Origin of the sequence: Achromobacter marplatensis, from assembly GCF_049060505.1 — a bacterium.
GTDB classification, from domain to species: domain Bacteria; phylum Pseudomonadota; class Gammaproteobacteria; order Burkholderiales; family Burkholderiaceae_B; genus Achromobacter; species Achromobacter marplatensis_A.
The window spans coordinates 1-54,896 of record NZ_JBMGRB010000006.1; the positions used below are offsets into that span (position 1 = coordinate 1).

54 protein-coding genes and 1 pseudogene (1 of these 55 running past the window's edge) are annotated in these 54,896 nt (G+C 66.9%); 31 read left to right on the forward strand and 24 right to left on the reverse strand.

Translation table 11 applies throughout. The annotated features are described in order from the left end of the window. Positions 1 to 194 (reverse strand): annotated as a pseudogene (locus ACI0FO_RS16040) (hypothetical protein); the annotation flags it as partial. Between the two features lie 108 nt (positions 195 to 302). Between ACI0FO_RS16040 and ACI0FO_RS16045 the strand changes: the two are divergent. The 6 genes from ACI0FO_RS16045 to ACI0FO_RS16070 all read left to right on the forward strand — a co-directional run bounded on the left by ACI0FO_RS16045 (position 303) and on the right by ACI0FO_RS16070 (position 4,752). Further along, entirely contained in the window at positions 303 to 1,271 is a 969-nt protein-coding gene (locus ACI0FO_RS16045) for a LysR substrate-binding domain-containing protein (RefSeq protein WP_105556289.1), read from the forward strand. A 184-nt stretch (positions 1,272 to 1,455) separates the two neighbouring features. After that, positions 1,456 to 2,004 (forward strand): hypothetical protein, encoded by a 549-nt coding sequence (locus ACI0FO_RS16050; protein ID WP_416028126.1) that lies wholly within the window; start codon positions 1,456 to 1,458, stop codon positions 2,002 to 2,004. After that, positions 2,004 to 2,498 carry a hypothetical protein gene (locus ACI0FO_RS16055; RefSeq protein ID WP_416028681.1) on the forward strand — a complete coding sequence of 165 codons (495 nt, stop codon included), beginning with the start codon at positions 2,004 to 2,006 and terminating at the stop codon, positions 2,496 to 2,498. Before ACI0FO_RS16050 ends, ACI0FO_RS16055 begins: the two co-directional genes overlap by 1 nt. 84 nt (positions 2,499 to 2,582) lie before the next feature. Beyond that, positions 2,583 to 2,921, forward strand: a complete 339-nt coding sequence (locus ACI0FO_RS16060) for an EF-hand domain-containing protein (RefSeq protein ID WP_416028128.1) — start codon at positions 2,583 to 2,585, stop codon at positions 2,919 to 2,921. Between the two features lie 23 nt (positions 2,922 to 2,944). After that, positions 2,945 to 3,748, forward strand: a complete 804-nt coding sequence (locus tag ACI0FO_RS16065; protein WP_416028130.1) for an AraC family transcriptional regulator — start codon at positions 2,945 to 2,947, stop codon at positions 3,746 to 3,748. A 98-nt stretch (positions 3,749 to 3,846) separates the two neighbouring features. Further along, positions 3,847 to 4,752: a DMT family transporter gene (locus ACI0FO_RS16070; RefSeq protein ID WP_416028132.1), complete on the forward strand. Its 906-nt coding sequence runs from the start codon at positions 3,847 to 3,849 to the stop codon at positions 4,750 to 4,752. Here ACI0FO_RS16070 and ACI0FO_RS16075 read toward each other — a convergent pair. Then, on the reverse strand, positions 4,749 to 5,225 hold the full coding sequence (locus ACI0FO_RS16075) for a MarR family winged helix-turn-helix transcriptional regulator (protein WP_416028682.1): 477 nt from the start codon (positions 5,223 to 5,225) through the stop codon (positions 4,749 to 4,751). The genes ACI0FO_RS16070 and ACI0FO_RS16075 overlap by 4 nt on opposite strands. 131 nt (positions 5,226 to 5,356) lie before the next feature. Between ACI0FO_RS16075 and ACI0FO_RS16080 the strand changes: the two genes are divergently transcribed. After that, positions 5,357 to 6,760, forward strand: coding sequence for an MATE family efflux transporter (locus ACI0FO_RS16080; RefSeq protein ID WP_416028134.1), 1,404 nt, complete (start codon positions 5,357 to 5,359; stop codon positions 6,758 to 6,760). Here ACI0FO_RS16080 and ACI0FO_RS16085 read toward each other — a convergent pair. Beyond that, positions 6,681 to 7,646 carry a LysR substrate-binding domain-containing protein gene (locus ACI0FO_RS16085; protein ID WP_416028136.1) on the reverse strand — a complete coding sequence of 322 codons (966 nt, stop codon included), beginning with the start codon at positions 7,644 to 7,646 and terminating at the stop codon, positions 6,681 to 6,683. The two genes, ACI0FO_RS16080 and ACI0FO_RS16085, sit on opposite strands and share 80 nt — an antisense overlap. A 137-nt stretch (positions 7,647 to 7,783) precedes the next feature. Here ACI0FO_RS16085 and ACI0FO_RS16090 point away from each other — a divergent pair, with 137 nt between their 5' ends. Further along, positions 7,784 to 8,200, forward strand: coding sequence for a sel1 repeat family protein (locus tag ACI0FO_RS16090; protein WP_416028137.1), 417 nt, complete (start codon positions 7,784 to 7,786; stop codon positions 8,198 to 8,200). Beyond that, positions 8,197 to 8,967, forward strand: a complete 771-nt coding sequence (locus ACI0FO_RS16095; protein WP_416028139.1) for a sulfite exporter TauE/SafE family protein — start codon at positions 8,197 to 8,199, stop codon at positions 8,965 to 8,967. The genes ACI0FO_RS16090 and ACI0FO_RS16095 overlap by 4 nt, the downstream gene beginning before the upstream one ends. Before the next feature lie 24 nt (positions 8,968 to 8,991). On the opposite strand, the gene ACI0FO_RS16100 is transcribed toward ACI0FO_RS16095, so the two are convergent. The 3 genes from ACI0FO_RS16100 to ACI0FO_RS16110 all read right to left on the reverse strand — a co-directional run bounded on the left by ACI0FO_RS16100 (position 8,992) and on the right by ACI0FO_RS16110 (position 11,212). Next, positions 8,992 to 9,816 (reverse strand): SDR family oxidoreductase, encoded by an 825-nt coding sequence (locus ACI0FO_RS16100; protein ID WP_416028141.1) that lies wholly within the window; start codon positions 9,814 to 9,816, stop codon positions 8,992 to 8,994. A 212-nt stretch (positions 9,817 to 10,028) separates the two neighbouring features. Further along, positions 10,029 to 10,178, reverse strand: a complete 150-nt coding sequence (locus tag ACI0FO_RS16105) for a hypothetical protein (RefSeq protein WP_416028143.1) — start codon at positions 10,176 to 10,178, stop codon at positions 10,029 to 10,031. A gap of 146 nt (positions 10,179 to 10,324) precedes the next feature. After that, positions 10,325 to 11,212, reverse strand: a complete 888-nt coding sequence (locus ACI0FO_RS16110) for a LysR family transcriptional regulator (RefSeq protein ID WP_416028145.1) — start codon at positions 11,210 to 11,212, stop codon at positions 10,325 to 10,327. 111 nt (positions 11,213 to 11,323) lie between these two features. Here ACI0FO_RS16110 and ACI0FO_RS16115 point away from each other — a divergent pair, with 111 nt between their 5' ends. Together ACI0FO_RS16115 and ACI0FO_RS16120 are read left to right on the forward strand one after the other, a co-directional pair. Continuing rightward, entirely contained in the window at positions 11,324 to 12,220 is an 897-nt protein-coding gene (locus ACI0FO_RS16115) for an alpha/beta fold hydrolase (protein WP_416028147.1), read from the forward strand. 157 nt (positions 12,221 to 12,377) lie between these two features. Continuing rightward, positions 12,378 to 12,710 (forward strand): hypothetical protein, encoded by a 333-nt coding sequence (locus ACI0FO_RS16120; RefSeq protein WP_006222567.1) that lies wholly within the window; start codon positions 12,378 to 12,380, stop codon positions 12,708 to 12,710. Positions 12,711 to 12,765: 55 nt separating this feature from the next. Here ACI0FO_RS16120 and ACI0FO_RS16125 read toward each other — a convergent pair whose 3' ends face one another. After that, positions 12,766 to 13,329, reverse strand: coding sequence for a GNAT family N-acetyltransferase (locus tag ACI0FO_RS16125; RefSeq protein WP_416028149.1), 564 nt, complete (start codon positions 13,327 to 13,329; stop codon positions 12,766 to 12,768). A 6-nt stretch (positions 13,330 to 13,335) separates the two neighbouring features. Next, positions 13,336 to 13,905: a helix-turn-helix domain-containing protein gene (locus ACI0FO_RS16130; RefSeq protein WP_416028151.1), complete on the reverse strand. Its 570-nt coding sequence runs from the start codon at positions 13,903 to 13,905 to the stop codon at positions 13,336 to 13,338. A 98-nt stretch (positions 13,906 to 14,003) separates the two neighbouring features. Between ACI0FO_RS16130 and ACI0FO_RS16135 the strand changes: the two genes are divergently transcribed. The 8 genes from ACI0FO_RS16135 (at position 14,004) to ACI0FO_RS16170 (ending at position 20,609) form a co-directional block, all read left to right on the forward strand. After that, positions 14,004 to 15,524, forward strand: coding sequence for a phospholipase D family protein (locus tag ACI0FO_RS16135; protein WP_416028153.1), 1,521 nt, complete (start codon positions 14,004 to 14,006; stop codon positions 15,522 to 15,524). 85 nt (positions 15,525 to 15,609) lie between these two features. Beyond that, positions 15,610 to 16,320: a 2OG-Fe(II) oxygenase gene (locus ACI0FO_RS16140; RefSeq protein WP_416028155.1), complete on the forward strand. Its 711-nt coding sequence runs from the start codon at positions 15,610 to 15,612 to the stop codon at positions 16,318 to 16,320. Beyond that, positions 16,317 to 16,976 carry a DNA oxidative demethylase AlkB gene (alkB, locus tag ACI0FO_RS16145; RefSeq protein WP_416028156.1) on the forward strand — a complete coding sequence of 220 codons (660 nt, stop codon included), beginning with the start codon at positions 16,317 to 16,319 and terminating at the stop codon, positions 16,974 to 16,976. The genes ACI0FO_RS16140 and alkB overlap by 4 nt, the downstream gene beginning before the upstream one ends. Positions 16,977 to 17,081: 105 nt before the next feature. Then, positions 17,082 to 18,089, forward strand: a complete 1,008-nt coding sequence (locus ACI0FO_RS16150; RefSeq protein WP_416028158.1) for a formylglycine-generating enzyme family protein — start codon at positions 17,082 to 17,084, stop codon at positions 18,087 to 18,089. Positions 18,090 to 18,143: 54 nt separating this feature from the next. Continuing rightward, entirely contained in the window at positions 18,144 to 18,530 is a 387-nt protein-coding gene (locus tag ACI0FO_RS16155) for a VOC family protein (protein WP_105556273.1), read from the forward strand. A gap of 19 nt (positions 18,531 to 18,549) precedes the next feature. Continuing rightward, complete coding sequence (locus ACI0FO_RS16160) at positions 18,550 to 19,359, forward strand: AraC family transcriptional regulator (RefSeq protein WP_416028160.1); 810 nt, start codon at positions 18,550 to 18,552, stop codon at positions 19,357 to 19,359. Positions 19,360 to 19,452: 93 nt separating this feature from the next. Next, on the forward strand, positions 19,453 to 19,821 hold the full coding sequence (locus ACI0FO_RS16165) for a cupin domain-containing protein (RefSeq protein WP_416028162.1): 369 nt from the start codon (positions 19,453 to 19,455) through the stop codon (positions 19,819 to 19,821). A gap of 41 nt (positions 19,822 to 19,862) precedes the next feature. Then, positions 19,863 to 20,609: an SDR family oxidoreductase gene (locus tag ACI0FO_RS16170; RefSeq protein ID WP_416028163.1), complete on the forward strand. Its 747-nt coding sequence runs from the start codon at positions 19,863 to 19,865 to the stop codon at positions 20,607 to 20,609. Between the two features lie 21 nt (positions 20,610 to 20,630). On the opposite strand, the gene ACI0FO_RS16175 is transcribed toward ACI0FO_RS16170, so the two are convergent. Then, entirely contained in the window at positions 20,631 to 21,164 is a 534-nt protein-coding gene (locus tag ACI0FO_RS16175) for an MgtC/SapB family protein (RefSeq protein ID WP_416028164.1), read from the reverse strand. A 148-nt stretch (positions 21,165 to 21,312) separates the two neighbouring features. Here ACI0FO_RS16175 and ACI0FO_RS16180 point away from each other — a divergent pair, with 148 nt between their 5' ends. Continuing rightward, entirely contained in the window at positions 21,313 to 22,095 is a 783-nt protein-coding gene (locus ACI0FO_RS16180; RefSeq protein WP_416028166.1) for an SDR family oxidoreductase, read from the forward strand. Between the two features lie 24 nt (positions 22,096 to 22,119). On the opposite strand, the gene ACI0FO_RS16185 is transcribed toward ACI0FO_RS16180, so the two are convergent. Continuing rightward, the gene (locus tag ACI0FO_RS16185) at positions 22,120 to 22,812 is read right to left on the reverse strand and encodes an HAD family hydrolase (RefSeq protein ID WP_416028168.1); all 693 of its coding nucleotides are present in this window, start codon (positions 22,810 to 22,812) and stop codon (positions 22,120 to 22,122) included. Between the two features lie 157 nt (positions 22,813 to 22,969). Between ACI0FO_RS16185 and ACI0FO_RS16190 the strand changes: the two genes are divergently transcribed. Next, positions 22,970 to 23,602 carry a 2OG-Fe(II) oxygenase gene (locus ACI0FO_RS16190; RefSeq protein ID WP_416028169.1) on the forward strand — a complete coding sequence of 211 codons (633 nt, stop codon included), beginning with the start codon at positions 22,970 to 22,972 and terminating at the stop codon, positions 23,600 to 23,602. 42 nt (positions 23,603 to 23,644) lie between these two features. Here the strand turns inward: ACI0FO_RS16190 and ACI0FO_RS16195 are convergent, their stop codons facing one another. Continuing rightward, on the reverse strand, positions 23,645 to 24,625 hold the full coding sequence (locus ACI0FO_RS16195; RefSeq protein WP_416028171.1) for a Bug family tripartite tricarboxylate transporter substrate binding protein: 981 nt from the start codon (positions 24,623 to 24,625) through the stop codon (positions 23,645 to 23,647). 87 nt (positions 24,626 to 24,712) lie between these two features. Between ACI0FO_RS16195 and acnA the strand changes: the two genes are divergently transcribed. From acnA to ACI0FO_RS16210, 3 genes are read left to right on the forward strand one after another with little or no spacing between them, the layout of a single operon-like run. Then, the gene (gene acnA, locus ACI0FO_RS16200) at positions 24,713 to 27,337 is read left to right on the forward strand and encodes an aconitate hydratase AcnA (RefSeq protein WP_416028172.1); all 2,625 of its coding nucleotides are present in this window, start codon (positions 24,713 to 24,715) and stop codon (positions 27,335 to 27,337) included. Then, positions 27,334 to 28,230 (forward strand): FCD domain-containing protein, encoded by an 897-nt coding sequence (locus ACI0FO_RS16205; RefSeq protein WP_416028174.1) that lies wholly within the window; start codon positions 27,334 to 27,336, stop codon positions 28,228 to 28,230. Before acnA ends, ACI0FO_RS16205 begins: the two co-directional genes overlap by 4 nt. Before the next feature lie 50 nt (positions 28,231 to 28,280). Continuing rightward, complete coding sequence (locus ACI0FO_RS16210; protein ID WP_416028176.1) at positions 28,281 to 29,336, forward strand: lactonase family protein; 1,056 nt, start codon at positions 28,281 to 28,283, stop codon at positions 29,334 to 29,336. Between the two features lie 20 nt (positions 29,337 to 29,356). Here ACI0FO_RS16210 and ACI0FO_RS16215 read toward each other — a convergent pair whose 3' ends face one another. The 3 genes from ACI0FO_RS16215 to ACI0FO_RS16225 all read right to left on the reverse strand — a co-directional run bounded on the left by ACI0FO_RS16215 (position 29,357) and on the right by ACI0FO_RS16225 (position 33,449). Beyond that, positions 29,357 to 31,861: a TonB-dependent siderophore receptor gene (locus tag ACI0FO_RS16215; RefSeq protein ID WP_416028178.1), complete on the reverse strand. Its 2,505-nt coding sequence runs from the start codon at positions 31,859 to 31,861 to the stop codon at positions 29,357 to 29,359. A gap of 98 nt (positions 31,862 to 31,959) precedes the next feature. After that, entirely contained in the window at positions 31,960 to 32,931 is a 972-nt protein-coding gene (locus ACI0FO_RS16220) for a FecR domain-containing protein (protein WP_416028179.1), read from the reverse strand. Continuing rightward, positions 32,928 to 33,449 carry a sigma-70 family RNA polymerase sigma factor gene (locus ACI0FO_RS16225; RefSeq protein ID WP_416028181.1) on the reverse strand — a complete coding sequence of 174 codons (522 nt, stop codon included), beginning with the start codon at positions 33,447 to 33,449 and terminating at the stop codon, positions 32,928 to 32,930. Before ACI0FO_RS16225 ends, ACI0FO_RS16220 begins: the two co-directional genes overlap by 4 nt. Before the next feature lie 156 nt (positions 33,450 to 33,605). Between ACI0FO_RS16225 and ACI0FO_RS16230 the strand changes: the two genes are divergently transcribed. Then, positions 33,606 to 35,267, forward strand: coding sequence for an ATP-binding protein (locus ACI0FO_RS16230; RefSeq protein WP_416028183.1), 1,662 nt, complete (start codon positions 33,606 to 33,608; stop codon positions 35,265 to 35,267). A gap of 27 nt (positions 35,268 to 35,294) precedes the next feature. Here ACI0FO_RS16230 and ACI0FO_RS16235 read toward each other — a convergent pair whose 3' ends face one another. The 3 genes from ACI0FO_RS16235 to ACI0FO_RS16245 all read right to left on the reverse strand — a co-directional run bounded on the left by ACI0FO_RS16235 (position 35,295) and on the right by ACI0FO_RS16245 (position 39,423). Then, a complete protein-coding gene (locus ACI0FO_RS16235) occupies positions 35,295 to 37,757 on the reverse strand; it encodes a TonB-dependent siderophore receptor (RefSeq protein WP_416028185.1) in 2,463 nt (820 codons plus the stop codon). A 140-nt stretch (positions 37,758 to 37,897) separates the two neighbouring features. Continuing rightward, positions 37,898 to 38,902, reverse strand: a complete 1,005-nt coding sequence (locus ACI0FO_RS16240; RefSeq protein WP_416028186.1) for a FecR domain-containing protein — start codon at positions 38,900 to 38,902, stop codon at positions 37,898 to 37,900. An 11-nt stretch (positions 38,903 to 38,913) separates the two neighbouring features. After that, complete coding sequence (locus tag ACI0FO_RS16245) at positions 38,914 to 39,423, reverse strand: sigma-70 family RNA polymerase sigma factor (RefSeq protein WP_313463193.1); 510 nt, start codon at positions 39,421 to 39,423, stop codon at positions 38,914 to 38,916. Between the two features lie 112 nt (positions 39,424 to 39,535). Between ACI0FO_RS16245 and ACI0FO_RS16250 the strand changes: the two genes are divergently transcribed. The 3 genes from ACI0FO_RS16250 (at position 39,536) to ACI0FO_RS16260 (ending at position 43,616) form a co-directional block, all read left to right on the forward strand. Continuing rightward, positions 39,536 to 40,060 (forward strand): sigma-70 family RNA polymerase sigma factor, encoded by a 525-nt coding sequence (locus ACI0FO_RS16250; RefSeq protein ID WP_416028188.1) that lies wholly within the window; start codon positions 39,536 to 39,538, stop codon positions 40,058 to 40,060. Next, positions 40,057 to 41,061: a FecR domain-containing protein gene (locus ACI0FO_RS16255; protein WP_416028190.1), complete on the forward strand. Its 1,005-nt coding sequence runs from the start codon at positions 40,057 to 40,059 to the stop codon at positions 41,059 to 41,061. The genes ACI0FO_RS16250 and ACI0FO_RS16255 overlap by 4 nt, the downstream gene beginning before the upstream one ends. A gap of 110 nt (positions 41,062 to 41,171) precedes the next feature. Beyond that, positions 41,172 to 43,616, forward strand: a complete 2,445-nt coding sequence (locus tag ACI0FO_RS16260; protein ID WP_416028192.1) for a TonB-dependent siderophore receptor — start codon at positions 41,172 to 41,174, stop codon at positions 43,614 to 43,616. A 73-nt stretch (positions 43,617 to 43,689) separates the two neighbouring features. Here ACI0FO_RS16260 and fhuE read toward each other — a convergent pair whose 3' ends face one another. From fhuE to ACI0FO_RS16280, 4 genes are all read right to left on the reverse strand, one after another. Continuing rightward, a complete protein-coding gene (gene fhuE, locus ACI0FO_RS16265; RefSeq protein ID WP_416028684.1) occupies positions 43,690 to 46,041 on the reverse strand; it encodes a ferric-rhodotorulic acid/ferric-coprogen receptor FhuE in 2,352 nt (783 codons plus the stop codon). A gap of 210 nt (positions 46,042 to 46,251) precedes the next feature. Beyond that, entirely contained in the window at positions 46,252 to 47,250 is a 999-nt protein-coding gene (locus ACI0FO_RS16270) for a FecR family protein (RefSeq protein ID WP_416028194.1), read from the reverse strand. Continuing rightward, entirely contained in the window at positions 47,247 to 47,750 is a 504-nt protein-coding gene (locus ACI0FO_RS16275) for an RNA polymerase sigma factor (RefSeq protein WP_416028196.1), read from the reverse strand. The genes ACI0FO_RS16270 and ACI0FO_RS16275 overlap by 4 nt, the downstream gene beginning before the upstream one ends. A gap of 101 nt (positions 47,751 to 47,851) precedes the next feature. After that, the gene (locus ACI0FO_RS16280) at positions 47,852 to 48,094 is read right to left on the reverse strand and encodes a hypothetical protein (RefSeq protein ID WP_416028198.1); all 243 of its coding nucleotides are present in this window, start codon (positions 48,092 to 48,094) and stop codon (positions 47,852 to 47,854) included. Positions 48,095 to 48,355: 261 nt separating this feature from the next. On the opposite strand from ACI0FO_RS16280, the gene ACI0FO_RS16285 reads away from it, so the two are divergent. Further along, entirely contained in the window at positions 48,356 to 50,461 is a 2,106-nt protein-coding gene (locus ACI0FO_RS16285) for a PTS sugar transporter subunit IIC/EAL domain-containing protein (protein WP_416028200.1), read from the forward strand. On the opposite strand, the gene ACI0FO_RS16290 is transcribed toward ACI0FO_RS16285, so the two are convergent. Together ACI0FO_RS16290 and ACI0FO_RS16295 are read right to left on the reverse strand one after the other, a co-directional pair. Further along, positions 50,454 to 51,335 (reverse strand): prohibitin family protein, encoded by an 882-nt coding sequence (locus tag ACI0FO_RS16290; protein WP_416028686.1) that lies wholly within the window; start codon positions 51,333 to 51,335, stop codon positions 50,454 to 50,456. The two genes, ACI0FO_RS16285 and ACI0FO_RS16290, sit on opposite strands and share 8 nt — an antisense overlap. 317 nt (positions 51,336 to 51,652) lie before the next feature. Next, on the reverse strand, positions 51,653 to 52,300 hold the full coding sequence (locus ACI0FO_RS16295; RefSeq protein WP_416028202.1) for a DMP19 family protein: 648 nt from the start codon (positions 52,298 to 52,300) through the stop codon (positions 51,653 to 51,655). A 187-nt stretch (positions 52,301 to 52,487) separates the two neighbouring features. Here ACI0FO_RS16295 and ACI0FO_RS16300 point away from each other — a divergent pair, with 187 nt between their 5' ends. Next, positions 52,488 to 53,552 (forward strand): M4 family metallopeptidase, encoded by a 1,065-nt coding sequence (locus ACI0FO_RS16300; RefSeq protein WP_416028204.1) that lies wholly within the window; start codon positions 52,488 to 52,490, stop codon positions 53,550 to 53,552. Continuing rightward, positions 53,549 to 53,878, forward strand: a complete 330-nt coding sequence (locus ACI0FO_RS16305) for a protealysin inhibitor emfourin (protein WP_416028206.1) — start codon at positions 53,549 to 53,551, stop codon at positions 53,876 to 53,878. Before ACI0FO_RS16300 ends, ACI0FO_RS16305 begins: the two co-directional genes overlap by 4 nt. Before the next feature lie 15 nt (positions 53,879 to 53,893). On the opposite strand, the gene ACI0FO_RS16310 is transcribed toward ACI0FO_RS16305, so the two are convergent. Then, positions 53,894 to 54,896, reverse strand: the 3' portion of a protein-coding gene (locus ACI0FO_RS16310; RefSeq protein WP_416028208.1) for an MFS transporter. 230 nt of this gene lie beyond the right edge of the window; only the last 1,003 of its 1,233 coding nucleotides appear in the window; its start codon lies off the right edge, out of view — the gene reads right to left on this strand; the stop codon is at positions 53,894 to 53,896.

A 54,896-nucleotide genomic window follows, 5' to 3' on the forward strand; every position in this document is an offset into this window, starting at 1 on the left:
CCGCGCGCCGTATATCGGAAGACATTGGCCGGGTCGGCCACGATCTCCTCACAGGCCGCCGCCACGCCGGGCGAGTATGCCAGGGCCAGGTCGCGCTGGTTGACGAGCGGCTTGGAGGCCACCACAGAGATCTTTCCCGGGGTGGGAAACTCGTGATAGTCCAGTGCTGCCTGGCGGTCGGAAGGGTTGTTCATGGGGCGGTAGCCTCGCTGTCTTGAATATGCAAAAATTCTAGGCCCCAAGACATAAGACGATCATTCGGATTTAATATTGTCCCATTACCCATTCCTTATGGCTCGTCTATGACAGCCTTTGATCCGGATGCCGTCATCCGGAAACTGACCTCGCGCCTGAAGATGCGCCACCTGATGCTGCTGCTGCAAATCGAGCAGCACGGGTCGCTGACCCGGGTGGCCGAGCACATGGCGACCAGCCAGCCGGCGGTGACCAACGCCCTGGCCGAACTGGAAAGCATGTTCGACGTGCCGCTCTTTGACCGATCGGTGCGGGGCATGACGCCTACCGCGCTGGGCGCCGTGGTGCTGGCGCGCGCCCGGGGCCTGGTCCATGACCTGGGCCATCTGGTGCAGGAAATGGAGGCCGTGGCAGCCGGCCATGCCGCGCACCTGCACATCGGCGTCATCCCCTTCGTGTCGGGCCAGATGCTGTCGGCCGCCATCAGCCGCACATTGCCGCAAGGCCGCCGCATTACCGCCACCATTCACGAAGGCCAGGGGCCGGCGCTGCTGCGCCAGCTGCGTGACCACACCCTGGACATCGTGGTGGGTTGGGCGACGCCGTCGGTGGACCTGAGCAATATCGATTTTGAAGTGCTGTATCACCAGCAGCCCCGGCTGATCGCCAGCCGGCGCCTGGCCGCGCGACTGGGCCGGTCGCGGCTGGAATGGAACCGGCTGGCCGACCTGGACTGGATCCTCGGCACGCCGGGCAGCCCCATCCGGGAACAGGTGGCCGACATCTTCCTGCGCGCCGGCCTGCCGCCGCCGCCGCCGTCGGTGCAAAGCGATTCGTCCAAACTGATCGGAGAAATGATCGTGGCCAGCGACCGCGCCGTGTCCATCCTGCCCGCCGACATCGCCGATGAGCTGGTGCGCATCGCGGGCGCCGCCATCGTGCCCTATTCCTTCGACTGGACCCTGCCCCCGATCTCGCTGTTCACACGGGCGGATGGCCTGCGGCGCAATGTGGACGCGTTGTTCGCATCGGCCTTGCGCGAGGTCTATACCAAGGGGGCACGGCTGGGCGCGTAGCACCTGGGCCCGCTCGTTGGCCCGCTCGTTGGCCTACCCGTCGCCGCCCCATGCTTGTTCTCAGGCCTGCCTTGGCCCCTCCCATCGCGTGGACGGAATGCCAAGAAATGTAAAGGCCGCGCCCGCGCCGGCGCCTGCCCTCCTATACTTGCGGCGCCACGTATCACGCAGGAGGGCAAGCCGCTTGTTCACTCATTCGCCACATCCCCCGAACCGCCGCGCGCTTGCCTTGATCGCCCTTGCCGTGCTGACCACGCTGTCCGGCTGCAGCTCGCTGCTAAGCGAAGGCACCGGCGCCGCGGCGGGTATCGCCGGCACCGCCATCGCCAACCAAGTCACCGACAACGCGACCGTCGCCACCGGCATCGGCTTGGGTGTGCAGGCGGGCGCCAAAGCCGCGCTGGCCTACGCCCAGCGCAAGACCCGAGGCGAAGAACAAGACGCCATTGCCGCCGCCGCCGGGCCACTGGGCGTGGGCGCCGTCGCGCCCTGGAGCGTGAAGCACCAGCTTCCCATCGAAAGCGATGCGCGCGGCCAGGTCGCGGTCAGCCGGGCGTTTGGCGGCGTGGGCCTGGAATGCAAGGAAGTGGTCTTCTCGATCGACACGCCCGCCGACAAGGCAGCCGACGAACCGTCGCGCGAGTTCTTCGTCACGACGGTCTGCCGCGACGGCGCGCAGTGGCGCTGGGCGAACGCCGAACCGGCCACGGCGCGCTGGGGATCGTTGCAGTGATGCGCCGCGCATGCCTGCTGGCGACGCTGGCGGCCGCCGTCGGACTGAGCGGCTGCCAAAGCAGCTCCATCGGCGGCGCGGCTGGCGCCGTGGTGGGCACCGTCAGCGGGGCGGCCACCGCAAACCCCGTTGCCGGCTACGCCATCGGCGTCAGCGTACAGGCCGCCGTCGACGCCACCGTGAAATACGTGCTGCGCGAGTGGAAGAACGATCAGCAGAACGTGATGGCCAACGCGGCGGGCGAACTGCCTATCGGCCAGGTGCGCCAATGGCAGATCCGCCATGCACTGCCCGTCGGCAATGAACGCGGCGGCATCCAGGTGGTGCGCAACATTGATACCCCCCTGGCGCGCTGCCGCGAAGTGCTGTTCACGGTGGAACAGGACGACGCGCCCGCGCCGGCCTATATCAGCATGATTTGCCGGCAGCCTGACGGCCAGTGGAAGTGGGCAGCGGCGGAACCGTCCGTGGCGCGCTGGAACGGACTGCAATAGAATCGGCATCCCGTTGCAGCGCGTTGAAGTGATTTCGGCTACGCTGCAAGCATCACGGCTTCGGCCGGCAAGGGAAGGAAAACCATGAAGAAGTTCGTTACCTTGAGCGCGGCAGCCGCCGCGCTGGCTATCGCGGCGCCTGGCTGGGCCGCCCCCTCTTCCGACGGCAGCGTCCAGCTGTCGCCGGCACAAATGCAGCGCCTGGACACCGACAAGAACGGCGCGGTCAGCCGAAGCGAATACCAGGCCTTCATGGAAGAATCTTTCGCCAAGCTGGACGCCAACAAAGACGGCCATCTCAGCAAGAGCGAATTGCCGAATAACCTGTCCGCTGAACAATTCGCGGCCATGGACGCCAACAAGGACGGCAAGATCAGCCGCGCCGAATTCCTGCAGCAGGTCATGAAGGAATACAAGGGCTAAGCCCCTTCGCCAGCTCTGCGCACATGCAACCCGGCCAGTTCATCATGCGGCGCAGCGCGCTTGCCGGCGTGCAGGCCGTGGCTGCCTGCACCGGCCACGCCTTTTCGCGCCACACGCACGATCAATTCGGCATTGGCGTGATCCGCGCAGGCGCCCAGGTGTCGCATAGCGGGCGCGGCCGGGTGCAGGCCGGTCCCGGCCACGTCATCACGGTCAATCCCGGCGAGGTCCACGACGGCGCGCCCGTCGGCGACGGCACGCGCGCCTGGCAGATGCTGTATCTGGACCCGGCCGTGGTTGCGCAAAGCGCAGCGGAGCTGCTCGCTGACGGACGCCGCTACGAATTCGAACACCCTGCCCGCGACCACCCGGCGCTGGCGCGCGATGTGCTGGCGCTTTACGCGCACGTGACGGATGGCGCGGAAGCCGGGCTGGCATGCGACGCCCTGCTGTTGCGTATCGTGGCAGCGGCGCACAGCCCTTACGCGGCGCCGGAAGCCAGCCGCGGCGTGCCCGACGCGATACGCCACGCCCGCGCCCTGATCGACGACGACCCCGCTGCCACGATATCGCTGGCCGATCTGGCCGCCGCCAGTGGCCTGAGCCGCTACCAGGTGCTGCGCGCCTTTGCTGGCGCCACCGGCCTGACGCCCCATGCCTACCAGATGCAGCGCCGGCTGCTGCTGGCGCGCCGCCTGATCCGCGAAGGCACGGCACTTGCGGACGCCGCGGCGGCGGGCGGCTTTGCCGACCAAAGCCACATGACCCGCCTATTCGTGCGCACTTACGGCGTCTCTCCACGGCGCTATGCGCAGGCCGCGCGCTGATCGCTTGCGCCGCGTCTTCCTCCCTGCAATTTCATTCAAGACCGGCGCCTTGCCGGCGTCCTACGCTGCGGCTTTCTGACTTTGCGGCGTAGACGGACATGAATGGAAGGATGCAAGGGTACTGCTGCCTGGCGGCAGCGATGGTGCTGGTCGGCAGCACGGTCGTGGCCAGCAAGATCATCGGGACGGGGCTGCCGCCCTTCACCGCGACGGCGCTGCGGTTTGCCATCGCGCTGCCCTGCTTTGCCGTGCTGATGGCCGCCACCGGCGCCCGGATGCCACGCCTGGGCCGGCGCGACTGGCTATTGCTGGCGGCGCAGGCCATCGCCGGTAGCGTCGGCTACACCACGCTGCTGATCGCCGGGCTGCAGCGCACGTCGGCCGTGGACGGCGGCGTCATTCTGGGAACACTGCCGCTTGTCACCGCCGCGATCGCCATCGTGCTGCTGGGTGAACGCCCGGGCAAAACCATGCTGGCAGCGATCGCCGCCGCCGGCTTCGGCGTCTGGCTGATGACGCGTCATGCCGCGTCCCCGGGCGGCGCCCCATCATGGATCGGCAACGCGCTGATCCTGGGCGCGGTGCTGTGCGAAGGCCTGTTCATCCTGCTGAACAAACGGCTGCGCATACCGGTTCCCCCGCTTGCGCTCTCCACCGTCATGACGGGTTTCGGGCTGGCGTTTTCGGCACTGGCGAGCGTGACGGAATCGCCCTGGCAGCTAGACGTGTCCGGCGACGCGGTCATGGCCGTGGCGTACTACGCCGTGGTGCCCACGGTGGGCGGCTTCTTGCTGTGGTACGCCGGCGCCGCGCGCGTACAAGGTTCCGAAGCGGCACTCTTCACTGCGCTGGCGCCGGCATCAGCAGTCGCGCTGGCGGCGGGCGTGCTGGGGGAACCCTTGGCGGCCGCCCAGATCGCCGGGATGGCCTGCGTGCTTGGCGCGGTGGCGCTGTTGGCTTGGCCGGGCCGCAGGCGGTCCGCGGGCAGCCCGGCGGGCGGCTAACCCCGGCTGAACGCCAGCGCGAAATCGTCGGAAAAGATGTCGGCCAGCGCATGGCGCAAGGCCGCCGCGCGCTCTGCGCCATAGGCGGCTTCGAACCGGTTCTGCGCGTCTTTCCACAAACGCTTGGATTCCGCCAGCTTGGCGCGGCCGGCATCCGTCAACGCCACGCGGCGGCTGCGGCCGTCGCGTTCGTCGCGCGCGGTCCGCACATAGCCGTCCCGTTCCAGCGGCTTCAAGTTATGCGCCAGCGCGGAACGGTCCAACACCATGGCGCGCGCCAGGTCCGTCATCGACGGCGTGCCGGCGCGCGCGATGTGGATCAGGATGGAGTGTTGCGACACTTTCAGGCCGCAAGGCGCCAACACCGTGTCATACAGCTGCGACACGCGACGGGTCGCTTTACGCAAGGCGGCGCCGTTGCAAACCAGAGGGTCTGGAACAATGGCGGGAACGGAAGGATCGGCGGCGGACATGGCGGCGGGGACGGCAACGGGAAAGGACAAAGCCATTACGCTACTGCCGGGCCGGACTCGCGTCCAGTTCATTCTTGACAGGTATTGGCATATGCACGTAAATTTTACCGCACCCCCTTTCGGCCTTCCCCATGTCAGCGACGCCCCCGCCACGCCCCGCCAATGCGCGCTTGCAAGCCATGCTTGAAGCGCCCATCGCTCCCACGCTGGCACGTCTGGCGTGGCCCAATATCCTGATGATGTCCGCGCAGTCCGCCACGGGCCTGATCGAGACCTGGTTCCTGGCCCGGCTGGGCACGTCCGTATTGGCGGGCGTGGCGCTGGTGGTGCCGGTGCTGTTTCTGATGGGGAACATGTCGCAGGGCGCGATGGGCGGCGGCATTTCCGCCGCCGTGGCCCGCGCGCTGGGCGGCGGCCGCCAACAAGAGGCCGACCAGTTGGTGCTTCACGCGGTGGTGCTGAACGCGTTGCTGGGGCTGGTGTTCTGTGTGCTGCTGCTGGCGTTCGGGCCGCAGCTGTATCGCGCGCTGGGGGCCGAAGGCGAAGCGCTGGACGCTGCCCTGGCCTACTCCAACGTCATCTTCGGCGGCATCGTTCTGATGTGGCTGATGAACGCGTTCGCCAGTGTCATTCGGGGCACGGGCAACATGCTGGTGCCCGGCGCGGTGATCTGCGGCGGCGCGTTATTGCTGATTCCCCTGTCGCCGTGCCTGATTTTCGGCTGGGGCCCCTTCCCCGCGCTGGGCGTGGCGGGCGGCGGCTGGGCCCTCGTCATCTACTACGGCGTGGGCGCGCTGATCCTGGGCGCCTACTGCGCCAGCGGCCGCAACCCCGCTCGGCTTGTCCTCAGCCGGCTGCACCCCAGCCTGATGCGCAGCATCCTCAGCGTGGGCGCGCTGGCCACATTGAACCCCCTGCTGACCAACGCGCTGGTGGCGCTGACGGCAGCCCTGGTCGGCGCCTATGCCGGCACGGCGGCCGTGGCGGGCTACGGCATCGCCGTGCGGCTGGAGTATCTGCTGATTCCCATTGCCTTCGGATTGGGCGCGCCCATGGTCGCCATGGTGGCGTCCAACATCGGCGCGGGCCAGCCCGAACGCGCGATGCGAATCGCGCTGACGGGCGGCGCGATGGCCTTCGTACTGGCCGAAGCCATCGGGCTGGCGGCCGCGTGCTTCCCTGAAGCGTGGTTACGGCTGTTCGGCGCCGAAGACCACATGCTGCAAGCCGGCTCGGCGTATCTGCGCACGGTCGGCCCGGTCTACGGGTTCTTCGCGCTGGGATTCTCGATGTACTTCGCTTCGCAAGGCGCAGGCCGGCTGAAGTGGCCGTTGATCGCAGGCTCCCTGCGCCTGTTGACCGCCGTGGGCGCGGGCGGCGTGGCGCTGCACCTGACTGGATCACTGACGGTGTTCTTCCTGGTCGCCGCAGTGGCGATGTGCCTGTACGGCTTGATCATCCTGGCGGCCGTCGCTTCCGGCTCGTGGTTCGGCCGGGGCCGCCTGCGCAATCCCCATCCCGTGGCGCGCCCGTAGCGGCGGGCGCATCGCGCAGCGCGTAGGCGACCAGCTCGGCGGCGTAGGCCGGAAGCGCGTCGCGCACGCACAGCACCAGATCGCGCGCGGCCCAGTCGTCGGCCAGCGGCACGCGCAGCAAGCCCGCGGCGCGGCCGTAGCGCATGGCGGCCACGCGCGGCACGATACCGATCCCCACGCCTTGGCCCACCATCCGGCATACCGCGTCAAAGCTACGCAGGCGCACGCGGTACGACAGCACTTTTCCACCGCGCCGCGCATGATGCGCGATGTGCTCCTGCAACGCGCTGCCCTCAACCAGGCCCACGAACTCCTCGTCCGCCACCTCGGCCAGCGTGACCGCCGGACGGCCCGCCAACGCATGCCCGCGCGGCACGACCAGCGTCAAGGGATCATGGCGGAACGTCAGCGTATGCAAACCGTTCAGATCGGCCGAATCGGCCAGTACGCCGATGTCGCACGTGCCCGCACGCAGCGCATCGGCGATCTCGTGGCTAAGCCGTTCTTCCAGGTCCACCGACACACGCGGGTGATCCTTCAGGAAAGCGCCCAGCACGGGCGGCAGGTATTCGCTTAGCGCCGTGGTGTTGCACAGCACGCGCACATGGCCTTTCAGCCCGTGGCCATAATGGTCCAGTTCACCGCGCATGCGGTCCATCTGGGCCAGCACCACCCGCGCATGGTGGGCCAGGGTGCGGCCGGCCGGCGTGGGCTCCACGCCCCGGTGCTCGCGCAGCAGCAAGGGCACGCCCAGGGCGTCCTCCATGCCGCGGATGCGTTCGCTGGCAGAGGCCAGCGTCATGTGGGAACGTTTGGCGCCTGCGGTGATGGAGCCGGCTTCCTGCACGTTCAGGAAGAGCCGCAGATCGGTCAGGTCGAATCGCATACGGCCAGCGTAGCACGCGAGGCCTCAGGCTGGACCATAGGCAAGCTATGCCATTTCCCGATACGGGTTCAAGGCCATGGCGGCGCAGAATAAGGGCGAGTTCCACCAAACCGTCGATCCGAACCCATAAGGTGACCATGATGACCCTCAACCGATGCGGCCGCCCATTGCGATGGCCGGGCGTCGCGCTGCTGGCGCTGGCCTTGCACACCTCAGGCGACGCCATAGCCCAACCGGGCCTTACCGCATACACCACGCCGGCACAGAAGTATGCGCTGGCGCTGGAAGCCCAGACCGAAGGGGACGTGCCCGGCATGATGGCCTGGCTGCGCGCCGCGGCGCGCGAAGACCATGCGCCGGCGCAACGCCTGCTGGGCATGGCGCTGATTGGCGGCCCGGCGCTTTACGGCACGGCCATGCCTGTGGACGTGTGTGAAGCGCGGCAATGGCTGCTGCGCGCCGCCCGCCAGGACGGCGCGCAGGCGGGGGACGTGGCCTATGCGTTGTTCGGCCGGCCCAGGCCGTCGCAACCCTTCCAATGCGAACGCTCATGAATCCGATGGATCTGCTTCCCGGCGGCCCGCCGACGTTGCTGGCATTGACGGTCGCGGTGTTCATCCTGGCCGGCGTCGTGAAGGGCGTGGTGGGGTTGGGCCTGCCCACCATTTCCATGGCGATGCTGGCCCTGGTCATGGCACCCGCACAAGCCGCCGCGCTGCTGATCGTGCCGTCGCTGATTACCAACCTGTGGCAGGCGCGACCCTGGCCGACGCTCTTGCCGACCTTGCGCCGCATCGGCGCCATGCAGGCGGGCGTCTGCGTTGGCACGGTCGCCGGCGCGCTATGGCTGGGCGCGCCCAGCGGCCATTGGGCCAGCGTGTGCCTGGGATTGGCGCTGATCGCCTACGCGGGCTGGGGCCTGTTCGGCTCGCCGCTTGGCGTGCCGCGCCGGTACGAACAGGCACTGGGCGCGGCGTTCGGGGCAATCACGGGCGTCATCACCGCAGCCACGGGCGTGTTCGTGATCCCTGCCGTGCCTTACCTACAGGCGCTGAACCTGGGCCGGGACGGCCTGATCCAGGCCATGGGAATTTCCTTTACGGTGTCGACGGTGGCACTGGCGGCGGGGCTATGGCTGAACGGCGGCTACAGTTCCAGCGCAGCCGGCGCTTCGGTGCTGATGCTGCTGCCCGCGCTAATCGGCATGGCGCTGGGCCAATGGCTGCGCCACCGGCTGTCCGCGCGCACATTCAAACTGTGCTTCATGATCAGCCTGGCGCTGCTGGGCGCGTACCAGGTCGTGCAAGGCTGGACGGCCTAGGCGCCCCGCCCGCCCCCGGGAAAGTCAAGCCGCCAGCCGCCGTTCGTCGATAAAGCCGATCGACACCGACATCTCGCGCCAGCGCGCCAATTCCTGCTGCACCGATTGGATCTTGCCACGCGCCTGGTCGAACGCGTCGCGGCCCAGGAATAGATGCAATGGCGCGTACTGCGCCTGCGCCGCGCTGATCAACGCTTGCGCGGCCTTCGCCGGATCGCCGCCCGAGGCATGCCACAACGGCTCGCGCGCCGACATGGCGGGCGCCTCGCCGCGACCTGGCGTCGACGCCGGACGCATAACGCCCGGATAAACCAGCGACACCCGCACGCCCCAGGCCGATGCCTCGGCAGCCAACGCTTCGGTCAACCCGCTGACCGCGAACTTGGCCGCGCTGTAGGCGCCCCATTCCGCGTGGCCGCCGTCAAAGCCCAGGATCGACGAGATGTTGAACACATGCCCGCTACGTTGCGCGCGCATGCGCGGCAGCACGGCGCGGATGACATTCAACATGCCAAAGACATTAATGTCGAAGGTGCCGCGCAATGCGTCGTCGGACAGGCTGTCCAGCGCGCCTTGCAGGGCATCGCCGGCATGGTTCACCACCACGTCCACCGCACCGAACGCGGCGATGGTGGCGGCCACCGCGCGGCGCACGTTGCGTTCGTCGGCCAGGTCCACCGACAAGGGCAGGAACTGCCCTTCCAGCTTGGCCCCCACGGCCTCCAGCAGTGCATCGCCATCCCGGGCCGTCGCCGCCACCTTGACCCCACGTTCCAGCAGCATCTTCACCAGTACCAGGCCCAAGCCCGACGACGCGCCTGTCACCAACCAGATTTTTTCGGTATTCATGCGATTCCCATCCCTTGCTAGCCTGCATGCTTGCAGCCGCCGGCAAGATGCCGTGGCGGCCAGGCCGGGCGAAGCACTCATGCCTGACGCTTCGGCCCTGAGCCTGGTTAAGGATATTAAGAATCGCGCGGACTGACGTACAGGCTCGTTCTTGCGTGAAACCTGCCTATTTCTCCGCTGATGGCTGTGGCGCCGCGTTGCGGCGCGCGCGCTCAGCCCAGCGCGCTACGGTAATGCTCGCGGTCGAACGCGGGCGCGGTGTCTTGCGTGACGGCGGCAGGCGCCGTCACCGGCTCTTCCGCCGCCTGCACGCCGAACAACGAGAGTTCAGCGTTGACCAATGCCAGTATGAAATTCGCCATGATGATTCCTTGAGTGAAGCGTTCCGGCCGGCGGACTGTGCGCTGGCCTCGGTAAGGACATGAGCGTCATGGTGCGGGCCATGGCGCGCCCCGTCCATTTGCTTTACTCAATGGCCGCGATAAACGCCGGCGATGCCTTTAGCGGATCAGCGCCCGAACCGCCGTCGCTGGCCCGTCTGCCTGACCGCCGTCACCAAGGCCCGCACCGCGGGCTCGGCAGAGCGCAGATAGGCGTAGAACCGCGTCATGGGAAGATCGGGCATGCCGTCATCCGCCGACAGCGCGCGCAAGCCCTCGCGCAGCTGGCTTCGCGCCACGGGGGCCACCGCGAAACCCGCCAGCGCGGCGGCCAGGCAACCGGCCATGCTGCCGCTTTCGAAAGCAGGCGCCCATCCTTGCCGGGTCTGTCCCAGTGCCGCGATGGCCGCCTCGCGGTACACGCAAGGCTCCGGGAACACGGCCAGCGGCACCTGCCGCCCCGGATTCCAGGGTTTATCTTCGCCCCAGGCCCATACCAGATCTTCTTCCCACAACAGTTCGCCTTCGTCCTGCACGCGCGAACATTGCTTGCCGAACACTACGTCGAGCTTGCCCCGCGCCTGCTGGCGCAGCAGGTCGGCGGTGACGCCGACTTTCAATTCGATCGAGGCTTCTGGATGTCCGCGGTGAAAAGCGTGCAGCACCTCGGCCAGCCACGCGCCCGCGAAATCCTCGGACGAGCCGATGCGCAAGCGTCCCTTCAGGCGTGTGCCGCTCAGCCGGGCGCGCGCCTCGCGTTCCAGATCGACGATATTGCGCGCGTAGGCATACAGCGTCTCGCCCGCGGGCGTCACTTCAAAACTGCGCGTGGTACGGTCCAGCAACGTGGCGCCCGCCACCACTTCCAGGCGCTTGATGTGCCCGCTGACGGCCGACGGCGTCAAGGACAGGGCATCGGCGGCCAATGCAAAGCCGCCGCTGTCCACGACCTCCAGAAACGTGCGCAAGAGCGTCAGGTCCAGCACCGCGCCGGCGGAGTCGTTCAAGGTATCCATGCCTGCCGTCCTTATATTCATGATTTATTGATAATAGACGCCTATTCATCAAGAATCATGACAAACCGGACCACTATCGTGACAGCTCCGTCACTGAAAGAAGGAACCGCCATGCCCGCCTACGCCAACGTCCAGACCCCGTTGCTGGATGTCGCCTACCTGGAATGGAATCCGTCCGGATCCCGCACCGCCGTGCTGTTGCACGGCTGGCCCGACAGCCCTGAAAGCTGGAACACCGTGGCCGCACGCCTTGCGGCGGAAAACTACCGCGTGCTGTGCCCCGCGCTGCGCGGCTTCGGCCCGACCCGTTTCCGGGACGCCGCCACGCCGCGCAGCGGCGAACTTGCGGCCCTGGGGCGCGACCTGCTGGACGTCATCGACGCGCTGGACTTACGGCAACCGCTGCTGGTGGGCCACGACTGGGGCGCGCGCGCCGCGGCCAACGCCTGCGGTCTGCGGCCCGACGTCGCGGCGCAACTGGTGCTGCTGTCGGTTGGCTACGGCACCAATGATCCGAGCCAGACGCTGTCGCTGGCCCAGGCCCGCAACTACTGGTATCACTGGTTCATGGCAACGCCACGCGGCGCCGAGGCGGTACGCGGCAACCGCCGCGAATTCACCCGCTTCATGTGGGACACGTGGTCGCCTGGCGCCTGGCACGCGCCCGAGGACTTCGACGAAGCGGCGCAAGCGTTCGACAACCCCGACTGGGCCGACGTGGTGCTGCATTCCTACCGCCATCGCTGGGGCTACGCGGAAGGCGACCCCGCCTACTTGGCCGACACGGCGCTGCTGACCCCCGCGCCGGTGTTGACCGTCCCGACGCTGGTGCTGCATGGCGGCGCCGACACCTGCAACCAGCCCGCATCCTCGGAAGGCAAGGAGGCATTCTTCCAGGGCGGCTACACGCGCCGCGTGCTGGATGGCGTGGGCCATTTCCCGCAGCGCGAAGCGCCGCAAGCCGTCGCCGACGCCATCCTGGCGTTCTGCGCCAAAACGGACGCCTGAGCCCGCCAGTCGTCCGCGCAGTCGCCCCTGCCCGGCCCCGACGGGGCCGGCGGCTGGGCAGCCCGCCCCGGAATGGCGGATAATCCTTCTGTTTCCCGCCGCAGCACGCGGCGGATTTTCGTGGGCGCGCAGCGCCCGACAGCATTCGGAGTCAGCTATGTATCGCGGCATTCAGGCGATTGAACAATTCATGGAATCCATCGGCCTGACCTGGCGCCCCGGCTCGACCGAAAGCGCCGAACTGCGCGTCAGCTACCGCATCGGCAATACCCGCCCCCTGGGCATCGACCGCACGCTGGTCGAGTTCCACTGCGATGCCCGCCGCGCCAAAGTCTGGGTGCCGGAGTTTTCCCGCACCAGCTTCCACCAATGGTTCGAAGTGCCGCTTCAAGACTTCGAATTCACACCCGGCGGCTCGATGCTGAAGATCAAGGCCGCCGCACGCGGCAACGCGCCTCCGTACAGCGTGGGGATCAAGCCGCTGGCTTGAACGGGTTCTGACTAAGCGCGATGGCCACCCCGGGGGTGGCCTTTTTGCTGCCGCATTACTGCGCTGGCGTCAGCGTACCGATCCGTTTGTACATGATCGTCGTGGCATCCAGCTTGCCCGCGTCATGCGGATCGCGGCTGAAATCCGGGATCCGTCCGACCGCTACATAACCCAACGAGGCGTATAGCGGCTCGGCGCTGTCGCCGCTGCGCGTGTCCAGCGTGATCAGGCTGCGGCCGATGCGGGCCGCGTGGGCTTCCGCCTCGCGCATCAGGCGCCGGGCGATGCCGCGGCGGCGGAAATCGGGGTGCACCAGCAGCTTGCGCACCTCGGCGCGATGCGGCTGGTTGGGCGGCGTGTCGCTGTCCAATTGCACTGATCCGGCGATGCGGCCGTCTTGCCGCGCCACCCACAACGCGAGTTTGCCGCCGGCCAGCGCCGGCAGGATCTTGGTGCGCCAGAAGGCTTGCGCGTCGTCGGACGAATACGGCAGGACGAAGCTGACGCTGGCCCCGCCCTGCACGCAGGCATGCAGCAGTTCGCCCAGCGCGGGCAGATTGGCCGCGGCGTCGTCCGCCGTCAGCAGGGTCAATTCAAGGGTAGCGTGGTCGTGGGACATGGCGGCTCAGACGATGAAGAGCAGGTAGCGGGCGCCGCGATGCGGCGGTGTGATGAAAAGGCTGGCGCCGAACAGTTGGTAGCGCAGGCAATCGCCCGGCGCCAAGGCATGGGTCTGGCCGTCGACAGTGATGTGCAGCTCGCCCTCAAGCATCAGCAAGTGGTGCTCTAGGCCCGGCCGCGGCGAATGGTCGTAGGCGATGCGCGCGCCGGCCATCAGTTCACAGGCCAGGACTTCGCCTGCCAGCTGCTGCGCGGGCGGCGACACCGAACGCCGCCGGAAGCCCGCGCTGTCGTCGACCCAGACGGCCTGTTCGCGTTCGGGGACCAGCGGCACGAAATCGTCCTCCACCATCATCATCAGCCGCGACATCGTAAGGCCATGGGCCGCGCACAGCTTGCCCAGCACGCTGGCGGTGGGGCTGACGTCGGCGTTTTCCAGCCGCGACAGCGTGGCGCGGCTGACGCCGGCCAGGCCGGCCAATTCATCCAGGGACCAGCCGCGCTCTTGCCGCAGCGCCTTCAAGCGCTGGGCGATGCGTCGGTCCAGATCGGCATCGATTGATGTATTTTCCATATTCGGGAATTTATTCCAAATATGGAAATTCCACAAGATCAAGTGGCCCGCGCTTTTTTCGGCACAATACGGGCATGCTTTTGGCCAAACCCCTACTTATGACCGCCCTCTGCCTTTCGTTTTTAAGCGGGTGCAGCCTGCCTCCGCTGGACAAGCGCAGCGAATCCCGGACGCTGACGCCCGAACAATCAGGCGCCACCCCTCTGGGACGCGGCATCGCTCCCCTGGCGGCGGCCCACCCCGGCAAGTCGGGCATCTACCCGCTCTCCAATCCGTATGACGCGTTCGCCGCCCGCATGATGCTGGCGCGCGCCGCCGAACGCAGCCTGGACGTGCAGTACTACATCTGGCACGACGACATGACGGGCACGATGCTGCTGGAAGCCCTGCATGCGGCGGCCGATCGCGGTGTGCGCGTGCGCCTGCTGCTGGACGACAACGGCACGGCAGGCCTTGACACCGTGCTGGCCGCAATGGACGGACACCCCAACATCGAAGTCCGCCTGTACAACCCCTTTGTGCTGCGCTGGCCGAAGCCGCTGGGATATGTGACAGAGTTCAAACGCTTGAACCGGCGCATGCACAATAAGTCCTTCACGGCGGACAACCAGGCCACCATCATTGGCGGGCGCAACATCGGCGACGAGTACTTCGGCGCGGCCAATGGCGTGCTATTCACGGATCTGGACGTGCTGGCGATCGGCGCCGCGGTCAACGACGTCTCGACGGATTTCGACCGATACTGGGCCAGCGAGTCCGCCTACCCCGTGGACCAGCTGCTGAAAACGGCCGACCCGAGCGCGCTGCAAGCGCTGGAGGAACGGGCCGGCAAGGTGGAAGGGTCTGCCGAGGCCGCGGCCTACGCCGACGCAATGCGGCAACTGCCCTTTATTCGGCAACTGCTGCAAGGCGACCTGAGCCTGGAATGGGCCGACACCCGCATGGTCAGCGACGACCCGCGCAAGACGCTGGGCACCGCGCCGCCCGAAGCGATGCTGCCGCACCAGCTGCATGAAATCATCGGCGCGCCGACGACCAACCTGGAACTGGTGTCGCCGTATTTCGTGCCCACGGCGGCCGGCACGGAGGCCTTCGCCAAGCTGGCCAAAAGCGGCGTCAAGGTGCGGGTGCTGACCAATGCCCTGGAAGCGACCGATGTCGCCGTGGTGCATTCCGGCTACGCCAAGCGCCGCAAAGACCTGCTGGCCAGCGGCGTGGAATTGTTCGAGATGAAGCGCATGTCGGACGGAGTCGAACGCAACAAGAGCATGGGCCCCTTCGGCAGCTCGGGTTCCAGCCTGCACGCCAAGACGTTTGCGGTGGACGGCCAGCGCATCTTCGTCGGGTCGTTCAACTTCGACCCCCGCTCGGCAACGTTGAACACGGAACTGGGTTTCGTGATCGACAGCCCGACGCTGGCGCGCCGCATTGCCGACGCCTTCAAGCACGACCTTCCCGACGTGGCCTACCGCGTCTGCCTGGACGACAAGGGCAGTTTGTACTGGCTGGAACAGCGCAACGGGGAAACCCTTCGCCACGACACCGAACCGGGCACCACGGCGTGGAAGCGGTTTTCCGTCTGGTTCGTATCGCTGCTGCCGCTGGAGCCGCTGCTGTGAGCGCCGCGCAACAAGCGGAGTTCGCCTGACGGCGAGCAGGCGTAGACTGGTTTTTCCCTATTTCCTGCCTGGCCGCCCCGACGTCATGGATGCCCTGCCCGCCCTCTCCTTGCCCGACCTCGATTGGGTCCGGATCGCCGAATCGCTGGATGCGCATGGCAACGCCATCGCGCCGGGGCTGCTGACGCCCGCGCAATGCGCGTCGCTTGCGGCCGGCTATTCGGCAACGGAGGGCTATCGCAGCCGTATCGTGATGGCGCGGCATGGCTTCGGCCGCGGCGAATACAAGTACTTTTCGTATCCGCTGCCACCACTGCTACAACATCTGCGCACCGCCTTGTATCCGCGGCTGGCGCCGATCGCGAACCGGTGGAACCAGCAACTGGGTGTCGCCGTGCAGTATCCCCCCGATCATGCCGCCTTCCTGCAGCGGTGCCACGACGCCGGCCAGCGCCGCCCCACCCCTCTGATCCTGGAATACGGCCCGGGCGACTACAACTGCCTGCATCAAGACCTGTACGGCGAGCACGTGTTCCCTTTGCAGGTGGCCGTGCTGCTGTCGCGGCCAGGCGTGGATTTCACGGGCGGGGAATTCGTGATGACGGAAACCGGCAGCCGCGAACAGCGCGCGGACGTGCTGCCGCTGCAACAGGGCGACGCGCTGATTTTCACCGTGAACCAGCGGCCGGTACCCGGCGCGCGAGGTTGGCGCCGAACCGCCATGCGGCACGGGGTCAGCGCCTTGCGTAGCGGGCAGCGCCACACGCTGGGCCTGATCTTCCACGACGCGCAATGACCATGACGCGGGATCTGTTTGGCGACGACGACACCGCGCAAAGCGGACGCGAGGCGATCGGCCCCCAATCGTTCGTGTTGCGCGGATTCGCGCTGCCGTTCGTCGAAGCGTTGCTACAGGGCGTGGACGCCGTGACCGCGCAATCGCCCTTCCGGCACATGCAGACGCCGGGCGGCTACACCATGTCGGTGGCGCTGACCAATTGCGGACAATGGGGCTGGACGACGGACGCGCGCGGCTACCGCTATGCGCGCATCGACCCGCTGTCCGGCCAGCCCTGGCCGGACCTGCCCCCGGCCTTCTTGCAACTGGCGCGGGCCGCGGCGGCCGATGCCGGCTTTCCCGATTTTGCGCCGGACGCCTGCCTGGTCAACCGGTACAAGCCGGGCTCCAGGCTGTCGCTGCACCAGGACAGGAACGAACGCGACTACAGCGCGCCCATTGTCTCCGTGTCGCTTGGCATGCCTGCCGTCTTCCTGTTCGGCGGCGAGGAACGCTCGGACAAGGCCCTGCGCGTGCCCTTGCTGCACGGCGACGTGGTGGTCTGGGGCGGCGTGGACCGGCTGCGGTATCACGGCGTGCTGCCGATGAAGGATCTGCCGCATCCCAAGCTGGGCAGCCAACGGATCAACTTCACCCTGCGCAAGGCGGGTTGAATGCGGGCCGCGGGCGCATGAGGGTTCCCCGCGTCTGGTCGGCGGTGCGCGGCGGCCCTACTATGTCGCACCCTTGGCCCTGCGCCCCCGCGCCCGCGACTCTCCATGCGTATCCGTTCCAGCCTGTTGTTTGCCAATTTACTGCTGTCGACCCCGCTGCTGGCGGCCCCCGCCGCCGATCCGCCTGCCCTGATCCAGAATTCGCTGGGCATGGATTTCGTGGCCGTCCCCGCCGGCACCTTTCAGATGGGCAGCGACGAAGCGCCCGAGACCCTGGCGCGCGACTATCCGCAGTATCCCAAGGACCGATTCGCCCAACTATTTGACGAAGCGCCCGTGCATACCGTGCGCATCACCCGCCCGTTCTACCTGGAACGCACGGAAGTCACAGTGGGCCAATTCCGGCGTTTTATCGAAGCCTCCGGCTACGTGCCGGAATCCGAGGCCGACGGCACGGGCGGCTATGGCTACAACGCTGCCTACGACCCCGAACGGTCCGAAAGCGGGGACGCCTTCGAAGGCCGCGACCGCCGCTACTCCTGGCGCAACCCAGGGTTTGCCCAAACCGACGACCATCCCGTGGTGAACATCAGCTGGAACGATGCCCAGGCCCTGGCCCGCTGGCTGACCCAGAAGGAAGGCCGTGTCTACCGCCTGCCCACGGAAGCGGAATGGGAGTACGCCTGCCGCGCTGGCACGCGCACACGCTACCAGAACGGCGACGACCCGGCTGGCATGCCCGAGGCCGGCAATGGTTTCGACGCCGATGCCAAACCGCTGTGGCCGACATGGCAGGCATTCGCGTCCGCGCGCCACGACGGGCACACTTTCACCGCGCCGGTGGCCAGCTACGCGCCTAATGCCTTCGGCCTGCACGACATGCACGGCAACGCCTGGGAATGGGTGGCGGACTGGTATGGCGAGGACTACTACACCCATTCGCCCACGGACGACCCGCAGGGCCCTGACAGCGGCAACGTGCGGGTTCGCCGCGGCGGCTCCTGGCACACCTGGGCGCTGTATACCCGGTCGTCCTACCGCAATTGGAATACCCAGGAAACCCGCTATCCCCTGGTGGGCCTGCGCCTGGTTCTGGAGGCGGATAGCCGGTAACGCGCCGCGCCGGGTTAGCATAGCCGCACGCTTAACCTCAAAGAGAGTCCTGACATGCATTCGCTGGGCCGTCTCGTCCTTCTCGTGAACGACTACGACACCGCCATTTCTTTCTACCAAGACAAGCTCGGCATGGAGGTGTTCGTCGATATGCCCGTGGGCCCGCAACGGTATGTGCACCTGCGCCTGCCGGCACAGCCTGCCGTGGGCGTCTGGCTGTTGCAAGCCCTGACCCAGGCGCAGCGCGACCGCGTCGGCGACCAGACCGGCGGCCAGCCGGTGGGCGTGTTCTACACCGACGACGTGGTGCGCGACCATAGCCAGTTCGCCGCCCGGGGCGTGCGCTTCACCAAAGAGCCAGTCCATGACGACGCCACCGTCTACGCCCACTTCATCGACCTGTACGGCAACGAGTTCGTGCTGGTTCAGGTGAAGAAGTAGACCCTGCCGCGTCTCCGCCATGACGTCGGCCAAGCCGAAGCAGGACTGGATACTGCGCGCCGCGCCCTCGGGCCATGTGGAGCGCATCGAAGCCTACTTCGGCGGTCATGGCTACGACATGCACCGCCACGACACCTACGCCATCGGGCGCACGCTGTCGGGCGTGCAAAGCTTCCACTACCGCCGCGCATTCCGGCACAGCCTGCCAGGCAGCACCATCGTGCTGCATCCCGACGAGCCGCATGACGGCCAGGCAGGCACCGAGGCCGGTTTCCACTACCGCATGATCTATGTCGAGCCCGCGCTGATCCAGCAGATTTTGGGCGGTCGTCCGCTGCCGTTCGTGCCGGGCGGCATCTCGGCCGACCCCAGGCTGCACGCCGCCAGCGGCGCGTTGCTGCAAAGCACCCGGGCCGCGATCGACCCCTTGCAGGAAGACGATGCGCTGTATGACCTGGCCCATGCGCTATGCGCCGCCGCCGGACACCCGCAACGGCGCCGCGCCGCCGACTACCCGGCGGCGGAGCGCGCCCGGCAGTTCATCCACGCATCGCCAGGCCAGCCCATCACGCTGGACCAGTTAGCGCAGGCGGCGGGCACCGACCGCTGGCGCCTGTCGCGCGATTTCCGCGCGCTGTTCGGCACCAGCCCCTACCGCTACGTAATGCTGCGCCGGCTGGATTTGGCCCGCCGCTTGATCGCCGCCGGCCAACCCCTGGCGGACGCCGCGGCCAGCGCCGGTTTCACCGATCAAAGCCACCTGACGCACCGGCACGTCCAGACCTATGGCATGACGCCCGACCGCTGGCGGCGGATGTTGCACGGCTGACGGCCGGCTCCCCGGCAACCTGCAAGAACGTACAAGACGGGGCGCGGCGGGGCGTCCTATGCTGCGGGCGTCCTTTCTTTTCGAGCCCCCGTCATGTCCCTTATTCCTGCTATCAATATCGCCGGCAAACTGTCGCTGTTCTCGGAACACTGGCAGCCCAAGGTCATCGCCCAGATGAACGACTACCAGTTCAAGGTGGTGAAGGTGCAAGGCGAATTCGTCTGGCACAGCCATGCCGATACCGACGAGACCTTCATCGTCGTCAGCGGCCGATTGCGGATCGAACTGCGCAACGGCCATGTCGACCTGGGCCCCGGCGAAATGACGGTCATTCCGAAGGGTGTGGAACACAAGCCGTGCGCGCGGGAAGAAACGCACCTGATGCTGATCGAACCCTGTGGCGTCGTGAATACCGGCGACCAGGGCGGCGCGCGCAGCGCTCCGAACGACGTGTGGATTTAAGCCGCCGTTCTGCTAACGTGGCAATCACGCAGGAGATAACCATGTCCAAAGTCATGCTCGTCACCGGAGGCAGCCGCGGCATCGGCGCCGCCGTCGCCAAGTTGGCCGCCCGCCGCGGCTACGCCGTCGCCGTCAACTATCGCACCCATGCGGGCGCCGCCGACGCGGTCGTGGCCGACATACGGCGCGAAGGCGGCCAGGCCCTGGCCATCCAGGCCGACGTCTCGCAGGAAGACCAGGTGTTGCAGATGTTCCGCACCCTGGACGAGCGCCTGGGCCGCCTGGACGCGCTGGTCAACAATGCCGGCATTCTTGAAAAACAGATGCGGGTCGACGACATGGACGCCGACCGCCTGCTGCGCGTGCTGTCCACCAATGTCATCGGCGCCTTCCTGTGCGCCCGCGAGGCCGTGCGGCGGATGTCGCCGCGCCACGGCGGCCAGGGCGGCGCCATCGTCAACGTGTCGTCCGCGGCCGCGCGTCTGGGTTCGCCCAACGAATATGTGGACTATGCCGCGTCCAAAGGCGCGCTGGATACGTTGACCATCGGCCTGTCCAAGGAAGTGGCGCCCGAAGGCATCCGCGTGAACGGCGTGCGCCCCGGCACCATCTACACCGACATGCACGCCAGCGGCGGCGAGCCCGGTCGCGTGGACCGGCTGAAAAGCGTGATTCCGCTACGCCGCGGGGGTTCGGTGGAAGAAGTGGCCGGCGCGGTGCTGTGGCTGTTCTCGGACGAAGCGGGATACACCAGCGGCTCGTTCATCGACGTGTCCGGCGGCACTTGAGCGCGCGCCGGACGGACGTCGTCATGTGTTGCCTTTCGATTTCACGCCCGACGTAATCACGCTTTGTTCCTGCGGCGTGGAAATGCGCGCTTCCACGCGCCGCAGCACCGCCAGGACGAACAGGGCCATCAGGGTGCTGACCAGCGCCGTTGCCTCGCGGCCCATGCCGGCCGCCACGCCGATCGCGGCAGTCATCCAGATGCTGGCCGACGTGGTCAGCCCGCGGATTTCCCGTTCGTCGCTTAGCTTGATGATGGCGCCCGCGCCCAGAAAACCGATACCGGCGATCACGCCCTGCAGCACGCGGCTGATATCGCCCACCTGCATGCCGCCCTGCAAGGGAACCAGCACGAAAATCGCCGCGCCCAGCGCCACCAGCATGTGGGTGCGCAAGCCCGCCGCCTTGCCGCTGCGTTCGCGCTCATAGCCCAGCAGGCCGCCCAGGATCACGGCCATGCCTAGCCGCAACACGATGCGCGTGGCTTCGCCCACGTCCGGGATGTCCGCGAATTCACTGCGCACGGTGGTCCAGATTTCCAACCAGATTTCCGACATCGCCACATCCTTGGGGATCAGGTGGATTCAGCATAGCAGGCGCGCGCGCGAACGCGCCATGCCGCGTTCAGGCTGGCACCTGGCCCGCAACTGGTTTACAACCTAAGCGTGTCCCGCAGGGGCGGGCGTCAATCGACAGGAGCGCTTCATGGACTTGCAGCTGGCCGGAAAACGCGTGCTTATCACGGGCGCATCCAAGGGCATTGGCCTGGCATGCGCAATGGCTTTCGCCCGCGAAGGCGCGGACCCGATCCTGGTGGCGCGGGACGACGCCGCGCTGCATCAGGCCACGGCGTCGATCCGCGAAAAGACGGGCCGCGCCGCGCAGGCGATGGCCCTGGACCTGGCGCTGCCGGGCGCCGCCGAAAAGCTGGCCAAGGACACCGGCCCCATCGACGTGCTGGTGAACAATGCGGGCGCCGTGCCGGGCGGCGCGTTGGACCAGGTGCAAGACGAACGCTGGCGCGCCGGGTGGGACTTGAAGGTGCATGGCTACATCAACCTGGCCCGCCACTACTACCCGGCCATGCGCGACGCCGGCGCCGGCGTCATCGCCAACATCATCGGCATGGCGGGGGCCGCGCCGCGCGCGGACTACATCTGTGGCGCGTCCGCCAACGCCTCGCTGATTGCGTTTACCCGCGCGTTGGGCGGTGAAGCGCCGCGCCACGGCGTGCGCGTCTTCGGCGTGAACCCGTCGCGCACGCGCACCGACCGCGTGCTGACGCTGGCCCGCCAGCGCGCCCAGGCCCGCTGGGGCGACGAAACGCGGTGGCAGGAAACGCTATCCGACCTGCCGTTTGGCCGCCTGATGGAACCCGAAGAAGTGGCCGACATGATCGTGTTCGGCGCGTCGCCGCGCGCCGGCTACCTGAGCGGCACGGTGATCGACATGGACGGCGGCGAACAGTACGCCAACCACGCGCGCTGACGGCGCGCGGCAGGCCCCGGCGGCCTAGCGCCCGCCAGCCTGCCAGCCCGCCAGCAACGCGGGCAGTTGATTCATGTCGGTGAACACATGGGCCACGCCCACGCCGCGCAGGGCTTCGGCCCCGCTGTGGCCGTTGGCGTCCGGGCTGTATCCGAACACCGTCGCGCCCGCAGCCACGCCAGCGGTGGCGCCCGTGACCGTGTCTTCCACTACCGCGCAACGCTTCGGGTCCACGCCCAGCGCCAGCGCGGCGGCCAGATAGACATCGGGAAACGGCTTGCTGCGCGGCATTTCATGGCCGCTGAAGACACGCCCGTCAAAGCACTCGGCAATGCCTACCTTGGCCAGTTGCAGTTCCACCTTGAGACGGTCCGCGCCCGAGGCCACCGCGATACGACCGCCCAGCGCCACGTGCAAGGCGCGCACGGCATCCGGCGCACCCGGGATTTCCAGCAGGTCGCTATCCAGCGCGGCATTGCGGCGCTGGCGGAATTCGCTGAACCAGTCGGGGCCCAATTTGGCGCCGGTACGGGCCTCGATCAGCGGCAGCTCGTCTTTGACGGCCTTCCCGGTAAAGAGGCGCATGGTCTCGTCATGCGTGATGTCCCAGCCCAATTCGTTCAGCATCTGGGTCAGCACACCGCTGGTGATGGGTTCGGAATCAACCAGCACGCCGTCGCAATCGAACAGCACGGCGTCAAAGGGGAAATCAGTCATTGCAGGCGGCATAAAGGGGGTTCGTGAAGCCGTCAAGCATACTGCAAGGGCCCGAACGGTTCCGCCAAGACGGCTACAGCCATCGCAAGCAGCGGAGTGACGCACGCCTCGTCCGGGCTCTATCCTGCCGAGATGCGCACGCCTTCCCGCCCCCACCATGACACCTGACCTCCTGCCCCTTCCTTCTTACGATTGGAACCTGGCCGCCCAGGACCTGGACGCCGAAGGCTGGGCGCTGCTGCCCGGCTTCTTCCCGGAGGACGCCGCGCGGCGGCTGGCGCTGTCCGACGCCGATCCCGCCGACTTCGAGCCGCTGCGCGCGGCGCTGTACCGGCAGTTGCTACCCGTTGCCCGTCGCTGGGCCGCTGCGCTGCAACAAGACGCGGCATACCCGGACAACTTTCCGGCGTGGGTGCAACGCAACCGCGAGGCCGGCCAGACACGGCGCCTGTCCGGCCTGCATCGCCTGTCCACCGACGGCTATCAGCCGCTGATCCAGCATGCCGACAGCGCGCACGTCTTCCCATTGCAACTGGTCGCGCTGCTGTCGGAACCGGGCGTGGATTTCACGGGCGGCGAATTCGTCATGACCGAGCAGCGCCCGCGCATGCAATCGCGCCCGATGGTCGTGCCGCTGGGATTGGGCGATGCCGCGCTGATCGCGGTGTCGCACCGCCCCGTGCACGGCGCGCGCGACATCTATCGCGTCACCGCCCGGCAGGCGGTCAGCCGGGTGCGCTCGGGGGAACGGATCGGCCTGGAAGTGGTGTTGCACGACGCGCCGGAATAACGGCGGCGGGCGGTGGCCAGCGGCGCGCCGTCTGCCTTGCCTTCAGTTTTCCGCCGTGATGTGGCCATCGGCCACGACCTTGGCGAAGACCGCCGTCTGCCCCTTGATGAAGGCGCGGAACTCGTCCTGGCTCATCGGCTGCACTTCCCCGCCCAGTTCGCGGATGCTGGCCACGAATTTCTCGTCGCGTAATGCGCGGCCGATCGCGGCGGCCAATTTCTGCTGCGTGTCGACTGGCGTGCCCGCCGCGACGAACACGCCAAACCAATTTTCCAGCGCGTAGTCCTTCAAGGGCGCATATTCGGCCACGGCGGGAATGTCCGGCGCGAACGAGGCGCGCGTGGCGGAGGTGACCGCCAACGGCTTGACCTTGCCGCTCTTGATGAAGGGCAAGGCGCCCGCCAGGCTGACGAACGTCAGGTCCACGTTGCCCGCGGCCACATCCACCAGTTGCGCGGACGCGCCCTTGTACGGCACGTGGACCATCTTGATGCCGGCCAGCGACTGCAACAGCTCGCCGTTCAAATGCTGCGGGTTGCCCACGCCGCTGGTTGCATAGGTCAGCTTTTCGGGATGCGCGCGGCCATAAGCCACCAGTTGTTCCACATTGGCCACCGGCAGTTTGGGGTTGGCCACCAGCACATTCGGCACGCGGGCGACCAGCGCGATCGGCACCAGGTCCTTTTCGGGCTGGTATTGCATCTTGCCCTTGAAGACCAGCGGGTTGATGGCGGTCTCGCCCGCCGAGCCCAGCAGCATCGTGGCGCCGTCCGGCGCCGACCGCACCACCGTCTGCGCGCCCAGCATGCCGCTGGCGCCCGGCTTGTTCTCCACCACCACGCCCTGCGGCATCTCGCTACGCAGCCGTTCTGCCAATAGACGGCCCATGCCATCGACGCCGCCCCCTGCGGCAAAGGGCACGATCAGGCTGACCGGACGGCTGGCGTCGGCGGCCCGCGCGGAGGGAAACGGGAGGAAAGCGGCCACCGCGAGCGCGGCGGCGAGCAGTCGGATATGGGGCATGGTCTGTCTCCTGAGCGGCCTGTCCGGATGACGGCCGGGTTTTTACTTAATTGCATTTTATAGATGCAATATGCAAAACTGGCAGCTATGGAAAACACCAATGCCCCGCTGCGCCACACATGCTTCACGTTGGACGGAGCCACGTATACCTGCCCGGACTTGCCCGCCACGTTCGGCGTCGACTATTTCCGCCTGCCGGTGGTGCTGCGCCTGCTGTTGGAAAACGTGTTGCGCAATATGCAAGGCGACGAACGCGACGCCGCGGTGGCTGCGCTGTTCGGCTGGCTGGCCCACGGCACCAGCGATGCCGAAATCGCCTTCCAGCCGGGCCGCGTGCTGATGCACGACACCACCAGCACGCCCGCGCTGGTGGACATCGCGGCAATGCGGGACGCGCTGGCCGAAGCCGGGGTGGACCCCGCCGTGCTGAATCCGGTGCTGCCCGTAGACGTGTCGGTAGACCATTCTCTGGCGGTCGAAGCCTATGCCCGGCCCGATGCCGCGACGCGCAATCTGGACCTTGAACTGCGTCGTAACGCCGAGCGCTACCGGTTTCTGCGTTGGGCGTCCAAGGCCTTGTCGAACGTGCGCATCCATCCCCCGGGCACCGGCATCATGCACACCATCAACCTGGAGCAGCTGGCCACGGTGGTCTGCCAAGGCGACGGCGGCGCGCTGCATCCCGACATGATGATCGGCACCGATAGCCACACGCCGATGATCAACGGCATCGGCGTACTGGGCTGGGGCGTCGGCGGCCTGGAAGCGCAAACGGTCATGTTCGGCATGCCCACCCTGCTGCGTATTCCGGACGTGATCGGCGTCCGGCTGACTGGGGCGCTTGCCGCAGGCGTTACCGCCACCGACCTGGCATTGACGGTGACGCAGCGGCTGCGCGCCATCGACGTCTCGGGCGAATTCGTGGAGTTCTTCGGGCCGGGCGTCGGCACGCTGTCGGCGGGCAGCCGATGCGTGGTGGCGAACATGGCGCCCGAGTACGGCGCCACCACCGGCTACTTTCCCATCGACGGCGAAACGTTGGCCTACCTGCGCCAGACGGGCCGCCCGCAGGCCGACATCGCGCGCATCGCGGCCTATGCCGAACGCACGGGTATCGCGCTGGACCCGGATGCCGCTCCGCGCTATACCCGCGTCATCGAGATCGCGCTGGACCGCGTGCAGATGCATGTGGCGGGCCCCAAGCGGCCGCAGGATCTGCACCCCTACGGCCAAACCCGCGCCATTCTGGCTGCGCTGGACTTCACGCCAGCGTCGGCCGCCGGCCATGGCCTGCCCCGCTACCCGGTCGCCCTCGCCGCCATCACCAGCTGCACCAACACGACGGATCCGCGTTTATTGATGGCGGCCGGGCTGCTGGCCCGCAAGGCGCGCCAGGCCGGCCTGCGCGTGCCGGCCTGGGTCAAGACGTCGCTGGGCCCGGGTTCGCCCGCCGCCGCCGACTACCTCGCCCGCGCCGGCCTGCTGGACGACCTGGCCGCGGTCGGTTTCGACATCGTGGGGTACGGCTGCACCACCTGCATCGGCAATTCCGGCCCCCTGCCCGATGGGGTGCGAAACGCCATGCTGGCCGGCGCGGTCCATCCCGTCGCGGCCCTGTCCGGCAACCGCAATTTCACCGGCCGCATTCACCCTGACTTGGACCTGGGTTTCCTGATGTCGCCCCCGCTTGTCATTGCCTTCGCGCTGGCCGGCGACGCCGAGCGCGACCTTAGCCAGGAACCGGTGCAGGTTACGGCCGACGGCCGTCCGGTGTATTTACGCGATTTATGGCCGGACGACGCCGACATCGATGCCGCGCTGGCCCGCGGATTGCGGGCCGCGGACTTCCGTGCCGCCTTCAAGATCGCCAGCGCCAATCCGGCCTGGCAGGCGCTGCAATCGCCAGACACGCCCCGCTTTCCGTGGGACCCCGCGTCCACGGCGCTGCGGCGTCCGCCCTTCGCCTCGACAAGCGCCGGCAGCCAGCTTGGCCGTTACACCGCGCACCCGCTGCTGGTGGTGGGCGACGACGTGACCACCGACCACCTGTCGCCCGCCAGCGCCATTCCGCCGGACAGCCTGATCGCCGACTTCCTGGTGGCCCGCGGCGATGACCGTCATGACCTGAACGTGTTCGCCTCGCGGCGCGGCAATTGGGAGGTCATGATGCGCGCGGCGTTCTACAGCAAGAGCTTGACGAACCTGCTCTGTCCGGACGCCCCCGTGGGCCACACGCGGCATGCGGGCAGCGGCCGCGTGGAACCTATCTGGGAAGCCGCTGAACACTACCGCCGCGACCAGCAGCCCGTGGTGCTGTTGGCCGGGGCGCGCTTCGGCACCGGCTCGTCGCGCGACTGGGCGGCGAAAGGGCAGCGCCTGCTGGGCATCCGAGCCGTGCTGGCCGTGAGCTTCGAACGAATCCACCGATCCAATCTGATCGGCATGGGCATCTTGCCCCTGAGGCTGCCCGATGGCGTCACGCCGGCCACGCTGCGCGTGCAGTCCGGCGACCGCATCGAGATTGATGCCCCGGCGGATACGCTGGCGCCGCGCATCGCCGTGCCCGTGCGCATCCTGCGGGCCGACGGCCGCGTGGACGCGCTGCACGCCACGGCCGCGGTCGAGACCCGGTTGGAGGTGCGTTTGTTGCAGATGGGCGGAGTCATTCCCGCTATCCTAGCGGATACTCTCCGGCCATCTTCCCCCCCATGAGCGCGCAAACCAATACCGTCACGAAGATCCTGGACCTGATCCGGCAAGACCGCCTGCCCGGCGGCGCGCACCTGACCGCGCAAAAGCTTGCCGACCGGCTGCGGCTGTCGCGCTCACCCGTCAATGACGCCTTGGGCATCCTTGAGCAGCATGGCATCGTGGCCCGCAAACCCAACCGCGGCTACTTCCTGCAGCAAGACTTCGACGCGCTGCCCGACGCGCGCGCCGGCCTGACGCCGCCATCCGTCGATGACATCGTGACGCAAAGCTACTTCAAGCTGGCCGACGAGCTGCTGCGCGGGGAACTGCCCATGCAATGCAGTGAGGCCCAGTTGCGCACACGCTATGCGCTGACCAATGCGCAAACGCAGACGCTGCTGGCCCGCATCTCGCAGGAAGGCTGGGCCCAGCGGCGGCCCGGCTACGGCTGGGAGTTCTCGTCCATGATGACCACGCCGGACAGCCTGCTGCAGTCGTACCGCTTGCGTCTGGCGCTGGAACCCGCGGCGTTGCTGGAGCCGTCGTTCCGCATTGAAAAATCCGTGATCGAACGATGCCGCGCCGCGGAAAAACACTTGCTGGACGGCGGCATCGCTACCGACACCGCCGACCAGTTGCACGAACGCGGCGTGCGCTTCCATGAATCGCTGGTGGAAGCGTCCGGCAATCCGTTCTTCATCGACACGATCAAGCGCGTCAACCGCGTCCGACGCCTGCTGTCGTACCGGTCGATGCAAGACCGCAGCCGCTACCAGCAACACTGCGACCAGCATCTGGAAATTCTGGACTTGCTGGAGCGCGAACGCAACGAAGACGCCGCCGCCGCCTTGTCCAGCCACCTGCGCAGTACGTTGGACAACCTGGCCCGCATCAGCGGCATCCTGATTTCCTAGGCCAGCGCCTGACGCGCATGGCCGCTTTCTTTCAAGCCGAGGATCGTTCCATGCACGTCTACATCGGTTCCCGCACCACGCGGGAACGCCATGCCCGCGGCGAGGGCATCAGCGTGTTCGATTATGCCCAGGACACCGGCGCGCTGACGCTGACCCAAGTCGTCGGCGGCCTGCTCAACCCCTCGTATCTGCTGCCGCACCCTACGCTACCCGTGCTGTACACCGTGCATGGCGACAGCCATGAGGTCAGCGCGCTGCAGCGCGACACGCGCACCGGCGCGCTGACGCCATGGCGGCAACAGGACTGCCAGGGCCGCAACCCGGTGCATCTGGCGCTGGACCCGGCAGGCCATTACCTGATGGTGTCGAACCACCTGAGCGGCACGCTGGCCGTGCTGCCCGTCGGCAGCGACGGCGCGCTGGCGCCGGTGGCGCAGTCCGTGTCCATGTCCGGCGAACCCGGGCCGCACCGCAAGGAACAGCCCTTCGCCAAACCGCACTACAACCTGGTCGACCCGTCGGGCCGCTATGTGGTGGTGCCCGACAAAGGGCTGGACCGCGTGTTTCTCTATGCCTTGGAGAACGGCGGCATCAGCGCCGACCCCGCCTGCATCGCCGCCACGCGTGAAGGCGCGGGGCCGCGGCATGCGGCGTTTCATCCCGCCGGCCGCTGGCTCTATGTCGTCAACGAGCTGGACAACACCGTCGCCGCCTACACGCTTGCGGCCGGCTCGCTGCGGCCCTTCCAGGTTCTGCCGACGTTGCCCGACACCTATACCGGCAACAGCCGCGCCGCCGGCATCTCGCTGGACGCGCACGGCTGCCATCTGTACGTGTCGAACCGCGGCGACGACAGCATCGCGGTGTTCCGCGTGGACCCCGCCAATGGCCGCCTGACGCCTGTGCAGCATGCCGCGTCCGGCGGCAAGACGCCGCGCTTCTTCACGCTGTCGCCCGACGGCCGCTTCCTGTTCGCGCTGAATGAAGACAGCGACACGCTGGTGCGCTTTCGCGTCAATGCGCAGGACGGCGCCCTGACCCGTGACGGCTACGAGCTGCGCATCGGCAGCCCGGTCTGCATGGTGTTCGCCCGCCGCCGCACCTGAACGGCGCGGCGGGCAGGCGGTTAGAAGTCCATCGACGCCGACAGCATCAACGTGCGCGGCACGCCTTGCGACACCGTGCCGTAGGACGCCACGCCCGACCAGTACGCGCGATTGGTCACGTTGACGACATTGGCCCGGAACGTCACGTCCTTGCCCTGGATCTTCGTGGCATAGCGCGCGCCCACGTCAAACGTCGTCCAGGACGGCACCGACTGCGTGTTGGCCTGGTTCACGTATTCGCGGCCGGTGTACATCATGCCGCCCGTCAGGGTCAGGCCGGGCACCCAAGGCGTATCCCATTCCGCGCTAAGGTTGGCCGAGAACTTCGGCACGCCCACCGGCTGGTTGCCCACCGTGGCCGGGTTGCTGGTGCGCGTCAGTTCGGCATCCAGGTAGGTCACGCCGCCCAACAGGCGCAACCCGCGCACCGGCTCACCAGACAAGTTCAATTCCAGGCCGCGGTTGCGCTGTTCGCTGTCGGCGCCATACACGCCGTTGGTCAACTGGCCGCTGGGCTTTGTGATTTCGAACGCGCTGAACGTCAGCATCGCGTCGTCCAGGTCCACCTTCACGCCCACTTCCTTCTGCTTGGCCTTGTAGGGCTTGAAGACCTGGCCGGCGTTGGTCGCAGTGGCGGGCGCCACATCTCCCTTGCTCAGCCCTTCGATGTAGTTCGCATACAGCGACACGTTGTGCCAGGGCTTGATGACCAGGCCCGCCAGCGGCGTGGTGGCGCTTTCGTCATAGCTGACGGTGCGCACGCCGGTCGTGGCGTTGAAGTTGCGCGATTCAATGCGCTGCTGGCGCACGCCCAGCGTCAACTGCGCGCGTTCGTCCAGGATGCTCATCGTGTCGGCCAGCGCCAGGCCCGACAGGTCCGACGACGACACCTTGGGCACATTGGCCGGCGCCGGGATGTTCTGCTCGGGGCGGGTGATGGGGTGATAGATGTTGGAGGTCAGCGGCGTGCCGGACACGCTCGCCTGCAGGTTGCGGTCGCTGTACAGGCTGCCCATGAAGCTGACGGCATGGCGCACCGGCCCGGTGTCCAGCTTGGCGCGCAGCCCCGCGTTGTACGTGCTGCGTTCCACCTTGAAACGGAAGTTGTTGGGCGTGACCCGCGTGTCGCCGGCGCTATTAACGATGGTGGGCGTCTGGTCCGACAGGCGCGACACCTCGGTGTCCGATCCGCCCGCATCGGCGAACACGGTCAGCCGGTCGCTGACGTCGTATTCCACGCGCATCAACGCCGACTGGCCGTCGGACTTCCACCAGCCCCAGGGCTGGGTGGCATTGCGGCGGCCGTCGGCGGCATGCGGCACGTCGATGCCAGCCGCAACCAGAAAGGGCCGCGTCGGCGCATCCACTTTTTCGTTCTGCGTCAGCAAGTCCAGCGACGCGCGCAGCCGTTCGCCTTGATAGTCCAGCGACAAGGCGCCGATGTCGGTGCGGGAATACAGGTTGTCCAACGGCGTGTCGCCCTGGCGGTGCATGCCGTTGACGCGCACGCCCCATTCGCCGTCGTTGCCGAAACGGCGGCTCAGGTCCACCCGAGCGCCGAATTGCGAATCGCCCACATAGTCGGCGGACACGCGCGTCAGGTCTTCCGGCAACGACCGCTTGGGCACCATGTTGATCACGCCGCCCACGCCGCTATTGGGCGACATGCCGTACAGTAGCGCCGCCGGCCCCTTCAACACTTCGACGCGCTCGATGTAATCGGTGAAGACGTGGTAGTTGGGCGCAACGCCGTAGACGCCATCGAACGCGATTTCGCCCAGGTTGCCTTCGCCGATCGGAAAGCCCCGGATATAGAACGAATCCGTCACGCCGCCGATCTGGCCCGTGAACCGTACCGAGGGTTCGGCGTTCAAGGCATCGGCTAGCGTCACGGCCTGACGGTTGGTCAGCAATTCCGACGTGTAGCTGGTGACATTGAACGGCGTGTCCATGACGTCGCGGTTGCCCAACAACCCCAAACGGCCGCCGCGCGCCACTTGGCCGCCGGCGAACGCGGCAGGCAAGGCCGATGGGCTGACGCCCGCCCCAGCCACGGTGATGCTGGGCAGCAGCGTCGCGGCATCGCTCTCGCCCGCGGGCAGCTTGCGCAAGGAATATGCGCCGGCCCCCTGTTCCGCCAAGGCATAGCCCGATCCGCTCAACAAGCGCGTGAAGCCTTCACGCACCGTGTAGGCGCCCGTCAGGCCCTCGCTTTGCCTGCCCGCCACCAGGGCCGGATCGAAGGACAGCGGCACGCCCGCCGCCGCCGCGAACTGGGCCAGCACGTCGCCCAGCGGACCGCCCGAGATCGCGTAGGACTTGCGCGCGGCGGCGGCCCCGCGCCCCTCGGCGACGGCCGCCGCGGCATCGGCCGCCGCGGCATCGGCCGCCGATGCAGGCGTGGGCGTGGCCGCCACGGCCAGCAGCATCAGCCCCATGCCGGTAGCCTGGAACATCGCCGCCATCGGCGGCAGGACGGCCTTGCGACGGGGCAGGCGCGACCAATGGGAAATTCGGGAAACCATGAAACGATCCTTCGTAGGAAACTGGGTGACGCTCGCATGTCGCGACGATTCACCCGGTACACCGGACGAAGCGGAAAAAAGTGTCAGCGGATCGGCGATTAATTTGTAACGGGAGCGCGCGGCGCCACCGTGACCCAGAACGGCGTGACGCGGCTGATCCGCACGGGCAGCGTTTTCTCTAGCAAGCGCAAGCTGCCGTCGGTGTCCGCCAGCGGAAATGCCCCCGACACCCGCAGCCCGGCCACGGCCGGATCGCAACGCAGGAGGCCCGGGCGGTAGCGTGCCAGCTCATCCACCAGGTCGGCCAGCCGCCAATTGCGCACGGCCAGCATGCCTTGCTCCCAGGACGTCGACGCCGCATCCGCCGCCGCCAGCGGCTCGACGTGATGGGCGTTGAATACCGTCTGCTGCCCGGCCTGCAACACCACCGCCGCCACACCCGGATCTTGCGGCTGGATTTCAACCGCGCCGTCGAATACCGCCACCCGGATGCTGGCGCGCTCATCGCGCACCATGAAGCGTGTGCCCAATGCGCGGATCGTGCCTTGCGACGTCCGCACGATAAAGGGACGATGCGCGGGCGCCGGGTCGCGGCCGGTAGTCAGCAGGATTTCGCCGGCGCGCAGCCACAGCATGCGCTGTTCGGCGGTGTAGAGGACGTCGACGGCGCTGGCCGTGTTCAACACCAGCCGGGTGCCGTCGGCCAACGCCATGTGGCGCTGCTCGCCCGTGGCGGTGCGCACGTCCGCAGCCCATTCCCGCCACGGCAGCGTGCGCCATCCCGCCCAAGCCGCCGGCCCCAGCACCAGCAGGCCGCCCAGCGCGCGGATGGCCTGCCGGCGGCCCGGCCGGTCCAGGCGGCGCAGCGTGTCGCGCCCGATCGCGGGTGGTACCTGGCCAAACCCCCGCACCATGTCTTCCACCCGCTGCCACGCGGCGCCGTGCGCGGCGCTGCGGCCGCGCCACCGGTCGAAGGCGGCGCGGTCGGATGCGGACAAGGTTTCGGATTGAAAGCGCACCAGCCACCCGGCCGCCTCTTGCAGAATCGTGGGGTCGATCGCCGCGCTCATGCCGCGTGGACCTGATAGGCGATCAAGCAGGCCGTCAGCGCCTTCTGCATGTGCCGTTTGACGGTCGCCAACGACACCCGCTGGCTGTCGGCGATGTCGGCGTAGGCCATGCCGTCAAATTGCGACATCAGGAAGATCTCGCGCGTTTTCGCGGGCAGGGTCCGCAAGGTCGCGTCGATGGCGTGCAGGGTTTCCAGGATCAACGCGCGCACTTCCGGCGACGGCACTTCCGGTGCGGGCAACTGCGCAACCACGGCCAGATAGGCGTCTTCCAATGCGCGCCGACGCCAATGGTCCACCACCAGCCCCTTCGCGATATGGGTCAGCAGCGCGCGCGGCTCGGCGCCCATGCCGTCGTTGCGCCGGCCGCTCATCACGCGCACGAAGGTATCGTGGGCCAGATCCGCGGCATCGAACGAGTTGCCCAGCTTCTTGCGCAACCAGATCGACAGCCAGCCGTGATGGTCACGATAGAGCTTCGTGACGGTATCGGCGGGCAGAAAGTCGGACGGAGGCAAGGCGCACCTCTTGGCAGTTTGTAAATGGGAACGATTTCTATTTTAGCTTATCTCCGGTGCTCCGCTATTTCCTCTTCGATCCTCCCTGGATCCCCCCGATCGGCGGCCTTCGGTCGGATAGAATCAATCACCCTTCAGGCCATCGTCGATAACACCATGCAGAACGACTTCCCCATGCCCTCTTTCCTTGCTGGCGGCGGCGAGATGGGCTTTCGGGTCGCCGCCTTCGACTGGGCGGCCTCGCCACTAGGACCCATCACCGAATGGCCCAGCGCCTTGCGCATCGCGACCGGCATGGTGATGGCGTCCCGATTCCCGTGCTGCCTGGTCTGGGGCAAGGAATTGATCACGCTCTACAACGATGCCTTCAGGCCAATCCTGGGCACCAAACCCGATGGGCTGGGACGCCCGTTCAGTGAAATCTGGCACGAGGCGTGGCCGCTGATCGGCCCGATCGCGGAACGCGCCTTCGCGGGCGAAGCCACCTTCATCGAAGACTATCCGCTGCAGATCATCCGTTCGGGGCAGCCTGAAGACGCCACCTTCACCTTCTGCTACAGCCCGGTGCGCGACGAGCGCGGAACGGTAGTCGGCATGATGGACACGGTCATTGAAACCACCTCGCGCGTCAATGCGGAACGGGCCCAGGCCGAGGCCTTGCGGCAGGCCGAAGACACGTTGCGCCAAAGCCAGAAGATGGAAGCCGTCGGGCAATTGGCCGGCGGGCTGGCGCATGATTTCAACAACCTGCTGATGAGCATTACGGGCAGCCTGGAATTGCTGTCCATGCGGCTTGCCCAGGAGCGGCACAACGACCTTGAACACCATATCCAGGTCGCGCAGAGCGGCGCCCGCAGGGCGGCTGCGCTGACGCACCGCCTGCTGGCCTTCTCTCGGCGCCAGCCGCAAGACCCCAGGGCCATCGACGTCAATCGCCTGGTGGCCGGCATGGAAGAACTGATCCGCCGCAGCATCGGTCCGGGCATCACGCTGGACCTGGCGTGCGAACCGGGATTGTGGCCCGCCTGGGTCGACACGCACCAGCTAGAGAACGCCCTGCTCAATCTGTGCCTGAACGCGCGCGATGCGATGCCGGGACAAGGCACACTGGAGATCGCGACGCGCAATGTCACGCTGGATGCCGGGCCGGCACGGGATCTTGGGCTGGCGCCGGGCGACTACCTGGTGCTGCGCGTCACCGACACTGGCTGCGGCATGCCCCCTGACACGGTACAGCGCATCTTCGAACCCTTCTTCACCACCAAGTCGGCGGGCCAGGGAACGGGGCTTGGGCTGTCCATGCTGTACAGCTTCATCCGGCAATCGCGCGGGCAGGTCCACGTCTATTCGCGCCCGGGTCAAGGCACGGCGATGACGCTGTACTTCCCCCGCTACCTGGGCGCCATGGCTTCGCTGGAAACCGCCGCCGTCGATGCGCCCCCGGCCACGACCCGCGGCGAAACCATCTTGATCGCGGAAGACGACGCCGCCGTGCTGGCGGTCGCCGCCGAGTCCCTGAAAGAGCTCGGCTACACGGTGGCCGAAGCGGCCGACGGCGCAACCGCCCTGCGCCTCCTGGCGTCCGCCGAACCGCTGGACCTGCTGATCTGCGACCTGGGCTTGCCGGGCGGCGTGAACGGCCATCAGGTCGCCGAGGCCGCGCGCCAGCTGCGGCCCGACATGAAAGTGCTGATCATGACGGGATCGGGCCTGGATGGCCGCGACGCTTCCGCGCTGGGACTCGCCGCTCCCATCCTGCCCAAGCCCTTCGCGCTGGAAGACCTGGCGCGCCAGGTCCATGCGCTGATGCACGAGTAGCCCCGCGCCGCTTTGATCCGCAGCGAACTACAGCTTGGGCGCGTAGCGCACCGTCAGCATCACATTGCGCGGCTCGCCGTAGTAGTTGTTGCCGGACAGTGTGTTGTAGGACGGCACGTAGTACTTCTTGTCGAACACGTTGTTCAGGTTCAAGGCGAAACTCAGTTCCGGCGTGGCCTGGTAACCCAGGCGCGCGTTCCACACCGTGAACCCGGCCAGCTTGAACTCGCGGTCTGAACTGATCGTGTCGGTCTGCGTGTTGACGCCCGCGCCCACGCTGACGCGGTTCATCATGCCCGGCAGCTTGTAGTTGGCCCACAGGCGCAACATGTGCTTGGGTGTCCAGGTGTTGAAAACCGCGCCCTGGTTGTCCGGGTCCGACAGGTACTTGGTGGTGTTGTAGGTGTAGCCGGCGTACAGCTCCAGGCCCTTGACCACTTCGCCCGAGATCTCGGCTTCGACGCCCTGGCTGCGCACTTTGCCCGACGCGCGCGAGCAATACCAGCCGTCGCACGCGAAACCGGCGTCGTAGTCATTGACGGCGCGGTTCTTGTGGTCGTAGCGGAACACCGCCAGCGACGTATTCACGCGGCCGTCCATCAATTCGCCCTTGACGCCGACTTCGTAGTTGTTGCCCTCGATCGGCTTGAGCAGGCTGCCGTCCAGGCTACGCGCCGTTTGGGGTTCGAACACGGTGGTGTAGCTGGTGTAGGCGGACCAGTTGTCGGTCAGCGAGTAGACCAGGCCAACATAGGGAATGAACTTGCCCGACGTGGTCGAGGTAGTGGTGCTGCCGCCGCTGGAATAACCGTAGTCGTACCAGCCCACGCGGCCGCCGCCGATCAGCGCCAACGACTCGGTGGGCTTGACGCGCCACGTGCCGTAGAGGCCTTTCTGGCGAATGTCGTAGCTGCTGCGCGAGTCATAGCCGCTTGCCGCGGCAATGCTGTCCATATCCTGCCACGGACGATGGTGGTCGATATCGAACACGTTGCCGCCGGACTGCCAGGCCCGCGTGAAGCGGTCCGCCGTCGTCAGTTTGGAGTAGGCCGCGCCCACCACCACCTCTTGTTCCATGCCCAGCGCAGTGAAGTTGCCGCTGACCGACATGTCCAGCCCGCGCTGCTTACTCTTGAAATCCACGCCGAAGTTGCCGTAATCCAGGCCGCTTCCATCCGGCATGATGGGGCCGACGGCGCGCTGATGCACCGTCGTGTTCTTCTCGTTCATGGCGACGCCGGCCAGCCTGAACCGCCACGCGTCATTAAAACGGTGGGTCACGTCGGCATTGAAAATGGTCTGGTCGTTCTTCGCTCGGTTCCAGGTGGACCCGGTGAAAGTCGAGCGCGGCAGATCAATGTCGCCACCGTCCTCGTAGCGCGGATAGGCCACGAACATCGGCCGCGAACGGCTATAGCGATTGCTGATGCCGATGCCGACCGTGGTGTCCTCGGTCACGTCGAAATCCAGCGCGGCATACAGGTTGCGCGTCTTTTCCCACGCGTAGTCGACGAAGGAATCGCTCCGGTCCTCGTCCACGACCACGCGGCCGCGCAACGTGCCTGCCGCGTTCAACGGCCCGCCCGCGTCCAGCTGCAAACCATAGTGGTCCCACGATCCGGCCTTGCCGGTGATGACCACCGACGGCTCCGCTCCGCCCCGTTTGCGCACCAAATTGATCGCGCCGCCCGGGCTGCCCGCGCCTTGCAACAACCCCGCCGCGCCGCGCAGGATTTCCACGCGGTCGTAGAACACCAGCGAATCCTGCTCCCAGTTGCCCAGGCTGTAGCTGTTGCGCAGCAGCGCCACGCCGTCGTATTGCAGCAGGTCCACGGGGAAGCCGCGGGCATTGATCGCCACGCCCGGCCCCACGCCCTGCACGCCCACCATGCCCGCCGTGTTGTTGATGGCGTCGGGCAAGCTGGTCATGTCCTGGTCGTCCATGCGTTGGCGGGTCAGCACCGTGATGGACTGCGGAATGTCTTTCAGGGCCTGGGTGGTCTTGCCGATGGTGACGGCGGGCGACGTGTAGGACGCCGTGCCGTCCGTGGTGGCGTTGTAGCTGCCGGTCACGGTGACTGGCGCCAGCGTCGCGGCCTGCCCCGCAACCGGCGCTTGCCGCAGGCGGAAACCGCCCTCCGGGCGCGCCACCGCTTGCAAGCCCGTGCCCGCCAGCAAGCGTTCCAGCGCGGCGCCCACCGGATACGTGCCCGTCACCCCGCCGGTCCGGGCGCTTGCCGTCAAGGCGGGGTCGGACGCCACCATGACGCCGGCCTGCACGCCGAACGCCCCCAGCGCCGTGCCGAGCGGGCCCGCCGGGATGCTGAAGGCGACGCCGTGCTGGCTCGCCCCCGCTTGGGCGTGCACGGCCGATGGCCACGGCGCGGCCAGCACGGCGGCAGGCAGCGCAAGGCGCAGCGCGGCGCTCAGACGGGTGCGGGACAAGGTAACGCGGGCAAGGACCGCGGCGCGGGCAGGACGAGAAGACATAAAGGATTCCCTGGCACATGAAGGATCGGCGCAGCCGCGGAAGACGAACCGTCCGGGCTGCTTTCCTTACATGAAGCGCGAGGTCAGGATTTCCGCCGTTCCCGTTACAACTTATATGCAAGAAGACACGGAAACGCGGCTCACGCGAGGCCCACCGTGACCCAATAACGCGTGTAGTGGCGCACGCGCACAGGCAGCACTTCTTGCAGCATGGCCAATACCTTGTCGGTATCGGCCAGCGGGAATGCGCCCACGACGCGAAGCCCGCCCGCCGCGTCGGAACAGTTCAACAGCCCGGGACGATAGCGCCCCAGTTCGCGCAGAAAGTCCGATAAGGGCAGTTCGTCGGCGACGAGCATGCCGTTAAGCCAGGCAGCGGTCGCGGGTTCCAACGGCCCGGCCACGAAACCAGCCGCAGCCGAGAAGACGGCCTGTTCGCCGGCCGGCACACGCCGGGGCGCATCGGCGGGCCCCAGGCCGCGCACGTCCACCGCGCCCTCCAGCACTGCCACCCGCATTGCCCGGCCCTCTTCCAGGTCTCGTACCAGGAAGCGCGTCCCCACCGGCGTCAGCAGCCCGCTGCGCGTGCGTACCGTAAAGGGGCGGCCTTGCGGGTCTTGCGCGGTGGTCACAAGGATCTCGCCTTCTCGCAGCACCACTTCCCGCTGGCTGGCGCTATAGCGCAGGTCCACCGCGCTGCCCGTGTTCAGTTCCAGCAAGGTGCCATCCGGCAAGGTCAGCGCCCGCCGTTCACCGGTGCCGGTGCGCAGATCGGCGGTCAGGCGGCGGACCGCGCCGCGTTCACCCACCGCCCACGCGCCCAGGCCCAGCCCGGCGGCCGACACCATCCACCGGATCGCGTTGCGGCGCGACTGGATCAGCGGCGCCTGACGCAACGTGCGCCCGGCCACGCCGCTGCCCGCCTCGGCCACGCCCAGCGTCACGTCGCGTGTCAGCGCGCTCATCCGCTGCCAGGCCAATTCATGGGCGGGCTGCGCCTGGCGCCAGCGCTCGAACCCCGCGCGGTCGGCGTCGCTTGCGTCCTCGCGCAGGCGCGCCCACCAGTCAGCCGCCTGGCGGATGACCTTGGGGTCGATCCGGCCCGCTTCGGGCGCATGCGGCCGCAGCAGCCTGGGGCTGTCCATCCGGCCGACGCTCATCCGTAGACCGCCGTATAGCAATGCACCAGCGCCCGCGCCAGCGACTTTTGCACCGCGTTGGGCGTCAGGCCCAGCTGTTGCCCGATTTCGGCGTAGGACAAGCCATCGATCTGCGCCATCAGGAAGATGCGGCGACTGGTCATCGGCAGGCTGTCCAGCAATTCGCACACCTGTTCCAGCGCCTCCAGGATCAGGGCACGGGCTTCCACCGACGGTTCCACCGCGGCCGGCTGCAACGCCAGTGATTCGGCATAGGCCGTCTCCAGCGCCGCCCGGCGCGCGCGGCCGATCAGCAGCCGCGTAGCGATCGTGCGCAGATAGGCGCGCGGCTCGCTCAGCGGTTCACGCACATTGGCGCGGATCAGCCGTTCAAAGGTGTCGTGCGCCACGTCGGCCGCATCGGACGCATTCCCCAGCTTGCGCTGCAGCACGCCCCGCAACCATTGGTGGTGGGCCAGATAGACGGATTGCACCTCGGCGCGAGGGGCGAATGAAGAAGAAGGCATGACGTGGCGCCCCGGCGTCGCCGCCAGATATCCATACACAATGAAAATGATTCGCAATTATAATTGTCTTCGATCCGTTTACAAGAACCGCGAATTCGCACTGGGGAGCAGCATGAGCAGCCATTGCATGGCGGCGGACGCCGGGCCTGACAATGACCTGAACCGCCTCTACCGGGACAACCACCGCTGGCTGCAGGACCTGTTACGCCGCAAGCTCGGCGGCGACGCCGATAACGCCGCCGACCTGGCGCACGATGTGTTCGAACGCATCCTGTGCGCCGGATCCGTCGCCAGCGTGCGGGAACCGCGCGCCTACCTCACCACCGTCGCCGCCCGGCTGACGGCCAACTATTACCGCCGCCTGGCGCTGGAACGCAGCTACCTGCAAGCGCTGGCCAGCCAGCCGGACGCCGTGCAACCGTCTGAAGAAGAGCGCGCCCTGGTGGTCGAAGCCTTGTCGGCGATCTCACGCGTACTGGCGGACCTGCCTGCGCGTGCGCGCAGCATCTTCCTCATGGCCCAACTGGAAGGCATGAGCTACCGCGAAATCGCCGGCCACATGAAGCTCACGCTGAATGTCGTGCAAAAAGACATGGTGAAGGCAATCGCCCATTGCTATCAGGCGGTCTACGCGTGAATGCCGGCAGCGACGGGCGGTCCCTGTTCCAGCGCGACCCGAACGCCGTGCCGTTGCCGCCCGCCGTGGTCCAACAGGCGGCCACCCACCTGGTGCAATTGCAGTCATCGCCTGGCGATCCTGGCGTGGCCGACGCCTGTACGCGCTGGCGCGCGGCGCACCCGCATCACGAAGCCGCCTGGCAACGGGTCTGCGCCCTGCTTGCCATGCCCGGCGCGGCGGACCGCCTGCAAGGGCCCGCCGCACGCAGCGCCATCGAACAGGTCGCACGCCAGCGCGGCCGGCGCCGCTTCCTGGCCTTGGGCCTGACTGCCGGCGGCGTGGGCGCAATGGCCTGGTCGCTGGAAGGCATGAATCCCTTGCGGGCAACCTTTGCCGATTACCGCACCGACGCGGGCGAACGCCGCGAGGTCGTGCTGGACGACGGCGCGCGCTTGCTGATGAACACCGGCACCGCCCTCGACGTTCGCGACGAAGACGGCGTGCGACGCGTCGTCCTGCTGGCCGGCGAGATCATGGTGACGTCCGGCACGCAGGCCAGCCGGCTCCCGCTACGCGTGGATACCCGCCACGGCACCATCTCGCCCGTGGGCACCCGCTTCAGCGTGCGCGATACGGGCGAAGGCCATGTCCGGGTGGCGCTGCTCGAAGGGATCGTGCGCCTGCAACCGCGCACCGGCCCATCCGTTCTGCTGGAGGCCGGCCAGGGCGCCGACTTGCGCGACGACCGCGTATCGACGCCCGCCGAATTGGGCCTATCGGCCGAATCCTGGACGCGCGGCGTGCTGATGGCCGAACGCATGCCGCTTGCGCAATGCCTGGCCGAACTGGCGCGGTACCGCCGAGGCATCGTGCGATGCGACCCCGACATCGCCTCATTGCCAATCTCGGGCACGTTCCCGCTAGACCGCACGGACCAGGCGCTGTCGCTGATCGCGCGGGTGCTGGACCTGCGGATCACGTACCGCACCCGCTACTGGGTCACCGTCAGCCGGAAATAGCGCTTTCCCCAAGTATTTTGTAACAGCCCGGCAGATTTCCAGCGCTCGCGTTTCATACCGGCAAGCCTGCCGCGATTTGGCGGCAAAGGCATCCAAGGAACGCAACGCCGATGACCCCGCATTCTTTTCATTTCGCCGCGCGCCGCGGTGTTCAAGCCCCCACGTCCTTCCGGCTGGCCGCAGCGGCCCTGGCCGTGGCGGCCGTATTCACTGGCGCTTGCGCCACGGCCCACGCGCAACCCCAAGCACAAGCCGCCGCCCGCGACTATCGCATCGCAGCCGGATCCCTGGATAGCGTGCTGGCGCAATTCGGTGCGCAGGCCGATGTACTGATCGCGATCAACCCCGCGCTGACCCAAGGCAAGTCCAGCCAGGGGCTGTCGGGCAGCCACAGCGTATCCGGCGGCCTGGCGCGGATCCTGCAAGCCTCCGGGCTTGAGGCCGTGGCGGAAGACGGTGGCAGCGCCTACCAATTGCGCCGCGCCCCCGCGGAACCCGGCGTGACAACACTCAGCCCCGTCACGGTGACCGGCATGCGCGACAACTGGACACCGCCTCCGCCGGCGCCCGGCGGGCAGGTCGCCACCGGCGGCCGGGTCGGCATCCTGGGTAACCGCGATGTGATGGATACGCCGTTTTCCACCATGAACTACACGGCGGCGCTGATCCAAAATCAGCAAGCGCGCAGCATCGGCGACGTGCTGGCCAATGATCCGTCGGTGGTGTCGGGCTGGCCGCGCGACAGCTACATCGACCAGCCGCACGTGCGCGGCTTCAACATATTGGGCGAGGACATCACTTATGGCGGTTTGTACGGCGTGGCGCCGCCCACGAAAATGCCGGTCGAAACCGTGGAACGCGTGGAAGTGCTGAAAGGCACCTCCGCCTTCCTGCGCGGCATTTCACCAGGCGGCAGCATCGGCGCCAGCATCAATCTGGTACCCAAGCGGGCCGAAGACGATCCCCTTACCCGCTTTACCGCCACGTACGATTCGCGCTCGCAGTTCGGCGGCCACGTCGATATCGGACGGCGTTTTGGCGAGTCCGACCAATTCGGCATCCGCGTCAACGGCGTCTACCGGAATGGCGAAGGCGCCGTGCGCGACAACAACAAGACCATGGGCAACGCCACCGTGGGCCTGGATTACCGCAGCGAGCGGGTGCGTTTGTCTGCCGATCTAGGCTACGACCGCCTGAAGATCGAACGCGGCGCGTGGTGGTACTTCGTCGACACCGGCTCGTTCTCGATTCCCAAGCCGCCGGGCAAAGACGTCAACCCCACGCAAAAATGGAATTACGCCAATTCGAAAACCCAATACGGCATGCTGCGCGGCGAAGTGGACATCGCGTCGAACGTGACGGCGTACGCCGCCGTGGGTGGCCAGCACTCGCAGCGCGACATCCTGTCGCCGGAACCGGTGATCAGTAATTCGCAGGGGGACTTCCTGGAGTACTTCTCGTATCGCCCGGCCGAAACCCGCTCGACCACTGGAGAAGCCGGCGTGCGCGTCACGTTCTCGACCGCCGCGATCCAGCACGAGGTGACGGTAGGCGCAACCGGCCTGTGGCAAAAGAACTATGCGGCCCGCGAATACAACGGCGAAGGCGCGTCGAATCTCTACAACCCCATTTACTACCCCAAGCCGGACTTCACGACGGATCTCGACAACCTGCCCATGACCTCGCGCAGCAACTTGAGCAGCGTGGTGCTGGCGGACACGATGTCGATGCTGGACGGCCGGCTGCTGATCATGGGCGGCATCCGGCATCAACGCGTGGACGTGACCGACTACACCAATGGCGTTGGCAATTCTTACGACAAGAGCGCCACGACGCCGGGCGTGGGCGTGGTTGTGAAGCCTTGGCGCAATGTCTCGGTCTACGGCAACTACATGGAAGCGTTGAACAAAGGCCCCACCGCGCCCGACTTTGCCCTGAACGCGGGACAAGTGTTCGCCCCCTACAAGAGCAAGCAGTACGAGGCCGGCGTCAAGGTGGATCTGGACACCTGGATGGCCACCGTCAGCGCTTTCCAGGCCACCCGGCCCAATGCCCAGTACGACCCCGCCACGCGGCTGTATTCGCTGAATGGCGAACAGCGCAACCGCGGCCTGGAGTTTTCAGTCATGGGCGAACCCGTGCGCGGCGTGCGGGTGCTGGGCGGCGCGATGCTGCTGGACGCCGTGCTGACCTCGACGCCCGACGGCAAGAACGACGGCGACAAGGCGGCTGGCGCGCCCAAATGGGTGTACCGCGCGGGGGTGGAATGGGATCCCGCTTTCGTGCCGTCGTTGACGCTGACCGCGCGCGTCAACCACGCCAGTTCGCAATACGTGAACACGGGCAACACGCAGAAGATTCCCGCGTGGACAACGCTGGACCTGGGCGCGCGGTACGTGCTGAGCTTGCCCAACGCCAAACCGGTCACCTTGCGCCTAGGGGTGGACAACGTGTTCGACAAGCGCTATTGGGCGTCTGCCGCAGGCGTCAGCGGCGGCTGGTTGAACATGGGCAGCCCGCGCTCGGTATCGCTGTCCGCGCAATTCGACTTCTAAGTCCGCGCCGCCCGGTGGATTACGAATGGGCGGCCCGGGGGGTGCGGCCGGCGCCCCGCCAGCGCGCCACCGCTTAGAACTTCGCGGTCAGGTTCACGAACACGCTGCGCGGTTCGCCGTAATACACCTGGTTGCCGATACCGCCCAGGTAGTACTTCTTGTCGAACAGGTTGTTCAGGTTCAACTGCGCGGACAAGTTCGAATTGAAGTCGTAGCGCGCCATCAGGTTGTAGATGGCGTAAGCCTTCTGCTTGACGGTGATGGTGTCGTTGCCGGCGCTGACTTCGCTATAGGTCGAGAGCTGCCAATTGACGCCGCCACCCACCGTCAGCTTGTTGAAGGCGCCCGGCAAACGGTACGTCGTGAACAGCTTGGCCATGGCGCGTGGACGTTCCGTGTTGACGGAGACGCCTTGCGCATCGCGGCTGGTGTAATAGGTGCCGCCCGCGTAGGCGTTCCAGCCTGTCGCCAACTGACCGCTGATTTCCAGTTCGACCCCCTTGGTGGTAACGCCATCCGCCGTCGTGTAGGCCTGCTCGAAAGAGCCCGGCACCAGCGCATCGCCGTCCAGCACGGCCACCTTGCTTTGCTCGACCTTGAACAGTGCGATGGACGTGTTCAGCCTGCCGTCCAGGTATTCGCCCTTCACGCCCACTTCGTAATTCTTGCCCTGCGTCGGATCCAGATAGTTGCCGTTGCGGTCGCGGTTGTCTTGCGGTTGGAAGATGTCGGTGTAGCTGGCGTAGGCCGAATACGTGTCGTTGATGTCGAACACCACGCCGGCATACGGGATGAACTGCGAATCCTTCTGGTCGCGCGTGTCCGACTTGGATTTCCAGGTCGCGTAGCGGCCGCCCGTGATGGCGGTCAGGCCATCTGCCAGCGACCAGCGCACGGCGCCGTATGCGCCCGTCTGGTGCGTGACGGTCGGGCGCAGGCTGGCGGTGGTCCAGGCAGGCTGCGCGAACGATCCGTCCCATTGATAGAAGTTGCCGGTGCTGGCGAGTGAACCGCTGTCAAAGCCGTAGCGGTAGAAATCCTCGCCGTAACGGCTGCGCATCGCGCCCACCACGACCTCGTGCTTGCGGCCCAGCAGCGTGAACGGCCCCTTCGCCTGCACATCCAGCGACGTCTGCTGCGCGTAGGAATTCCAGTAGCCCGGCAGCGCACGCAGGCCCGTGCCGGTTTCGCGGTCCAGGGCGCCGTACAAGTACAACAGCTTGGCGTCGTACTTGCTCTTGCGCTGCGACCAGTCCGCGCGCACTTCCCAATCGTTCTCGAAGCGGTGTTCCAGCGTGGCGAACATCGTCTGGTTGGTCGTGTGCCAATACGTCCAGTCCGCCGCCGTGGTCTTGGACCGGCGCCAGTCGGTGGCGGTGCCGTCGCTGAACACCACGGGCAGGCTGCCCCAGGTAGAGGCGCGCGGACGCTTGTCCTGATAGTCCGCCCCCACGCTCAGCCGCGTGTTCGGCGTCAGGTCGGCATCGATCACGCCGTAGAACACCTTCTTGTTGGCGTGGTAAAGGTCAATGTAGGAGTCGCGCCCCTGGTAGAGCGCCACCATGCGCGCGCGCACGGTGCCTTCCTCGTTCAGCGGCGTGGACATATCCACGGTGCCGCGGTACTGGTTCCACGAGCCGAAGCCCGCGCTGACCGACCCCGTGAACGTCTTGCTATTGGCGTGCTTGCGGACCAGGTTGATCGACGCGCCGGGGTTGCCCGCGCCCGTCATCAGGCCCGTCGCGCCGCGCACCACTTCAATGCGGTCGTAGACGAACGAATCGTTGTCGGATTCGCCGTACATGGACAAGCCGATGGTGGTCGGCACGCCGTCGTACTGCAGGCTGTCGATGTAGAACCCGCGCGACCAGAAGTCGGTGCGGTCGGTGTCCTCGCTGACCACCTGCACGCCCACGACATTGCCCATCACCTCGTCCAGCGATCGCAGGTTCTGGTCTTCGATGCGCTGCCGCGTCACCACGCTGACCGATTGCGGCGTCTCGCGCAGCGATAAGGTCAAACCCGTGGCGGCGGCCGTCGCCGGCGTGGTGTACGAACCGGTGCCTTCGGTGATGGCGGGGTCCGAACTGCCCGTCACTGTCACGGGCGCCAAGCTCGTCACGCCGCCGTCGCGCGACAGGATGATGCTGTCGCCCTGCCAACGGTATGCCACGCCGGTGCCTTGCAGCAGGCTGCGCAACGCTTCCTCGGGCGGCAGGCTGCCCCGCAGGCCACGGGAGCTCAAACCCGCCACCACGTCTGGCGCATAGAACACGCGCACCTTGGTCTGGGCGGCCCATTGCATCAGGGCGTCGCCCAGGGGTTGCGCGGCGATGTCCACCGATACGGCGGCGGCTTGGGCGCGCGCGGCGTCAGGCGCGCCGGTCAGCGCCAGGCCCAAGGCCAGCATCAGGGTGGAAAGCATGAAACGCGGCGCGGTGCCCGGACGGCGCATCGCCGCGGGGGAATGACTGCTTGTGGAATGGGTCACGAATATCTGCTGTTTCGGTTCGACGGAGGGGGTTGCGCGCCCGACGCCGGGCGTGCGGCGCAAGGGCCTTCCTTCGTAGAACGCCTCAACCGCAGATAAACCTGAATCTCATTCTTATTTATTTTGTAACAGCGCCGGGCGCGCTCAATTCGCGTGGATGTCGATGGGGCCGCCCGGCCGCGGCGTCAGGCGCATCGGCGCCACCGCCGGCAAGGCGTCGACCAGCGCCTCGGGGCGATCCAGGGTGAATGATGCCGATACCCGCAGACGGCCCGCCTTGTCATCCGCCAGCCGCAGCGGCGTGGCCAGGTAGCGATTCATCTCGCGCACCACCTCGGACAGCGGCGTGTCCTTGAACACCACTCGGCCGTCCCGCCAGGCCGTCGCGGTCTGCACGTCGGCGGGCGCGGGCACGCCGATCGCGCCGCTGCCCGGCACCGTGATGCCGTGGCCGGCCCGCAGCACGGCATGGCCCAGGTTCCACCAGCGGCCCCCTGATACCTCTACCGTGCCGGACGCCACCAGCACGGCCACCCGATCCACATCGCGGCGCACATCGAAGACCGTGCCCGTCACGCGCACCACGCCGCTGCCAGCATCCACGATGAAGGGCCGCGCCGGGTCGGCGCTAACGGTGAAATTGATTTCTCCGCTTGCCAGGTCTACCTGCCGATGCCCCGCATACAGCTTCACCTGGGCGCGGGTGCCGCCGTTGACCTCCAGCACCGAACCATCCGGCAAGGTCAGTTGGCGGCGTTCCCCGCGTTCGGTGCTGACCATCGTGGTGAACGACGGAGCTTGCACCGGCAAGCTCCACCAGACGCCCCACGCCACGGTAGCCAACCCCGCACAGGCCATGGCGACGCGCAGCGCAACGCGGCGCTGGCGCCGCAGTCGCGGCCGTGCCGGCACCGCCCCGCCCAGCAGGCCGTGCACCTGTTCCCGCGACAGGCCAGCGGCGGCCTCCCCCCATTGCTGCATGCGGTCAAATTCGCGCGCGGCATCAGGATGCGCGCGCCGCCAGCGGGCGAACTCGCGCCGGTCGCGCCGCGTCAACTCGCCCGAGTGCCAGCGCGCGAACCACCACGCGGCGGTGGCGGGTTCGCGCGGATCGTCGCGGTCGTTCGAAAAAGGCATGCTCATGGGTTGTGTTCGCGCAGCCGGTCGCGCACATGTTCAATGGCGCGCATGACATAGCGCTCGATCATATTCTTGGACAGGCCCATATGCGCCGCCACCTCGGCCTGCGTCCAGCCTTCAATGCGGTTCAACACGAAGGCCTCGCGGCACTTGGGGGGCAATTCTGCCAGGACTTTGGCCAGATCGTCTGCCAGCCTGGCGGCGCGCACGGGCGCGTCGGCGTCTTCCAGCACCTGCTGGTCGGCCTCGTCCAGATCGTCCCACGGAATGTGTTCCGCGCGATCCTGCCTGCGCCAGCGGTCGATCAACCGGTGCCCCGCCGCCTGGAACAGATAGCCGCGCGCTTTCAGGGCAACGCTGGCATCCGCTTTCAGCAGGCGTTCGATAGCGTCATGCGCCGCGTCTTCAGCATCGTGGCGGTTGCCCGTGCGCCGGCTCCATACGCCCACCAGCTCGTCGTAATAGGCGAGCCAACCGGTGCGGGGCGAGGAAGGGCGAGACATGGACCAAGCGCGGGGCGAATGACGGCAGGGCTGCGAGTTTCACAAATAATTCTCATTATCGCAACCACATCGTCGCGCGCCCGCCACAATGCGCGGGCCCGCTAGTAGTCCATGGGGATATGGCTTTGCGCCGCCCGGATCTCCTGTATGTGCCGTTCGGCCTCTTCTTTTTCCGCATCTGGCGGCAACGGCCGCCAACCCACCATGTTGCCGGGGGTCTTCACCGGCATCCAACCCAGCACGCTGTACAGCGTGATGGCCGTGCGTCCCGTGTCGAACCGGGTTTCGTAATAGCCCTGCCGATCCGGCGCGGTATCGCCGGACGTCCAATCCAACTGAGACATCCATGTCTCCTTTATTGAAGCTTATTGGCTGGTGCGCCTACCCCGCGAGACGGGCGAGCAATCGCTTGATCGTATAGCGCTCTTTTAAGCCTGTACTGTCACCTTGCGCCCCCTTTGCAATTCTTGACAGAGGGGAATCCCTAGGATTTCGAGGCATTTCGATTGCTAAACCGCGAAAACAGCGACTAGGATGTGGCAAAAAGATTCTTACAAACAAGGCAGCGGATTCATTCGCTGGCACGGATCCAGGGCAAAACCGCCATGCCGAAATCAACGCTGCCGCGCTTCCCGAAAGACCGCTTGGCCGCGCTAGCCACCGCTGGCTCCTTGCGAGCCATCCGCGAAGGGCTGCTTTGGACATTGCCCTGTCTGCTGGTCACCGCCCTATTCCTGGTTTTGTCCGTTGTCGCCCGCCAGCTGGGCCTGCCCGCCGCGCTCGTCGAACTGCTGACCGGCATCCATGACAAGCTCACCGGCATCATGCCGATCCTGGTCGGCGCGTCCATCGGCTACATGCTGTCGTTCCGCCATCATGTTCCCCACTTGCCCACCGCGTTCCTGTGCCTGTCCTACGTGGTGATCGCCGAAGGCCTGATGGCGCCCTATCCGCTGGCGGCGGCCACCCTGGTGCTTTTCATCGCCATCATTTCGCCATTGCTGACCGTGCCGTTGATGGCGTGGCTGCATCGGCGCCGCTGGACATGGCTGGCGCCGGACGGACTGCTCAGCGAGAACGTCCGCGACACCTTGAACATGGTCGTGCCCGGCCTGCTGACGGCGTGCCTGGTCGTGGTGGCGCTGTCCGCCTTGTTGAGCATTCCCGGCGTTGCGCAATTCAACATTCCGTTGAACCTGGCCTCACTCGGAAGCCCTTTCACATCGGGCGCGCTGATGGCCGGCCTGGACTCCCTGCTGTGGTTCTTCGGCATTCACGGCTACCACGCAATGGCGCCCGTCATGAGCGTGATGGAGCAAGCAACCCAGTTGAACGCCGTCAGCCACGCCGCCGGCTACGAGGGCATGTATGCGCTGAACAGCACCCTGCTGGGCGCCTTCGTCTTTATCGGTGGTTCAGGCGCGACGATGTCGCTGGTAGCCGCCATCTTGATTTTTTCGCGCAACGAATCCCTGCGGCTGCTGGCGCTGGCCAGCCTGCCCGTGGGACTGTTGAACGTAAACGAAATCCTGTTGTTCGGCCTGCCCTTGATCCTGAACCCGCGGCTGCTTGTCCCGTTCATTCTGGCGCCGGTGACCAATGTCGTCCTCGCGCTCGGCGTGGTGCACCTGGGCTGGTTGCCGACCGCCGCGACGCCGCTGCCCCTGACCTCGCCCGTCCTGTTCAACGCCTACGTCGCCGCAGGCGACAACCTGAGCGGCGTGGTGTTGCAGATCTTGCTGGTCGGCATCGGCGTCTGCCTGTATGCGCCGTTCATCCTGGCGCAGGAACGCAAGCGCCACGACAGCGCGGCGGTCTACTTCAAATCGATGGACACCACCTTTTTGCGTCTACAAGAAGAATCGCTGCTGCACGGGCAAGACCCCATCGTGAGAACCTACACCGACCGCGCCCGCCGGATCACCGAAAACGCCCGTATCCGCGCGGCCAGCCAATACGATTTCTATCTGCAATTCCAACCGCAGGTGTCGCTGCGCAGCGGCTTGTGCACCGGCTGCGAGGCCCTGCTGCGTGCCACGGGCCCGGAAGGCACGCAGCAGGCGCCCGTGGAATTCCTGCGATGGCTTGCAGAGGCGGATCTGATGCGCGAGGTGGACTTGTGGGTAGCCAAGCAGGCCGTCTTGCAATACCTGGAATGGCGCAAACGCGATTTTCTGCTGCCGATGACCATCAACGTCACCCCGGGCACACTGACCTCCGGCGTCCACCTGGAAAAGCTGATCACCGTGCTTGCGCAAGCCGGCGGGCATGTTTCAGTAGAAGTGACGGAGGATGCGCTGGTGGAAGACGCGCAGGCGCTGCATACCGCGTTCGATCGCCTGCATGCGATCGGCGCGCGGGTCTACATCGACGACTTCGGCACCGGCTATTCCGCCCTGAGCTATCTGCATCAGTTCCAGATCGATGCCGTCAAGATCGATCGCAGCTTCGTCATCGCGCAAGAGTCCGACCGCGGCGCGCTGGTCATGAGCGGGCTGCTGCGCTTTTGCGAGGCCTTGAACCTGCAGATCATCGTGGAAGGAGTGGAAACGGACCAGCAGCTGATGGCGCTGGTATCCCCCGCCGAGATCATCGTGCAGGGGTGGTACTACAGCAAGGCGCTGTCAGGCGACAGCCTGGTGGATTTCACGCGCCGGCGGCAGGCGGCTTCGCCCGTGCCGGCGCATCCCCACTCTTCGGCGTCTATTTGATGCCGATGAACGGCAAGGCCGCGCCCGGTATTTGCGTGGACGGCAGCACGCCGTCCCATTTTTCCACGGCGTTCAGGCTCACCAGGTTGGTGTTGGCGGCCAGCGCCTCGGCCTTGGCGCGGATCGATGCCGCTTCGGCGTCGCCACGCATGCGGATGCCGTCGGCCTCGGCGGTGAACTGCTGACGGCGCGCGTCGGCTTCGGCCTTGGCCTTGACCACCTGGATCTCGGCGTTGATCATCGCCGTTTCCTTCTGTTGGCGCGTCGTCTCGATCTGCACCTGGGCCAGCATGCGCTGTTCGATGGAATGCTCGTAGGCTTGCGAGAAGCCCACTTCCTCGATCTGCACGCCCACCACCTGCACCGGGGCGCCCTCCATCGTCTTCAGCACGGCGTTGTTCACGTCCAGGCCCAGCTTCTGGCGTTCCTGGATCGCGCGCACGGCGGTGTATTGGCCAAACACGTTTTTCACGGCGTCGGGCGTCTTGCGCTCCAGCACGCGCATTTGCAGATTGCCGATGGTGCCGTATTCGGAATACAGCTCGGCCACATGCTCGGGCGGCACGCGATACGTCACGGACACGCGCAGGTGGGCCGGCTGCTGGTCGTAGCTGTAGGCCTCCAGCTTCTCGAACACGAACGTGTGGTCGCGCACCGACACCGTCATCACGTTGTCGATAAAGGGCGTCTTGAAGTCCAGGCCCGGTTCGGACACGCGAACCAGCTTGCCGTTGCGCAGCACGACGCCGCGTTCGCCCTGATCCACCTGGAACCACGAACCGAATGCCAGGAACAAGATCAGCAGGAACAGGATCCCTGCGCCGATAGCGACCTTGATACTACGCGGCTTGACCGCGCCGATCGTCTTGACCATCTGAATGTCTGTCGGCTTCACTTGGAATCCCTATCTGTTTTTGAACGTTTACGGTCCGAGAGCACGGCCGCGATGCCGCGGGCCAGCAAGTAGGCGACCACTGCCGCGCCAACCAAGATCAGGAAATACCTCATCGAGCGTCCCCCCCGGGAAAGAAGCATCGGATTCTATCCCGAGGCGGGGACGGATGGCCCCCCGCGACGAGCACGAGTGTTGCCAGACTTTGCAGAACATTGCCAAGCATACTTTTCCAGCAACATCTGCGCGTGGCACGCGCTGGCCCGGCACGCGTAGCGGGCGGTGGAAATGTCGAACGCTCAGGGCGCGATCTTCACGCCGTAGTACTGCAACCCCAGCCGCGACAACACATCTGGATAGTCCCAGAACGCATGGTCCAGCGACTCCATCTCTTCTTGTTCCGCATCGGTCATGGCGCCGTAGATATCGTTCAGCGCCACCACCTCGGGCAGGGCTTCGAAACGGTCGATCAGCGCGCGCATGCGCGACAGCACGGCCAGCATGTTGGCCGCGCCCACCTTGCGCAGGGCCTGCAAGGCCAACTGGCAGGTCGGGTCGCCCCAATTGCACAGGAACTGCATGAAGCCGCCGTTGTTGATGTCGGCTTCCATGCGCCATAGCGCCACCAGTTCCTGGTCGGCAAGCGGCAGGCGGTCCAGGTTCCACTCGGCCGCGGCCAGTGCGGCCATCGCCTGTTCATAGCGTTGGTCCCAAAGCAGGTCCAGCACGTTGAGCATGCCTTGGGCCGACGGCGCCAGCAGCGCAGGCCAGACCACCCCAAAGCCGTCATCCACCCATTGCCATTGCTCGCGTTGCGCGGGCGTCGCTTTTTCCAGCCGGATGTAGCGCTTGATCGGCTCGGACAGCACGTGGCCATTGGCCAGCGTCAGCAACAGATGCGTATCGGTCAAGCCGATGGATTGAATGCGGTAGGGGGTCAATGACATGTCAAGAAGAGCAGATTCAGAAGCGGGCAACCTTACCGGGCCGGCGCTTCCGTGTCGAGCCGCCGTCGCGTAGGCAGCGCTCGCATCAGGCCGCACACTGTTACGTCCGCATGGCAAGGCCATCTGCTACCGTAGTTCTGCCTGCACCGCGCCACCACTGGCCCGGCAGCCACGACAGAGACCGACTATGCCACGTCCTTCCGAGTCCGCTCCCCTGATTGGCGTGATCCCGCCCTATGTGCTGGACCGCCTGGCGCAACATACCGACGCCCGCGTCAGCATGCCCGCCGTCAAGACGCTCATCATTGATCAGCAACAGCGCGGTTTACGCGAAATGGCCGGGCAGCCGCCGCGCGCCACGCTGGCGCCGGGACGCAACCCCGCGCCCCCCGGCACACCGCAACGGGCGGTGCATGACGCCGACAACACCACGACCCTGCCCGGCACGTTGGCGCGCGCCGAAGGCCGGCCCGCCAGCGGCGATCCCGCCGTGGATGAAGCCTACGCGCATCTGGGCGCCACCTACAAGCTGTTCTGGGACATCTACAAACGCCACTCCATCGACGGACACGGCCTGCCGCTGGTCGGCACCGTGCATTACGGCGAAGACTACGACAACGCTTTCTGGAACGGCGCGCAGATGGTGTTCGGCGACGGCGACGGCGAAGTCTTCAACCGCTTCACGATCGCGGTGGACATCATCGGCCACGAACTGACGCACGGCGTGATCGACACCGAAGCCGGCCTGCTCTACCAGGGCCAGCCCGGCGCGCTAAACGAATCCCTGTGCGACGTTTTCGGCGCGCTGGTCAAGCAGTACGCGTTGGGCCAGACGGCCAGGCAGGCGGACTGGCTGGTGGGCGCCGGCCTCTTCACCGAGAAGATCAACGCCCGCGCGCTGCGCTCCATGGCGGAACCCGGCAGCGCCTATGACGACCCGCTGTTGGGCAAGGACCCGCAGCCTGCGCACATGCGCGATTACGCCGACACGCCGCGCGACAACGGCGGCGTGCACATCAATTCCGGCATCCCCAACCGCGCCTTCTTCCTGGCCGCCACCGCGCTGGACGGGCCGGCGTGGAAAGGCGCGGGACAAGTCTGGTACGACACCTTGTGCGACAAGCGCCTGCGTCACGATGCGGACTTCAAGGCCTTCGCCTCGCTGACACTGACGGTCGCGGGCGAACGCCATGGCGCGGCCGTACAGCAAGCCATCGCGCAAGCGTGGACCGCCGTGGGAATCCTGCCATGATCGATCTGCCTCCGCTAGAGCTGGTACTGCTGGTGCGGGTAAGCCGCGAAGGCGGGCTGGCGTACCTGCCTGCCCTGTCGCAGCCCCGCAGCATCAACTTGTCGACCTGCCCGCCCGGCGTGCGCCAGGACGTGCGCGATGCCCTGCAACGCGCCGCGCCGAAGGCCGTGCCTGAATGCGGGCAAGCGGGCGGCGACCAGCGCTACTTTCACATCGAAATGGTGATGGACCGGGATGACCAGACGGCCGTCAGTTTCGACGTGCCGGAAGCGGATGCGCCCGACACGCTGGTCCGCTTGTGGAAGGCCCAGGCCGACCCGCAGTGAAACCCTGCGCAGCCGTTATTGCGTGGCGGCCGCGGTGTGCGCCGGATGTTCGCGAAATCCGCCAATCTGCATGGCGCGGCCGGCATACAGGCCGATGACGGCCATCGCCACGCAAAGCGCGGCGCACGCAGCCAGCGCCACGCTCCAACTATTCAGCCTGTCGTGCAGCGCACCCACCACGGCCGGCCCGGTCGCCGCGAACAGATAGCCCACGCACTGCGCCATGCCGGACAACGCCGCGGCCTGCTGCGCATGGCTGGCCCGCAAGCCCACGAACGCCAGCCCCAGAATGATGCCGCCGCCCGTGCCCAGGCCCAGCAGCACGATCCACAGCGTGGCCCACGCCGGCACCGCGATCAGACCGGCCAGGGCGACGAACGATGACGCCGCCGAGCAGAACGCCGCGCCGCGCTGATCCTTCAAGCGGCGCACCACTGGCGCCAGGAACAGGGCGGGGCCGGCCGACATCAATTGCAGCAGCCCGTGCAGCGATCCGGCACGCTCGGCCGAATAGCCGGCGTCTTGCAGGATGGCGGGCAGCCAGCTCACCGCCACATAGAAAACGAAGGAATTGATGCCCAGGTAGAGCGTCACCTGCCATGCCAAAGGCGAACGCCACAGGCGGCCGCCATGCGGCGCATGCGTCGTGGTCGACGCGGGCGCCGTGTGATGGGACAACTGCGGTAGCCAAAGCAACAGGCTGACGACGGGTAGCGCCAGCAGGCACAGTGTCGAAAAGCGCCAACCGCCCGTCGACAGGTTGGCCAGCGGGATGGCGATGGCCGAGGCCACGCCGGCGGCAACGCTCATGGTCAGCACATAGGCCGACGTTAGGCCCGCCACGCGCTGCGGGAAGTCGCGCTTGACCAGACTGGGCAGCAGCACGTTGCCGATCGCAATGCCCGAACCGATGATGGCCGTGCCCGCATAAAGCCCCCAGGCCCCGCCCTGGGTGCGCGCAACGATGCCGAACGTGATCAGCAGCAACGCGCAGAACAGCGTGCGCTCCAGCCCGAAA

Bases quoted from the DNA above. Each gene is read 5' to 3' on its own strand.
- ACI0FO_RS16045 (WP_105556289.1), top strand. From the start codon at position 303: ATGACAGCCTTTGATCCGGATGCCGTCATCCGGAAACTGACCTCGCGC.
- ACI0FO_RS16055 (WP_416028681.1), top strand. From the start codon at position 2,004: ATGCGCCGCGCATGCCTGCTGGCGACGCTGGCGGCCGCCGTCGGACTG.
- ACI0FO_RS16060 (WP_416028128.1), top strand. From the start codon at position 2,583: ATGAAGAAGTTCGTTACCTTGAGCGCGGCAGCCGCCGCGCTGGCTATC.
- ACI0FO_RS16065 (WP_416028130.1), top strand. From the start codon at position 2,945: ATGCAACCCGGCCAGTTCATCATGCGGCGCAGCGCGCTTGCCGGCGTG.
- ACI0FO_RS16070 (WP_416028132.1), top strand. From the start codon at position 3,847: ATGAATGGAAGGATGCAAGGGTACTGCTGCCTGGCGGCAGCGATGGTG.
- ACI0FO_RS16075 (WP_416028682.1), bottom strand. From the start codon at position 5,225: ATGTCCGCCGCCGATCCTTCCGTTCCCGCCATTGTTCCAGACCCTCTG.
- ACI0FO_RS16080 (WP_416028134.1), top strand. From the start codon at position 5,357: ATGTCAGCGACGCCCCCGCCACGCCCCGCCAATGCGCGCTTGCAAGCC.
- ACI0FO_RS16085 (WP_416028136.1), bottom strand. From the start codon at position 7,646: ATGCGATTCGACCTGACCGATCTGCGGCTCTTCCTGAACGTGCAGGAA.
- ACI0FO_RS16090 (WP_416028137.1), top strand. From the start codon at position 7,784: ATGATGACCCTCAACCGATGCGGCCGCCCATTGCGATGGCCGGGCGTC.
- ACI0FO_RS16095 (WP_416028139.1), top strand. From the start codon at position 8,197: ATGAATCCGATGGATCTGCTTCCCGGCGGCCCGCCGACGTTGCTGGCA.
- ACI0FO_RS16100 (WP_416028141.1), bottom strand. From the start codon at position 9,816: ATGAATACCGAAAAAATCTGGTTGGTGACAGGCGCGTCGTCGGGCTTG.
- ACI0FO_RS16105 (WP_416028143.1), bottom strand. From the start codon at position 10,178: ATGGCGAATTTCATACTGGCATTGGTCAACGCTGAACTCTCGTTGTTC.
- ACI0FO_RS16110 (WP_416028145.1), bottom strand. From the start codon at position 11,212: ATGGATACCTTGAACGACTCCGCCGGCGCGGTGCTGGACCTGACGCTC.
- ACI0FO_RS16115 (WP_416028147.1), top strand. From the start codon at position 11,324: ATGCCCGCCTACGCCAACGTCCAGACCCCGTTGCTGGATGTCGCCTAC.
- ACI0FO_RS16120 (WP_006222567.1), top strand. From the start codon at position 12,378: ATGTATCGCGGCATTCAGGCGATTGAACAATTCATGGAATCCATCGGC.
- ACI0FO_RS16125 (WP_416028149.1), bottom strand. From the start codon at position 13,329: ATGTCCCACGACCACGCTACCCTTGAATTGACCCTGCTGACGGCGGAC.
- ACI0FO_RS16130 (WP_416028151.1), bottom strand. From the start codon at position 13,905: ATGGAAAATACATCAATCGATGCCGATCTGGACCGACGCATCGCCCAG.
- ACI0FO_RS16135 (WP_416028153.1), top strand. From the start codon at position 14,004: ATGACCGCCCTCTGCCTTTCGTTTTTAAGCGGGTGCAGCCTGCCTCCG.
- ACI0FO_RS16140 (WP_416028155.1), top strand. From the start codon at position 15,610: ATGGATGCCCTGCCCGCCCTCTCCTTGCCCGACCTCGATTGGGTCCGG.
- alkB (WP_416028156.1), top strand. From the start codon at position 16,317: ATGACCATGACGCGGGATCTGTTTGGCGACGACGACACCGCGCAAAGC.
- ACI0FO_RS16150 (WP_416028158.1), top strand. From the start codon at position 17,082: ATGCGTATCCGTTCCAGCCTGTTGTTTGCCAATTTACTGCTGTCGACC.
- ACI0FO_RS16155 (WP_105556273.1), top strand. From the start codon at position 18,144: ATGCATTCGCTGGGCCGTCTCGTCCTTCTCGTGAACGACTACGACACC.
- ACI0FO_RS16160 (WP_416028160.1), top strand. From the start codon at position 18,550: ATGACGTCGGCCAAGCCGAAGCAGGACTGGATACTGCGCGCCGCGCCC.
- ACI0FO_RS16165 (WP_416028162.1), top strand. From the start codon at position 19,453: ATGTCCCTTATTCCTGCTATCAATATCGCCGGCAAACTGTCGCTGTTC.
- ACI0FO_RS16170 (WP_416028163.1), top strand. From the start codon at position 19,863: ATGTCCAAAGTCATGCTCGTCACCGGAGGCAGCCGCGGCATCGGCGCC.
- ACI0FO_RS16175 (WP_416028164.1), bottom strand. From the start codon at position 21,164: ATGTCGGAAATCTGGTTGGAAATCTGGACCACCGTGCGCAGTGAATTC.
- ACI0FO_RS16180 (WP_416028166.1), top strand. From the start codon at position 21,313: ATGGACTTGCAGCTGGCCGGAAAACGCGTGCTTATCACGGGCGCATCC.
- ACI0FO_RS16185 (WP_416028168.1), bottom strand. From the start codon at position 22,812: ATGACTGATTTCCCCTTTGACGCCGTGCTGTTCGATTGCGACGGCGTG.
- ACI0FO_RS16190 (WP_416028169.1), top strand. From the start codon at position 22,970: ATGACACCTGACCTCCTGCCCCTTCCTTCTTACGATTGGAACCTGGCC.
- ACI0FO_RS16195 (WP_416028171.1), bottom strand. From the start codon at position 24,625: ATGCCCCATATCCGACTGCTCGCCGCCGCGCTCGCGGTGGCCGCTTTC.
- acnA (WP_416028172.1), top strand. From the start codon at position 24,713: ATGGAAAACACCAATGCCCCGCTGCGCCACACATGCTTCACGTTGGAC.
- ACI0FO_RS16205 (WP_416028174.1), top strand. From the start codon at position 27,334: ATGAGCGCGCAAACCAATACCGTCACGAAGATCCTGGACCTGATCCGG.
- ACI0FO_RS16210 (WP_416028176.1), top strand. From the start codon at position 28,281: ATGCACGTCTACATCGGTTCCCGCACCACGCGGGAACGCCATGCCCGC.
- ACI0FO_RS16215 (WP_416028178.1), bottom strand. From the start codon at position 31,861: ATGGTTTCCCGAATTTCCCATTGGTCGCGCCTGCCCCGTCGCAAGGCC.
- ACI0FO_RS16220 (WP_416028179.1), bottom strand. From the start codon at position 32,931: ATGAGCGCGGCGATCGACCCCACGATTCTGCAAGAGGCGGCCGGGTGG.
- ACI0FO_RS16230 (WP_416028183.1), top strand. From the start codon at position 33,606: ATGCAGAACGACTTCCCCATGCCCTCTTTCCTTGCTGGCGGCGGCGAG.
- ACI0FO_RS16235 (WP_416028185.1), bottom strand. From the start codon at position 37,757: ATGTCTTCTCGTCCTGCCCGCGCCGCGGTCCTTGCCCGCGTTACCTTG.
- ACI0FO_RS16240 (WP_416028186.1), bottom strand. From the start codon at position 38,902: ATGGACAGCCCCAGGCTGCTGCGGCCGCATGCGCCCGAAGCGGGCCGG.
- ACI0FO_RS16245 (WP_313463193.1), bottom strand. From the start codon at position 39,423: ATGCCTTCTTCTTCATTCGCCCCTCGCGCCGAGGTGCAATCCGTCTAT.
- ACI0FO_RS16250 (WP_416028188.1), top strand. From the start codon at position 39,536: ATGAGCAGCCATTGCATGGCGGCGGACGCCGGGCCTGACAATGACCTG.
- ACI0FO_RS16260 (WP_416028192.1), top strand. From the start codon at position 41,172: ATGACCCCGCATTCTTTTCATTTCGCCGCGCGCCGCGGTGTTCAAGCC.
- fhuE (WP_416028684.1), bottom strand. From the start codon at position 46,041: ATGCTTTCCACCCTGATGCTGGCCTTGGGCCTGGCGCTGACCGGCGCG.
- ACI0FO_RS16270 (WP_416028194.1), bottom strand. From the start codon at position 47,250: ATGAGCATGCCTTTTTCGAACGACCGCGACGATCCGCGCGAACCCGCC.
- ACI0FO_RS16275 (WP_416028196.1), bottom strand. From the start codon at position 47,750: ATGTCTCGCCCTTCCTCGCCCCGCACCGGTTGGCTCGCCTATTACGAC.
- ACI0FO_RS16280 (WP_416028198.1), bottom strand. From the start codon at position 48,094: ATGTCTCAGTTGGATTGGACGTCCGGCGATACCGCGCCGGATCGGCAG.
- ACI0FO_RS16285 (WP_416028200.1), top strand. From the start codon at position 48,356: ATGCCGAAATCAACGCTGCCGCGCTTCCCGAAAGACCGCTTGGCCGCG.
- ACI0FO_RS16290 (WP_416028686.1), bottom strand. From the start codon at position 51,335: ATGGTCAAGACGATCGGCGCGGTCAAGCCGCGTAGTATCAAGGTCGCT.
- ACI0FO_RS16295 (WP_416028202.1), bottom strand. From the start codon at position 52,300: ATGTCATTGACCCCCTACCGCATTCAATCCATCGGCTTGACCGATACG.
- ACI0FO_RS16300 (WP_416028204.1), top strand. From the start codon at position 52,488: ATGCCACGTCCTTCCGAGTCCGCTCCCCTGATTGGCGTGATCCCGCCC.
- ACI0FO_RS16305 (WP_416028206.1), top strand. From the start codon at position 53,549: ATGATCGATCTGCCTCCGCTAGAGCTGGTACTGCTGGTGCGGGTAAGC.